The 54542-nt window shown below is 73.2% G+C and carries 59 protein-coding genes, 1 tRNA gene and 1 pseudogene (2 of these 61 running past the window's edge); 27 read left to right on the forward strand and 34 right to left on the reverse strand.

What is annotated here, in order from left to right:
- The 3 genes from KRR39_RS22815 to KRR39_RS22825 form a co-directional block, all read left to right on the forward strand.
- A protein-coding gene (locus KRR39_RS22815) for a M20 family metallopeptidase (protein ID WP_216939644.1) crosses the window boundary here: on the forward strand, positions 1–271 show its final stretch. The gene continues 839 nt to the left of window position 1, outside the view; 271 of the gene's 1110 nt are visible here — the last part of the coding sequence; its start codon lies off the left edge, out of view; the stop codon is at positions 269–271.
- A gap of 276 nt (positions 272–547) precedes the next feature.
- On the forward strand, positions 548–2422 hold the full coding sequence (locus KRR39_RS22820) for a fibronectin type III domain-containing protein (protein ID WP_216939645.1): 1875 nt from the start codon (positions 548–550) through the stop codon (positions 2420–2422).
- Positions 2423–2550: 128 nt separating this feature from the next.
- Positions 2551–3855, forward strand: a complete 1305-nt coding sequence (locus KRR39_RS22825) for an MFS transporter (RefSeq protein ID WP_216939646.1) — start codon at positions 2551–2553, stop codon at positions 3853–3855.
- Between the two features lie 3 nt (positions 3856–3858).
- On the opposite strand, the gene KRR39_RS22830 is transcribed toward KRR39_RS22825, so the two are convergent.
- The 5 genes from KRR39_RS22830 to KRR39_RS22850 all read right to left on the reverse strand — a co-directional run bounded on the left by KRR39_RS22830 (position 3859) and on the right by KRR39_RS22850 (position 8616).
- Entirely contained in the window at positions 3859–4524 is a 666-nt protein-coding gene (locus tag KRR39_RS22830; protein ID WP_216939647.1) for a class I SAM-dependent methyltransferase, read from the reverse strand.
- 74 nt (positions 4525–4598) lie between these two features.
- Positions 4599–5411, reverse strand: coding sequence for a glycosyltransferase family 2 protein (locus KRR39_RS22835; RefSeq protein WP_216939648.1), 813 nt, complete (start codon positions 5409–5411; stop codon positions 4599–4601).
- Complete coding sequence (locus KRR39_RS22840) at positions 5408–6535, reverse strand: DegT/DnrJ/EryC1/StrS family aminotransferase (RefSeq protein ID WP_216939649.1); 1128 nt, start codon at positions 6533–6535, stop codon at positions 5408–5410. The genes KRR39_RS22835 and KRR39_RS22840 overlap by 4 nt, the downstream gene beginning before the upstream one ends.
- 1 nt (position 6536) lies before the next feature.
- Entirely contained in the window at positions 6537–7190 is a 654-nt protein-coding gene (locus tag KRR39_RS22845) for a NeuD/PglB/VioB family sugar acetyltransferase (protein ID WP_216939650.1), read from the reverse strand.
- 61 nt (positions 7191–7251) lie between these two features.
- Positions 7252–8616, reverse strand: a complete 1365-nt coding sequence (locus tag KRR39_RS22850; RefSeq protein WP_216939651.1) for an oligosaccharide flippase family protein — start codon at positions 8614–8616, stop codon at positions 7252–7254.
- Positions 8617–8814: 198 nt separating this feature from the next.
- Here KRR39_RS22850 and KRR39_RS22855 point away from each other — a divergent pair, with 198 nt between their 5' ends.
- Positions 8815–9693, forward strand: coding sequence for a glycosyltransferase (locus KRR39_RS22855; RefSeq protein WP_216939652.1), 879 nt, complete (start codon positions 8815–8817; stop codon positions 9691–9693).
- A 70-nt stretch (positions 9694–9763) separates the two neighbouring features.
- Here KRR39_RS22855 and typA read toward each other — a convergent pair whose 3' ends face one another.
- Entirely contained in the window at positions 9764–11665 is a 1902-nt protein-coding gene (typA, locus tag KRR39_RS22860) for a translational GTPase TypA (RefSeq protein ID WP_216939653.1), read from the reverse strand.
- Between the two features lie 169 nt (positions 11666–11834).
- Here typA and KRR39_RS22865 point away from each other — a divergent pair, with 169 nt between their 5' ends.
- Entirely contained in the window at positions 11835–12620 is a 786-nt protein-coding gene (locus KRR39_RS22865) for an SIR2 family NAD-dependent protein deacylase (RefSeq protein ID WP_216939654.1), read from the forward strand.
- A 30-nt stretch (positions 12621–12650) separates the two neighbouring features.
- Here the strand turns inward: KRR39_RS22865 and KRR39_RS22870 are convergent, their stop codons facing one another.
- Positions 12651–13343 (reverse strand): aspartate/glutamate racemase family protein, encoded by a 693-nt coding sequence (locus tag KRR39_RS22870; RefSeq protein ID WP_216939655.1) that lies wholly within the window; start codon positions 13341–13343, stop codon positions 12651–12653.
- A 59-nt stretch (positions 13344–13402) separates the two neighbouring features.
- Here KRR39_RS22870 and KRR39_RS22875 point away from each other — a divergent pair, with 59 nt between their 5' ends.
- A complete protein-coding gene (locus KRR39_RS22875) occupies positions 13403–14716 on the forward strand; it encodes a protealysin inhibitor emfourin (RefSeq protein ID WP_216939656.1) in 1314 nt (437 codons plus the stop codon).
- Here KRR39_RS22875 and KRR39_RS22880 read toward each other — a convergent pair.
- Positions 14713–15465 carry an SDR family oxidoreductase gene (locus KRR39_RS22880; RefSeq protein ID WP_216939657.1) on the reverse strand — a complete coding sequence of 251 codons (753 nt, stop codon included), beginning with the start codon at positions 15463–15465 and terminating at the stop codon, positions 14713–14715. The genes KRR39_RS22875 and KRR39_RS22880 overlap by 4 nt on opposite strands.
- Before the next feature lie 100 nt (positions 15466–15565).
- Here KRR39_RS22880 and KRR39_RS22885 point away from each other — a divergent pair, with 100 nt between their 5' ends.
- From KRR39_RS22885 to KRR39_RS22895, 3 genes are all read left to right on the forward strand, one after another.
- The gene (locus KRR39_RS22885; protein WP_216939658.1) at positions 15566–15943 is read left to right on the forward strand and encodes a hypothetical protein; all 378 of its coding nucleotides are present in this window, start codon (positions 15566–15568) and stop codon (positions 15941–15943) included.
- Between the two features lie 79 nt (positions 15944–16022).
- Positions 16023–17336 carry a D-inositol-3-phosphate glycosyltransferase gene (gene mshA, locus KRR39_RS22890; RefSeq protein ID WP_436972013.1) on the forward strand — a complete coding sequence of 438 codons (1314 nt, stop codon included), beginning with the start codon at positions 16023–16025 and terminating at the stop codon, positions 17334–17336.
- Positions 17333–17872, forward strand: coding sequence for a type III secretion system chaperone family protein (locus KRR39_RS22895; RefSeq protein ID WP_216939660.1), 540 nt, complete (start codon positions 17333–17335; stop codon positions 17870–17872). The genes mshA and KRR39_RS22895 overlap by 4 nt, the downstream gene beginning before the upstream one ends.
- A gap of 32 nt (positions 17873–17904) precedes the next feature.
- Here KRR39_RS22895 and KRR39_RS22900 read toward each other — a convergent pair whose 3' ends face one another.
- From KRR39_RS22900 to KRR39_RS26410, 3 genes and pseudogenes are all read right to left on the reverse strand, one after another.
- A complete protein-coding gene (locus tag KRR39_RS22900) occupies positions 17905–18795 on the reverse strand; it encodes a DMT family transporter (RefSeq protein ID WP_216939661.1) in 891 nt (296 codons plus the stop codon).
- Positions 18796–18839: 44 nt separating this feature from the next.
- Positions 18840–19517: a winged helix-turn-helix domain-containing protein gene (locus tag KRR39_RS22905; RefSeq protein WP_216939662.1), complete on the reverse strand. Its 678-nt coding sequence runs from the start codon at positions 19515–19517 to the stop codon at positions 18840–18842.
- Positions 19518–20120: 603 nt separating this feature from the next.
- Positions 20121–20606: pseudogene (locus KRR39_RS26410) on the reverse strand (histidine kinase dimerization/phospho-acceptor domain-containing protein); the annotation flags it as partial.
- 237 nt (positions 20607–20843) lie between these two features.
- Here KRR39_RS26410 and phoU point away from each other — a divergent pair.
- Positions 20844–21503 (forward strand): phosphate signaling complex protein PhoU, encoded by a 660-nt coding sequence (gene phoU / locus KRR39_RS22915; RefSeq protein WP_216939663.1) that lies wholly within the window; start codon positions 20844–20846, stop codon positions 21501–21503.
- Between the two features lie 136 nt (positions 21504–21639).
- Positions 21640–22518, forward strand: a complete 879-nt coding sequence (locus tag KRR39_RS25390) for a maleylpyruvate isomerase N-terminal domain-containing protein (protein ID WP_367303766.1) — start codon at positions 21640–21642, stop codon at positions 22516–22518.
- On the opposite strand, the gene KRR39_RS22925 is transcribed toward KRR39_RS25390, so the two are convergent.
- From KRR39_RS22925 to KRR39_RS22940, 4 genes are all read right to left on the reverse strand, one after another.
- Positions 22413–23168: a phosphoglyceromutase gene (locus KRR39_RS22925; protein ID WP_216939664.1), complete on the reverse strand. Its 756-nt coding sequence runs from the start codon at positions 23166–23168 to the stop codon at positions 22413–22415. The genes KRR39_RS25390 and KRR39_RS22925 overlap by 106 nt on opposite strands.
- 103 nt (positions 23169–23271) lie before the next feature.
- The gene (locus tag KRR39_RS22930) at positions 23272–23901 is read right to left on the reverse strand and encodes a hypothetical protein (protein WP_216939665.1); all 630 of its coding nucleotides are present in this window, start codon (positions 23899–23901) and stop codon (positions 23272–23274) included.
- Between the two features lie 129 nt (positions 23902–24030).
- Positions 24031–24522 (reverse strand): hypothetical protein, encoded by a 492-nt coding sequence (locus KRR39_RS22935; protein ID WP_216939666.1) that lies wholly within the window; start codon positions 24520–24522, stop codon positions 24031–24033.
- 46 nt (positions 24523–24568) lie between these two features.
- Positions 24569–25285, reverse strand: a complete 717-nt coding sequence (locus KRR39_RS22940) for a UbiA family prenyltransferase (RefSeq protein ID WP_216939667.1) — start codon at positions 25283–25285, stop codon at positions 24569–24571.
- 200 nt (positions 25286–25485) lie between these two features.
- On the opposite strand from KRR39_RS22940, the gene KRR39_RS22945 reads away from it, so the two are divergent.
- Together KRR39_RS22945 and KRR39_RS22950 are read left to right on the forward strand one after the other, a co-directional pair.
- The gene (locus KRR39_RS22945) at positions 25486–25971 is read left to right on the forward strand and encodes a CarD family transcriptional regulator (protein WP_216939668.1); all 486 of its coding nucleotides are present in this window, start codon (positions 25486–25488) and stop codon (positions 25969–25971) included.
- Between the two features lie 258 nt (positions 25972–26229).
- Positions 26230–26601 (forward strand): 2-C-methyl-D-erythritol 4-phosphate cytidylyltransferase, encoded by a 372-nt coding sequence (locus tag KRR39_RS22950; RefSeq protein WP_254185360.1) that lies wholly within the window; start codon positions 26230–26232, stop codon positions 26599–26601.
- A gap of 46 nt (positions 26602–26647) precedes the next feature.
- Here KRR39_RS22950 and KRR39_RS22955 read toward each other — a convergent pair whose 3' ends face one another.
- Positions 26648–27343: an IspD/TarI family cytidylyltransferase gene (locus tag KRR39_RS22955; protein WP_216939669.1), complete on the reverse strand. Its 696-nt coding sequence runs from the start codon at positions 27341–27343 to the stop codon at positions 26648–26650.
- Between the two features lie 312 nt (positions 27344–27655).
- Between KRR39_RS22955 and KRR39_RS26415 the strand changes: the two genes are divergently transcribed.
- Positions 27656–27844: a nitrite reductase (NAD(P)H) small subunit gene (locus KRR39_RS26415; protein WP_367303767.1), complete on the forward strand. Its 189-nt coding sequence runs from the start codon at positions 27656–27658 to the stop codon at positions 27842–27844.
- Positions 27841–28530, forward strand: a complete 690-nt coding sequence (locus KRR39_RS22965; RefSeq protein WP_216939670.1) for a sirohydrochlorin chelatase — start codon at positions 27841–27843, stop codon at positions 28528–28530. The genes KRR39_RS26415 and KRR39_RS22965 overlap by 4 nt, the downstream gene beginning before the upstream one ends.
- 29 nt (positions 28531–28559) lie before the next feature.
- Here KRR39_RS22965 and ispF read toward each other — a convergent pair whose 3' ends face one another.
- Positions 28560–29045 (reverse strand): 2-C-methyl-D-erythritol 2,4-cyclodiphosphate synthase, encoded by a 486-nt coding sequence (ispF, locus tag KRR39_RS22970; RefSeq protein WP_216942950.1) that lies wholly within the window; start codon positions 29043–29045, stop codon positions 28560–28562.
- A 97-nt stretch (positions 29046–29142) separates the two neighbouring features.
- On the opposite strand from ispF, the gene KRR39_RS22975 reads away from it, so the two are divergent.
- Positions 29143–30651: a molybdopterin-dependent oxidoreductase gene (locus KRR39_RS22975; protein WP_216939671.1), complete on the forward strand. Its 1509-nt coding sequence runs from the start codon at positions 29143–29145 to the stop codon at positions 30649–30651.
- A 4-nt stretch (positions 30652–30655) separates the two neighbouring features.
- On the opposite strand, the gene KRR39_RS22980 is transcribed toward KRR39_RS22975, so the two are convergent.
- Together KRR39_RS22980 and KRR39_RS22985 are read right to left on the reverse strand one after the other, a co-directional pair.
- Complete coding sequence (locus KRR39_RS22980; protein ID WP_216939672.1) at positions 30656–31876, reverse strand: C39 family peptidase; 1221 nt, start codon at positions 31874–31876, stop codon at positions 30656–30658.
- Positions 31873–33171 (reverse strand): C39 family peptidase, encoded by a 1299-nt coding sequence (locus KRR39_RS22985; protein WP_216939673.1) that lies wholly within the window; start codon positions 33169–33171, stop codon positions 31873–31875. Before KRR39_RS22985 ends, KRR39_RS22980 begins: the two co-directional genes overlap by 4 nt.
- 158 nt (positions 33172–33329) lie before the next feature.
- On the opposite strand from KRR39_RS22985, the gene cysS reads away from it, so the two are divergent.
- The 3 genes from cysS to KRR39_RS23000 all read left to right on the forward strand — a co-directional run bounded on the left by cysS (position 33330) and on the right by KRR39_RS23000 (position 36993).
- Positions 33330–34745: a cysteine--tRNA ligase gene (gene cysS, locus KRR39_RS22990; RefSeq protein ID WP_216939674.1), complete on the forward strand. Its 1416-nt coding sequence runs from the start codon at positions 33330–33332 to the stop codon at positions 34743–34745.
- Between the two features lie 87 nt (positions 34746–34832).
- Positions 34833–35780 (forward strand): 23S rRNA (guanosine(2251)-2'-O)-methyltransferase RlmB, encoded by a 948-nt coding sequence (gene rlmB / locus KRR39_RS22995; RefSeq protein WP_216939675.1) that lies wholly within the window; start codon positions 34833–34835, stop codon positions 35778–35780.
- 307 nt (positions 35781–36087) lie between these two features.
- On the forward strand, positions 36088–36993 hold the full coding sequence (locus KRR39_RS23000) for a type IV toxin-antitoxin system AbiEi family antitoxin (RefSeq protein WP_216939676.1): 906 nt from the start codon (positions 36088–36090) through the stop codon (positions 36991–36993).
- A gap of 94 nt (positions 36994–37087) precedes the next feature.
- On the opposite strand, the gene KRR39_RS23005 is transcribed toward KRR39_RS23000, so the two are convergent.
- Together KRR39_RS23005 and soxR are read right to left on the reverse strand one after the other, a co-directional pair.
- Entirely contained in the window at positions 37088–38332 is a 1245-nt protein-coding gene (locus KRR39_RS23005; protein WP_216939677.1) for a DUF4032 domain-containing protein, read from the reverse strand.
- Between the two features lie 24 nt (positions 38333–38356).
- The gene (soxR, locus tag KRR39_RS23010) at positions 38357–38800 is read right to left on the reverse strand and encodes a redox-sensitive transcriptional activator SoxR (RefSeq protein ID WP_216939678.1); all 444 of its coding nucleotides are present in this window, start codon (positions 38798–38800) and stop codon (positions 38357–38359) included.
- A 50-nt stretch (positions 38801–38850) separates the two neighbouring features.
- On the opposite strand from soxR, the gene KRR39_RS23015 reads away from it, so the two are divergent.
- A complete protein-coding gene (locus KRR39_RS23015) occupies positions 38851–39582 on the forward strand; it encodes a thiamine pyrophosphate-binding protein (protein WP_216939679.1) in 732 nt (243 codons plus the stop codon).
- Positions 39579–40487: a transketolase family protein gene (locus KRR39_RS23020; RefSeq protein ID WP_216939680.1), complete on the forward strand. Its 909-nt coding sequence runs from the start codon at positions 39579–39581 to the stop codon at positions 40485–40487. Before KRR39_RS23015 ends, KRR39_RS23020 begins: the two co-directional genes overlap by 4 nt.
- A 70-nt stretch (positions 40488–40557) precedes the next feature.
- On the opposite strand, the gene KRR39_RS23025 is transcribed toward KRR39_RS23020, so the two are convergent.
- A complete protein-coding gene (locus tag KRR39_RS23025; protein ID WP_216939681.1) occupies positions 40558–40731 on the reverse strand; it encodes a CsbD family protein in 174 nt (57 codons plus the stop codon).
- A gap of 116 nt (positions 40732–40847) precedes the next feature.
- Here KRR39_RS23025 and KRR39_RS23030 point away from each other — a divergent pair.
- Positions 40848–40923 (forward strand) — tRNA-Thr (locus KRR39_RS23030).
- Position 40924: 1 nt separating this feature from the next.
- On the opposite strand, the gene KRR39_RS23035 is transcribed toward KRR39_RS23030, so the two are convergent.
- A complete protein-coding gene (locus KRR39_RS23035) occupies positions 40925–41104 on the reverse strand; it encodes a hypothetical protein (protein ID WP_216939682.1) in 180 nt (59 codons plus the stop codon).
- 106 nt (positions 41105–41210) lie between these two features.
- Here KRR39_RS23035 and KRR39_RS23040 point away from each other — a divergent pair, with 106 nt between their 5' ends.
- Positions 41211–41876, forward strand: coding sequence for a hypothetical protein (locus KRR39_RS23040; RefSeq protein WP_216939683.1), 666 nt, complete (start codon positions 41211–41213; stop codon positions 41874–41876).
- A 13-nt stretch (positions 41877–41889) separates the two neighbouring features.
- Here KRR39_RS23040 and pdxY read toward each other — a convergent pair whose 3' ends face one another.
- Together pdxY and KRR39_RS23050 are read right to left on the reverse strand one after the other, a co-directional pair.
- The gene (gene pdxY, locus KRR39_RS23045) at positions 41890–42741 is read right to left on the reverse strand and encodes a pyridoxal kinase PdxY (protein ID WP_216939684.1); all 852 of its coding nucleotides are present in this window, start codon (positions 42739–42741) and stop codon (positions 41890–41892) included.
- 9 nt (positions 42742–42750) lie between these two features.
- A complete protein-coding gene (locus KRR39_RS23050; RefSeq protein ID WP_254185362.1) occupies positions 42751–43545 on the reverse strand; it encodes a dioxygenase family protein in 795 nt (264 codons plus the stop codon).
- A 110-nt stretch (positions 43546–43655) separates the two neighbouring features.
- Between KRR39_RS23050 and KRR39_RS23055 the strand changes: the two genes are divergently transcribed.
- Together KRR39_RS23055 and KRR39_RS23060 are read left to right on the forward strand one after the other, a co-directional pair.
- Positions 43656–44126 carry a MarR family winged helix-turn-helix transcriptional regulator gene (locus tag KRR39_RS23055; RefSeq protein ID WP_216939685.1) on the forward strand — a complete coding sequence of 157 codons (471 nt, stop codon included), beginning with the start codon at positions 43656–43658 and terminating at the stop codon, positions 44124–44126.
- Between the two features lie 73 nt (positions 44127–44199).
- A complete protein-coding gene (locus KRR39_RS23060; RefSeq protein WP_216939686.1) occupies positions 44200–45210 on the forward strand; it encodes a sulfotransferase family protein in 1011 nt (336 codons plus the stop codon).
- A gap of 19 nt (positions 45211–45229) precedes the next feature.
- On the opposite strand, the gene KRR39_RS23065 is transcribed toward KRR39_RS23060, so the two are convergent.
- From KRR39_RS23065 to KRR39_RS23105, 9 genes are all read right to left on the reverse strand, one after another.
- On the reverse strand, positions 45230–46117 hold the full coding sequence (locus tag KRR39_RS23065) for a hypothetical protein (RefSeq protein ID WP_216939687.1): 888 nt from the start codon (positions 46115–46117) through the stop codon (positions 45230–45232).
- A 36-nt stretch (positions 46118–46153) separates the two neighbouring features.
- Positions 46154–46738: an LOG family protein gene (locus KRR39_RS23070; RefSeq protein ID WP_254185363.1), complete on the reverse strand. Its 585-nt coding sequence runs from the start codon at positions 46736–46738 to the stop codon at positions 46154–46156.
- Positions 46735–47430, reverse strand: a complete 696-nt coding sequence (locus KRR39_RS23075) for a uracil-DNA glycosylase (protein ID WP_216939688.1) — start codon at positions 47428–47430, stop codon at positions 46735–46737. The genes KRR39_RS23070 and KRR39_RS23075 overlap by 4 nt, the downstream gene beginning before the upstream one ends.
- Before the next feature lie 125 nt (positions 47431–47555).
- On the reverse strand, positions 47556–48329 hold the full coding sequence (locus KRR39_RS23080) for an SGNH/GDSL hydrolase family protein (RefSeq protein ID WP_216942955.1): 774 nt from the start codon (positions 48327–48329) through the stop codon (positions 47556–47558).
- 147 nt (positions 48330–48476) lie between these two features.
- Positions 48477–49202, reverse strand: a complete 726-nt coding sequence (locus tag KRR39_RS23085; RefSeq protein WP_216942957.1) for an ABC transporter permease — start codon at positions 49200–49202, stop codon at positions 48477–48479.
- 65 nt (positions 49203–49267) lie between these two features.
- Positions 49268–50677 carry an alpha/beta fold hydrolase gene (locus tag KRR39_RS23090; RefSeq protein ID WP_216939689.1) on the reverse strand — a complete coding sequence of 470 codons (1410 nt, stop codon included), beginning with the start codon at positions 50675–50677 and terminating at the stop codon, positions 49268–49270.
- 67 nt (positions 50678–50744) lie between these two features.
- The gene (locus KRR39_RS23095; RefSeq protein WP_216939690.1) at positions 50745–51314 is read right to left on the reverse strand and encodes a HEAT repeat domain-containing protein; all 570 of its coding nucleotides are present in this window, start codon (positions 51312–51314) and stop codon (positions 50745–50747) included.
- A gap of 4 nt (positions 51315–51318) precedes the next feature.
- Positions 51319–52773 carry an alpha,alpha-trehalose-phosphate synthase (UDP-forming) gene (locus tag KRR39_RS23100; protein ID WP_216939691.1) on the reverse strand — a complete coding sequence of 485 codons (1455 nt, stop codon included), beginning with the start codon at positions 52771–52773 and terminating at the stop codon, positions 51319–51321.
- 28 nt (positions 52774–52801) lie between these two features.
- Complete coding sequence (locus tag KRR39_RS23105; protein ID WP_216939692.1) at positions 52802–53878, reverse strand: Gfo/Idh/MocA family protein; 1077 nt, start codon at positions 53876–53878, stop codon at positions 52802–52804.
- Positions 53879–54080: 202 nt separating this feature from the next.
- Between KRR39_RS23105 and KRR39_RS23110 the strand changes: the two genes are divergently transcribed.
- Positions 54081–54377, forward strand: coding sequence for a DUF3263 domain-containing protein (locus KRR39_RS23110; RefSeq protein WP_216939693.1), 297 nt, complete (start codon positions 54081–54083; stop codon positions 54375–54377).
- A gap of 1 nt (position 54378) precedes the next feature.
- Positions 54379–54542: the start of a LytR C-terminal domain-containing protein gene (locus KRR39_RS23115; protein ID WP_216939694.1), read on the forward strand. The gene runs 346 nt beyond the window's last position; only the first 164 of its 510 coding nucleotides appear in the window; the start codon lies at positions 54379–54381; its stop codon lies off the right edge, out of view.

Raw genomic sequence — 54542 nt, forward strand, 5'->3', positions numbered from 1 at the left:
CGCGCTGGACGACGGCTTCGTCGCACTGGTGGGCGAGGCGCTGGCTGCCACGGGTCTGGACGGCGGGCCGGCCGAGCCCGCGCGCTACTTCACCGACGCCTCCGCGCTCATCCCGCTGCTGACCCACGAGGGTGCGCGGCCGGCGCCGACGGTGATCCTGGGCCCGGGGGAGCCCGACCAGTGCCACGTAGCCGACGAGTGGTGCTCGCTGGCGCAGGTCGACCGAGCCGTCGAGGTGTACGCCGAGCTGCTGCACCGGTGGTGCCGCTGAGCCTCGCCTCGTGGGGCGGAAATGAGACGCCTGTTCGAAAACCCTCAGGAAGGGTCGGGCGACGCCGAAGGAGCAGGCATCGGGGTCGTGATGCTCTGCGACCGCCGGTGCCGTGCGCGGCGTACGGGGGATGTAAGCGGTCTCGGGTCCCTGGTGCTGCGCGCGGTCGCACCCACCGCGGGCACCTGCCCGCGGTCCCCGCAGCAGCGGACGCACCTGGCGGCGCTGCCTTCTCGAGGAGACCCATGCCCGACTCCCCCCGTCGAGCGCCGTCGCGTGACGCGCGCACTGTCCACCGCCCTCGCGGTGACCCTGACCTCCAGCATCTGCGCCTTCGGCGCGATGTCCCCGGCCTCGGCCGTCGAAGAGGTCCCCACGCCGCACCCGTTCGGCCTCTCGGTCGTCGCCGACCAGACGGGACCGAGCTACAAGCTGGTCGCCCGCTGGGAGGACGAGGACCCGAAGCCGGACGTCACCGCCGACGACTACGACGTCACGGTGACCGCGTACGATGAGGCCGCGGGAGCCCCCGTGGACCTGAACGGCGCAGAGGACGGCGAAGCGCTGGACACCACGGTGCCCGACGCCGACGGCACCCAGCGCTACGGCATCCCGGACGCCGACCCGGCGTACAGCTACCAGGTCAGCGTCCGCCTGGACGGGGACGCGCCCCAGTCCGACCACGCGTCGTCCGACCCGCTTCCCGGCGCCCCGACCGAGGTGACCGCCGCTGCGAACCGTTCGACGGTGCACGTCGAGTGGCAGGGCAACTACGACCTCGGGTTCCCCGACTTCTTCGACGTCACCCTGGTGACGCAGGGCGGGACCGAGGTCGAAACCAAGCAGGTCGGTGCCGACGTGGACGAGTCCGTCGACTTCACCGGTGTGGGCGAGGGCATGTACACGGTCCACGTCAGCGAGCGGAACGCCACCGGCCACTCGCAGGACGACGCGACCGGGACCGTCGTCGTGGACGGCAAGGGTTCTCCCTCGGTCCCGCGCAACGTCGTCACCACGGACTACGCCAACAACGCCGTCCGGGTCACCTGGGACGCGCCTGAGGACGAGGGCGGCCTGCCCGCCACCTGGTACGTCGCGACCCTGCGGGACGTCGACCCGGTGACCGGCGAGTTCACCGATCCCGAGACCGGCGTCTACATGGAGCGGGACTCGGACCCCGCCGAGTACGACCGGTCCTGGACCTTCTACGGCGAGGACGAGTACCCGATCCCCGCCGGCAGCTACAAGGTGCAGGTGTACGAGGAGAACGAGCGCGGCCGCAGCCCGGTGTACACCAGCCCGGTGTTCACCAAGGTGGCCAGCACGATCTCCTCGGCGCCCCGCAACGTCACGGCCACCAGCAGCGCCGCCAACCAGGTCTCCGTGGCCTGGGACGCGCCGGAGACCGACGGCGGCAACGCCGTCACCGACTACTACGCGGTGGTCGAGGACGGCAGCAACGATGGCTACGGCGTCTGGGCGGACTTCCCCGGCGGCGCCCGTGGCGGGACGATCACCGGCGTGAAGGCCGGCACCTGGCCGGTCAAGGTCTGGGCCTACAACAACAACGGCGAGTCCCCGGTCGGCACGGCCCAGGTCACGGTCGGCAACCCGACCCCGCCTGCGCCGCCCGCTCCGCCGGCCCCGCCGGCGCCCCCGGCCCCGCCGGTCATCGCTCCGGTCACGGTTCCGGCCGCCCCGGCCGTGCCCAAGACCACCCCGGTCAAGGACGGCGGCGCGACCACCATCACCTGGAAGGCCCCCAAGGCCGTCCCCGGTGCGCCGGTGATCCGCTACGTCGTCACCGTCGACGGTCGGGTGTTCTCCACCAAGGGCACGACCCTGAAGGTCTCCGGCCTGCGCGCCGGCCCCGCCAAGGTCGTCGTCCAGGCGGTCAACAAGAAGGGCACCTCCAAGGCTGCCGCCCTGACCATCAAGGTCAACAAGTCGGTCGCCCAGGCGCCGAAGCCGACCCTGCGTCCGGGCCAGTCCGGCGCGGCGGTCAAGAAGATGCAGAAGGCCCTCGGCGTCAAGGCCTCCGGCTCGTTCACCAAGTCGACCAAGACGGCGCTCGTCCGCTGGCAGAAGGCGCACCACGTCGCCGCCACCGGTGTGGCGAACGACCGGGTCCGCTACCTGCTGAACATCTGATCCGCTCCTGACCTGTGGCGCGTACCCTCCGGGGTGCGCGCCACAGGTGCGCCCGGGGAATTCCTGCTCCCGGCCGGTGGTTGGAGTCCGCAATGCCTGCCTCCAGCACCGCCTCCGACGCTCGTCGCGTGTCCACCCTCGTCGGTCTGCTCTTCGGCCTCGCTGGCATGGGCAGCTCCTCGGCGGCGATCGCGCTGCCGGTCCTGGCCCGCGACCTCGACGTGAGCACCGGGGTGAGCGCGTGGGCGATCAGCCTGTACGCGCTGATGCTCGCAGTCGCCACGGCGGTCTACGGCCGCGTGTCCGACCTCGTCGGCATCCGGCTGCCGCTGCTCGTCGGCGTCGGCCTGATGACCACCGGCGCGCTGGTGGGCGCGCTGGCGCCCAGCTTCGGGGTGCTCCTGGCGGCCCGGATCTTCCAGGGTGCCGGCGCGGCCGCCGTACCCACGCTGGGGGTGGCGATCATCAGCTCGCGCTTCCACGGCACGGACCGCTCGTCCGCCCTCGGCCGGGTGGCCGGCGTAGCCGCCGCGGTCAGCTGCCTCGGCCCGCTGGCCGGCGGCAGCGTCGAGGGCCTGCTGGGCTGGCGGGTGGTGATCGCCCTGCCGATGCTGGGCGTCCAGCTCCTACCGGTGCTGTGGCGCTCGCTGCCCACCGACGGCAGCGGCGCCCGCCTGGACCTCCTCGGCGCGGTGCTGGTCGCCGGTACGGCGGCCGGCGTGGTGCTGCTGGTGCAGTCGCCGTCGACCGGCCCCCTGGTCGCCGCCGTCGGCGCGGGACTGATCGTGCTGGGCACCCCTGCGGTCGCGTTCTGGGTGCGTCGGCGTCCGCACGGCTTCCTGCCGATGTCGGTGATCCGCAACCCGGCCGTGGTCCGCAGCGCGCTGGCCGCCGCCGCCGTCCCGGCCGCCTGGTTCGCCCTGCTGATCGCCGTGCCCGCGGTGCTCGTCGGCCAGGGCTGGCAGCCGTGGCTGGTCGGCGTCGCCCTGCTCCCGAGTGCGGTCACGGGCCTGCTCGCGCCCCGGGTCGCCGGCCCGCTGCTCTCGCGCGTCGGGCCGGCGCCGTCCCTCGCGCTGGCGGCCGTGATCGCCGCAGTCGCCCTGGGCGTCGCCGCCCTGGGGGCCACGCTGACCTCGGCGGTGCTGCTGGTGGTCGCCGTGGTGGCGGTGACGCTGGCGTTCGGGCTGGGTCAGCCGGCGCTGATGGCGGCCGTCGGCGACGCGGTGGAGGACGACGTCCGGGGGGTCGCGCTGGGGATCGCCACGCTGTTCTTCCTGGTGGGCGGTGGTGTCGGCTCGGCCGTGGTGGGCGGGCTCAGCGGACCGCTCACGATGCCGGGGGCGCTGCTCCTGCTCGCCGGGCTGCCGGTCCTGGGGCTGCTCGCGCTGGCGGCCAACCTGCGGCGCGAGCCGGGGCCCGACCTCGCCGACTGAGCCTCAGGCCCCGGGCGCCGGCCGGGGCTCCACCAGCCAGATCGTCCGGTAGGTCTTCCCGCGGTCCAGGAAGGCTGCGGTGGGCCGGGTGCGCAGGCGCCGCTCGTAGCGGGTCGTCAGCCGGCTGAGCACGGGCGTCCACTCGAGGATCACGATCAGGCCCTGCCACCACACGTTGCCGGACCTCTTGTCGGCCGTGATCTGCCAGGTGTCCGGAATCGCGTTCTCCACCAGTGACCGGTCCGGGTACGCGGACTGGTCGAGGTGCTCGGCCAGCCAGGGTGGCGTGCGGGCCGCGCCGCGGACCTTCCAGTACGCCGCCAGCACCCGGTCGAGGCGCTGCGCCGGCAGCCCGTCGGGATAACCGACGATGACCGCACGTCGCGCGACGCGACACAGCTCGGAGAGCGCGTCGTTCCGGATCGCCTCGGGGAGGTGCTCGACGAGGTCGAGGGAGATCACCACGTCGAACGCGTCGTCCTTGAAGGGCAGCGCCTCGGCCCTGGCCGCGACGAACTCCGCCTCGCCGACGCGGGCGGACTCGCGATGGTCCGCGGGGAACACGAGGTCCGTCTGGACGACCTTGCGCGGTGAGTACCAGCTGAGACCGTGGGTGCCGCTCCCGACATCGAGGATGTCAGTCGCGTCGAGCTCGTCGATCATGTCCATGACCGGCTGGTAACGAAGCAACCAGTTGAGCATGCATCCCCCGCTTTCGCTTCGCTCCGCACCTCGGTGCCGACTCAGAAGTAGTGATAGTAGGTGAGCTGGGGGCAGTAGCTGATCTGGACCCCCGCCTTCGACATGCGCCGCCAGAGGTTCCAGTCCGCCGGCTCGTCGAGCAGGTAGCTGCGCCGGTTGAGGTCGATGAAGGCGATGTCGGACCGGAACAGCACGGAGCCGTGGCTGATCCTCCCGAGAGCGAGCGGCGGACCACCGGTCGTCGTCCACGTCCCGTCCTCGGCCTGCATCGCCGCATCGCTCCACACCATCTCCGCGTCGTGCGTGCGGGCCCAGGCGAGCAGCGTGGACACGTGGTCGGGAGTCAAGGTGTCGTCGTCGTCGCACGGCGCGATCCAGGAGCCTGCGGCCATCAGGGCCCCGATGTTCATCGGGGTGACTCCCGCCACCTGCCACAGCGACATGCGGTCGCTCGGGTACTGACCCCGTCGTCCGAGGTTGACGAAGCGGACCCCCCGGTCGGCGTAGTCCAGTGCCACCCGCGCCGTCGCGTCGTCGCAGCAGTCTCCGACCACGACGATCTCGACGCGCGGGTAGTCCTGGGCGAGGCACGACTCGATCGTGCGTCGGAGGCGTTCGCCCGCGGAGTAGGTGGCGATCCTGATGGTCACGAGAGGGTCGCCCTCGTCGGGCTCGCGCTCGCGACGTACGCGGCTCAGCTCTGCGGCGTCGAGCCTGACCTCCGTCCACTCCCGCGCCCTCTCCGTGAGGCTCTGGCGGGTGAGCGCCTTGCGGGTGCGGACGAGACGCGCGAGAGCCACCTGTCGCAGGCCCTCGTCGCGAGCCAGGCTCCACCGCTCCGCGAAGTCGCTCACGATGCGGGCGTCTCCGGGGTGCACACGGCGATGAGCCGCTGGAGCGTCGAGTCCGTCATCGTGTTGTAGATCGGCAGGCACACGACCCTGCCGGCCACGTCGTCGGTCACGGGCAGCGGCATGCGGGGCGAGCTGCCGAACGCCGGCATCTGGTGCAACGGGTCGCCGAAGTAGGCACGCAGCTCGATGTTCTGCTCGGCGGCGCGGGCGATGAGCGCGTCGCGCTCCTCCCGGGAGGAGCAGAGCATCGGGAGGAACTGGAACGCGCTCGAGTGGTTGCCCGTCTGGAAGGAGAAGTGCTGCTCCTCGAGGGCGAGCCGCAAGACCTCCGCGTAGCCGCGCCGTCGCTCCAGGATCCCCTCGAGCTGGTCCAGCACGCACAGGGCAAGTGCCGCGTGCAGCTCGTCCATCTTGCCGTTCAGCCCGATGGCCCCGTCCACGACGCGGGCACTGCTGAAGCCGAAGTTGGCCAGCCGGCGCAGGCGGGCCGCGGTCTCCGACGACTTCGTCATGACGACGCCGCCCTCGCCGATGGCGAACGGCTTCGTGGCATGGAAGGAGAAGACCTCGGCGTCCCCTGCCGTCCCGATGGGCCGTCCGTCCTCGTCGCGCGACCCGAACCCGGCGGCCGAGTCGACGACCAGCGGGACGGAGTGCTCCGCGCAGAGCCGCTCCCACTCGGCGACCACGGTGCGCGGCGGCGCGGTCCCGTACGTCGAGCAGAGGACCGCGGCCGCCACCTCGTCGGGATGTGCGCGGAGCGCGTCGGCCAGGCCACCGGGATCGACGTGCCAGTGCTCGGGGTCGATGTCCACGAACAGCGGTTCGAAGCCGGCCCAGTGCACGATGGCGGCGGTGGCGGCGAACGTGTAGCTCGGGACGACCACGAGCTTGCGGACGCCCGGCTCGGCCACCGCACGCAGGGCGATCAGCAGTCCGGCCGTGGCGCTGGAGACGGGAACCGCCTCGACGCTCTCGCCGACGTAGTCGGCCAGCCGGACCTCGAGGGCCTTGAGGCACGGGCCGCCGTTCGAGAACCACTGGGACTGCTCGGAGGCCGACCAGTACTTCTGCGCGTCGTCCAGCGTAGGAAGCTGCGGCGCCTGGAACCTGATCTGGTCCACGTCATCCTCCATGAATAAGTTGGCGCGCGGGAATTCCGACCACCGTGATGCCGGGGGACTCGATGTCCCGGGACACGACGGCGCCCGCGCCGATCGTGACGTCGGCGGCGATCCTGCGCCGCTCGAGCACCGTGGCATTGGCGCCGACCGTACTACGGTCTCCCAGCGTCACGTTGCCGCTCACCACCGCGTTCGGGTTCAGGGAGCAGCCGGCTCCGAGGACGGCGTCGTGCCCGATCGTCGCGCCCACGTTGATGTGCGTCTGACGCCCCACCTGCACGTTCACGCTGACCCGGGCGCCCGGAAAGACCACGGTCCCCGGCTCCAGCGAGGAGCCCGCGGCCACCGTCGCCGACGGATGGACGAGCGGGGGGTTCTCCGTCCACCCCCGGTCCACGAACCTCGCGCCCACCTGCGCGCGTGCGGGGCCGCTCCCGATGCCGACCACGAACCGGCCGGGCGGGAGATCGGCGAGCACGTCGTCGACGGTGCCGAGCAGCGGGCACCCGAAGTGGGCCTGCCAGAACTCCTCCTCGTACCCCCAGTCCGCGGCGATCCCGGCGAGCCGGAGGGGAGCGGCACCGAGGCGCAGATCGAGGAGGATTCCCGCGATCTCGCGGGCGTGGCCGCCTGCGCCCACGAGTACCAGATCCATGCGGCAAGCCTATCGGGGCGTTTTGCGGTCCCGAGGGCGGGTTGTTCGTGCTGTCCGGCTGCTACCACGCCGCGGAGCGGCGCAGCTTCCACAGCGCCCAGCCGCTGATCAGCACCGCGCCGACCGGCGGGCCCCACCGTGCGCCCTCGGGCCAGAGGGTCAGGGCGTAGACGGCGAAGAGTCCGCTGAGTGCCACCAGCATCAGGCGGCGGGTGTCCGCATCCAGCCGGAACCGGGTCTGGGCGACCGTGATCAACAGGTAGACGACGTACGCCGCCGCATAGGCCACGCCGACGAACTCGAGCCCGTGGCGGGCCAGGAGAGCGACCAACCCGACGAACGTCAGGTTCCAGCTGAGCTCTCCGGCGAAGTAGCGGGTCTTGGACTCGCGGGCCAGCAGGATGAAGGCGAGGGTCCAGCCGAGCACCTTGAAGACGTCCCCGAGCAGCTGCACCCTCAGGAGGCCGGCGGCCTGGGCGAAGTCCCGGGTGTAGAGCAGCTGGAGCAGCCAGGGGGCGACCACCAGGAGCCACGCGATGATCGGTGCCGCGAGCAGGATCAGGAGCCTCACCTGCTCCCGGGCCGCCTCCGACGTCGCGAGCGGGTCGAGGCGCAGCTTGGACAGGCGGGGGAGGTACTCCGCGGTCAGGGCGCTGAGCAGGAAGACGAGGTACAGGTTGGCGATCGACCAGGAGGCCTGGAACAGGCCCGCACTGTCGATACCCAGCGTCCGCGTGACCCACGAGGTGGCGAACAGCTGGCTGGCACTGACCATGATGACCGAGGAGCTGACCGTCACCCCGAGCTTGATCATCGATCGCAGCTCTGGTCTCCACGTCCCACCACGCCCGCCCGGCGTCCGGGCGAACACGCGTGAGGCCAGGGCGGTCACCGCGGCGAGTGCGACCGGCGGTGCGGCGACCGCGGCCGCGAGCATCGTCCGGTCCGAGGAGGGGATGCTCGCGGCGACGACCAGCGTGGCGAGAGCGGCGCCGACCACGTTGGCGGCGGACAGCTCACGCACCTTGCCGAAGCCGCTGAGGAGTGCCGAGTACCGGGCGGTCAGGATGGTGGCGAAGACGGCGACGCCGAGCCACGGCGCCAGGAAGCCCAGCGGCTCGCCGGTGAAGTCGTCCCCCCACCAGAACCACGCGGCGCACGAGACGAGTCCCGCCGTCGGCGCGAGGACCCAGGTGCCGCGTCGAAGCGCCTCGCGGGCACTGCCGGCCCGGTCTCCGCTGTCCAGACCGACGGCGATGGCCCCGATCGCACTCACCCCGAGGCCGCAGCCGAAGGTCGTGGCCAAGGTGCTCACCGCGGCCATCAGGATCCCCAGGCTGCCGATGCCCGATGCCCCGAGATCCACCGCGACGATCTTCATCCGCACCGCACCGAGACCCAGTGCGAGCGCCGACGAGACGGCCATGAGGGCAACCGCCTCCAAGGACTTCCTCATCTGCACAGCCGCGCAGAGCACTCGGGGTCGGGACACCAGCGATGCATGTGGGGTGACGTTATCCGACAAGTTGCCGGTCGCAGCGACGCGGTCCCCGTCGCCCCTGAGTAGGGTGGCCGGGTTCCGTGCCCTTCCGGCGCCCGAGGGGTTCATCGACGAGAGGATCTCGTGGCCGATCTCGACCCTTCCCCTGACGAGTCCGACCTCGGTTCCGCCGGGCGCTACTGCGTGGTCCTCCTCTACTACCGGTACGGCGAACGGGTGCTCGACACCATCGCGGCCGTCCGCGCGCAGACGTCGGGCCCGGTGGGCCTCTACCTGGTGGACAACTGCTCCTCGGACGGCGTCGTCGACCGGCTGGAGCAGCGCGGCGACCTCGACGGGGTGCGCATCGTGCGGACCGAGGAGAACCTCGGGTACGCGGGCGGCATGAATGTCGGCGCCCGTGCCGCGAGCGCCGACGGGTGCGAGTTCCTGATGTTCCTGACGCACGAGCTCCGGATGGAGGCGCGGTGCGCCGAGGAGCTCCTCGCTGCCGCCGGCTCCCGGGACGCCGTCGCGGCCGGCCCCTCGCTGCGGTTGCCCGACGGCTCCCTGTGGGCCAACGGGGGCACCTTGGACTGGCGTGGCCGCGCCCGGCACCTGCGCGACGACCCCGGAGCGAGCCCCCGGGGAGCGCAGTGGCTCGACGGCGCGTGCCTGCTCGTGCGGTCCGACGCCTTCGCAGCCGTCGGAGGGTTCGACGAGTCCTACTTCCTGTACTGGGAGGACGTCGCCTTCTCGTTGGCCCTGCGTGAGGTGGGGACGGTGCTGCTCGTTCCCGGCGCCGTGGCCGTGCAGTCGCCCTCGACGTCCTCGGGGTCGGCGTACTACGCGACCCGCAACCGGCTCGTGACCTGGCGTCGGCAGGGTCAGCCGCTGAAGGTTCTCCTCAGCCTGCCGGAGCTGCTGGCGTGGGGGGTCAAACGTGCGCTGACGGGCGGCGGCCGGGCCGACCTGGTCGCGGTCCTGCGAGGTTGCCGCGACGGCCTGCGGCACCGCCCCTAGGGGTCGGTGCGTGCCGGAGGAGACCTGAAGGGGTTCGCGGCGGCCGGGACCGCCGCGAACCCCCGGGCGATCAGTTGCGGCGGGCCCGCGCCGCGGAGCGGCCGCGGTCGCCGGCGTCCAGGACGACCTTGCGGATGCGGACGTCGTCGGGGGTGACCTCGACGCACTCGTCCTCGCGGCAGAACTCGAGGCTCTGCTCGAGGGACAGCTTCCTCGGCGGGATCAGCTTCTCGAAGTTGTCCGAGCTCGAAGCCCGGACGTTCGTCTGCTTCTTCTCCTTGGTGATGTTGACGTCCATGTCGTCGTCACGGGAGTTCTCGCCGACGATCATGCCCTCGTAGACCTCGGTGGTCGGCTCCACGAACATGATCCCGCGCTCCTGCAGGTTGGTCATGGCGTACGCCGTGGCGGCACCCGACCGGTCGGCCACGAGCGAGCCGTTGTTGCGGGAGCGGATCTCGCCGGCCCAGGGCTCGTAGCCCTCGAACACGTGGTGCGCGATGCCGGTGCCGCGGGTGTCGGTGAGGAACTCCGTGCGGAAGCCGATCAGGCCGCGCGCCGGGACCAGGAACTCCATGCGCACCCAGCCGGTGCCGTGGTTGGTCATCTGCTCCATGCGGCCCTTGCGGACCGCCAGCAGCTGGGTGATCGTGCCGAGGTACTCCTCGGGGGCGTCGATGGTCAGGCGCTCCACGGGCTCGTGCACCTTGCCGTTGACGTCCTTGGTGACCACCTGCGGCTTGCCGACCGTGAGCTCGTAGCCCTCGCGGCGCATCTGCTCGACGAGGATCGCCAGCGCCAGCTCGCCACGGCCCTGCACCTCCCAGGTGTCGGGACGCTCGGTGTTCAGCACGTTGATGGAGACGTTGCCGACCAGCTCGGCGTCCAGCCGGTCCTTGACCAGGCGGGCGGTGACCTTGGTGTTCTTGGTCTGGCCGCGGCCGGCGAGCGGGGAGCTGTTCGTGCCGATCGTCATGGAGATCGCGGGCTCGTCGACGGTGATCAGCGGCAGGGCGACGGGGTTCTCCACGTCGGCCAGCGTCTCGCCGATCATGATGTCGGCCATGCCGGCGATCGCGACGATGTCACCGGGGCCGGCCTCCAGGCCGGGCTTGCGCTCGAGGCCCTCGGTGACCAGCAGCTCGGTGATCTTGACGTTGGAGACCGAGCCGTCGCGCTTCATCCACGCGACCTGCTGGCCCTTCTTGAGGTGGCCCTCCTTGACCCGGACCAGCGCGAGGCGACCGAGGAAGGGGGAGGAGTCGAGGTTCGTGACGTGCGCCTGCAGCGGGGCGTCGGCGTGGTACTTCGGCGCCGGGATCGTGTCGACGATCGTCTGGAACAGCGGCTCGAGGTTCTCGCTGTCCGGCAGCCCGCCGTTCTCCGGCATGTTGATGCTCGCCCGACCGTTCTTGGCCGAGGCGTAGACCACCGGGAAGTCCAGGGCGTCCTGGCTGTGGCTGTCGTCGAGCAGGTCCATGAACAGCTCGTAGGTCTCGTCGACGACCTCGGCGATGCGGGCGTCGGACCGGTCGACCTTGTTCACCACGAGCACCACGGGCATGTCGGCGTTGAGCGCCTTGCGGAGCACGAACCGGGTCTGCGGGAGCGGGCCCTCGGAGGCGTCCACGAGCAGCACGATGCCGTCCACCATGGACAGCCCGCGCTCGACCTCGCCACCGAAGTCGGCGTGGCCCGGGGTGTCGATGATGTTGATCGTCATCGCACCGCCCTCGACGGCCTGGGCGGCGGCGCCGGTGTAGCGGATCGCGGTGTTCTTCGCGAGGATCGTGATGCCCTTCTCGCGCTCGAGGTCACCGGAGTCCATCGCGCGCTCGTCGACGTGCTGGTGCTCGCCGAAGGCGCCGCCCTGCCAGAGCATCGCGTCCACGAGGGTGGTCTTGCCGTGGTCGACGTGCGCCACGATCGCGACGTTGCGGAGGTCGGTGCGCTTCAAGGTGTTCTCGGGCATGGCGGGGCAGTCGTCGCTTTCGAGTCGGGATTCCCACGAGGGGGGCCGCACGTCACACGGGGTGGTCGGCGGGGCGACCGGGGCGGATGACGTGCACAGGGAGCAGGTCGAGTCTACCGGCAGGAGGGGTCCTGGCCCGAATCGCTACCGTCGGGGGTGTGAGCGCACCATGAGCACGCCGGCACCCGCCCTGGGCGACCTCCTCGCCGATGCCACCCGGGTGGTCGCCTTCACCGGCGCCGGCATCTCCACCGAGTCGGGCATCCCGGACTTCCGGTCCCCGGACGGCGTGTGGACCCGCTACGACCCCACCGACTTCACCTTCGGCCGGTACGTCGAGTCGGCCGAGGTCCGCGAACGGTCCTGGCGGATGCGGCGCGAGTTCCTCGCCGCGGGCCACCACCCCAACGCGGGGCACCTGGCGCTGGCCCGCCTCGAGCAGGCCGGCCGCTCGCCCGGCGTGGTCACCCAGAACATCGACGGCCTGCACCAGGACGCCGGCTCCCGGCGGGTGGTCGAGGTGCACGGCACCGCGCGCGAGGTGATGTGCATCGGGCACCGGCCGCGCGGCGGGGTGCCCGAGGGCTGCGGCTTCACCGCCCCGGTGAGCTGGGCGCTCGACCTGGTCGACGCCGGCGACCCGGACCCGCTCTGCCCGCTGTGCGGCGGGCTGGTGAAGTCCTCGACGGTGTCCTTCGAGCAGGTGCTGCTCCCGCACGTGGTGAGGGACGCGCTGGCCCTGGTCGCGCAGGCCGACCTGCTGCTGGCGGTGGGGTCCTCGCTGGCGGTCTACCCGGCCGCGGACCTGCCGGTGGTCGCGGTGCGCAACGGCGCCCGGCTGGTGATCGTGAACGACGAGCCCACGCCGTACGACGACCTGGCCGACCTCGTGGTCCGCGGCCGTGCCGGCGAGGTGCTCGCCACCGCCGTGGACGCCGTGCTCACCCCCGGATGATCGACCGACCCGCTCACGAGGCGGGGTGGGTCACTCCGCCAGCGCGCGGTCGAGGGCTGCCTCGACGTGCAGCGTGGTGGAGGGGAGGACCAGCGGCTCGCAGTCGGCCTGCTTGACCAGCAGCTCGAGCTCGGTGCAGCCGAGGATCACGCCCTGGGCGCCGGCGTCCCACAGCTCGTCGATCACGCCGACCACGGTCGCCCGCGAGGCGTCGAGGACCTTGCCGTGCACCAGCTCGCCGTAGATGATCCGGTCGATCGCCTCGTGCCGCTCCGGGTCGGGGACGACGACCTGCAGGCCGTGCGAGGCGAGCCGGTCGACGAAGAACGGCTGCTCCATGCTGTACGACGTCCCGACCAGCCCCACGCTGGTGAGGCCGCGGGCCGTGCACGCCTGGGCGACGACGTCGGCCAGGTGCAGGAACGGGATGCCGACGGCGGCCTCGACCTGGTCCGCGACGGTGTGGAACGCGGTGGTGCACATCAGCAGCAGGTCGGCACCGGCCGCCTCGACGCCCCGCGCGGCCTCGGCCAGGACGGCGGCGACGTCGTCCCAGCGTCCGGCGCGCTGCAGCTCGGTGAGCTCGTGGAACTCGACGCTGGACATCACCGTGCGGGCCGAGTGCAGGCCGCCGAGGCGCTGCTCCACGCCGAGGTTGAGCAGCTTGTAGTACACCAGGCTGCTCTCCCAGCTCATCCCGCCGACGAGTCCGATGCTCAACACGAGCCCGAGTCTGTCACAGCGCTCTGTACGTTGTCGGCGGCCCGGGATAGACCTGTCCCATGACTCGGTGCCTGTTCATCCCGCCCTACCTCCTCGAGAAGATCGCGACCTCCCACCCGGACCCCGGGGCGAGCCGTTGCGGTGCGCAGACCCTGCGGATCGACGCCTCCCTGCGGGTCGCCCGCGCCACCGCCTCGCCCGGCGCGCGGCCCGCCGCCGGTGCCACGGCCGGGCGACCGTTCTCGGTGCACACCGCTCGCCACGGCACCGACCTGCCGGGCGACCTGGTCCGCGCCCCCGGCGACCCGGCCTCCGGCGACCCCGCGGTCGACGAGGCGTACGCCGGGGTGGAGGCGTCCCTCGCGCTGTTCTCCGAGGTGTTCGGCCGCGACTCCTACGACGACCGGGGCGCCGAGGTGGTCGCCACCGTGCACTACGAGCAGGACTACGACAACGCGTTCTGGGACGGCACCCAGCTGGTCTTCGGCGACGGCGACGGCACGGTGTTCGGCCGGTTCACCAAGCCGGTCGACGTTCTGGGGCACGAGCTGAGCCACGCGGTCACCCAGTTCACCGCCGACCTGACCTACGAGGGCCAGTCGGGAGCGCTCAACGAGTCGGTGTCGGACGTGTTCGGCTCCTGCCTCAAGCAGCGGCTGCTCGGCCAGACCGCCGACGAGGCGGACTGGTTGATCGGCGAGGGCATCTTCCTGCCGTCGGTGCAGGGCCGGGCGCTGCGCTCGATGGCGGAGCCCGGCACGGCCTACGACGACCCGGTGCTCGGCAAGGACCCGCAGGTGGCATCGATGGACGACTACGTCGACACCCAGGACGACAACGGCGGCGTGCACACCAACTCCGGTATCCCCAACAAGGCGTTCCACCTCGCGGCGACCGCGATCGGCGGCAAGGCCTGGGAGGGCGCGGGGAGGATCTGGTACGCCGCGCTGACCTCCGGGATCGCCGCGGACACCGACTTCGCCGGGTTCGCCGACGCCACCGTGACCGCCGCCGGGGCGGTGTCGCCCGCGGTCGCCGAGCAGGTGCGGGCGGCCTGGACGGCCGTCGGCGTGACGGGGGCCGCCGGGACGTCGGCGCCGCCGGTCCCGGCCGGCGAGCGTCGGGTCGCGGTGGTCCGCTCCGGAGGCTTCGCCGGCGTCCGGCAGGCGGGTGAGCTGACGCTGGGCGACGACCCGCGCACCCCGGAGGTCGAGTCCCTGCTCGGCCGGATCGACCTGCAGGGGCTGGCACCGCACCGGCCGCAGCCCGACCGGTTCGTCTACAGCTTCGAGGTCGACGGCGAGCGGGTCGTCGTCGGCGAGCAGGACCTCACGCCCGACCTGGACCAGCTGGCCCGGATCCTGCTCGGCTAGCCGTCCTGCTTGACGCGGTGCACCTTGTGCTGCGCGGCCTGCGCGCGGGGACGGATGACCAGCTCGTCGATGTTCACGTGCGCGGGGCGGGTCACCATCCAGGTGATCGCGTCGGCGACGTCGTCGGCGGTGAGCGGCTCGGCCACCCCGTCGTACACCGCGTCGGCCTTGGCCTGGTCGCCGTCGAAGCGGATCAGCGCGAACTCGTCGGTCCGCACCATGCCGGGGGCGATCTCGCACACCCGGACGGGCTGGTCGAACAGCTCGAGCCGCAGCGTCTCGGAGACCACCTGGGTGCCGTGCTTCGCGGCGGTGTAGCCGGCGCCGCCCTCGTAGGCGACCCGGCCGGCGGTCGAGCCGACGTTGAGGATCACCCCGGCTCCGCTGGCGATCAGCGCCGGCACGAGCGCCTTCGTGACCAGCATCAGCCCGATCACGTTGACCTCGTACATCCGCCGCCAGTCGTCGGCGTCCGCGGACGTGACCGGGGAGGCCCCGAAGGCGCCGCCGGCGTTGTTGACGAGCACGTCGAGGCGCGGGCCGACCCGGGCGGCGAGGGCGTCGACGTCCGCGGCCGAGGTGACGTCGCAGCGGACCGCCGTCCCCCCGATCTCGGCGGCGAGCTCGGCGACCCGGTCCTCGCGGCGGGCGGCGCAGAAGACGTGGAAGCCCTCCGCGGCGAGGTGGCGAGCGGTGGCGGCGCCGATCCCGCTGCTGGCTCCGGTGACGACGGCGGTCCTGGTAGGCATGCCCCGATCATGCCCGGTGGGCGGTGGTGGCGCGCTGCGGGCCCGGCCGCGTTTCGGACACCAGGTGCCAAATCGTGGCCGACCCGGCACACTCGGGCGCATGAACCTGACCCGTGCGGCCGCAGGCGCCGCGGTGCTCGGTGGCCTCGTCTGGGCGGTGGCGGCGGCGGTCGCCTGGGGCGGGGACGTGAACCCGGTCGCCGACGCGCTGGGAGCGGTCCTCTTCCTGCTCACGTTCGGCGCGATCGGCTACTCGCTGGTGGACCGGGCGCCGGTCTGGCTGCGCGCGGTGGTCTGCGTGGCCACCCCCGCGCTCGCCTACGCCGTGTGGCTCACCGTCGAGGCGGCGTTCCCGGCCGACCACCTGCCGGTGCTGGTCGCCGGCCTGGCCCTGCTGGGCGGCGGCGGCCTGGTGCTGGCCCGCACCCGCTCCGAGCCGGTCGAGGTGCCGGTGCGCGGCCGGCGGGCCGCCCGCTGAGGTACCGCACCCCGGCCGGACGGCCGCGCGGAATACGTGTGACGGTGGCCGGGTTTGGGGACATGGAGGTATGCCCGACGTGAGTCCCGAACTGCACTCCCCGACCCCGCATCCCGCGCCGCGTGCCGGCAACGGGCACGGGCGGGTGGCGATGATCAGCGTCCACACGTCCCCGCTGGACCAGCCGGGGACCGGGGACGCGGGCGGCATGAACGTGTACGTCGTCGAGCTGGCCCGCCGGCTCGCCGCCCGGGACGTCGCCGTCGAGATCTACACCCGGGCCACCTCCTCCGCGCTGCCGCCGACCGTCGAGGCGTTCCCCGGCGTCACCGTGCACCACGTGCACGCGGGTCCGTTCGAGGGCCTGACGAAGGGCGAGCTGCCCGGTCAGCTGTGCGTGTTCGCCCGCGAGGTGCTGCGGGCCGAGGCCCGGCACGACCAGGGCTGGTACGACGTCGTGCACTCGCACTACTGGCTCTCCGGCCAGGTCGGTGCCCTGGTGCGCGACCGGTGGAGCGTGCCGCTGGTGCACTCCATGCACACGATGGCCAAGGTGAAGAACGCCTCGCTGGCCGCCGGGGACAGCCCCGAGCCGGCCGCCCGGGTGATCGGCGAGGAGCAGGTGGTCGAGGCCGCCGACATGCTGATCGCGAACACCGACATCGAGGCCAAGCAGCTGCTCGAGCTCTACGACGCCGACCCCGCCCGCGTCGAGGTGGTGCACCCCGGGGTGGACCTCGACGTGTTCCGGCCGTCCTCGTCGGCCCGCTCGCGGCTCGGACTGCCCCAGGACGCCGTGGTGCTGATGTTCGCCGGGCGCATCCAGCCCCTCAAGGCCCCGGACGTGCTGCTGCACGCCGTGCGTGCCCTGCTCGACCGCGACCCGTCGCTGCGGTCCCGGCTCGTCGTACCCGTGGTCGGCGGGCCCTCGGGCTCCGGCCTCGAGCACCCCGAGTCGCTGGCCCAGCTCGCCGACTCGCTCGGCGTCGCCGACGTGGTGCGCTTCGTGCCGCCGGTCGCCCAGACCGTGCTGGCCGACTGGTACGCCGCGGCCACCCTGGTCTGCGTGCCGTCCTACAACGAGTCCTTCGGGCTGGTCGCCGTCGAGGCCCAGGCCGCCGGCACCCCCGTCGTGGCCGCCGCCGTGGGCGGGCTGACCACCGTGGTGCGCGACGGCGTCTCCGGCCTGCTCGTCGAGGGCCACGACCCGGCCGACTACGCCCGGGCCATGGAGCGGATCGTCGCCGCGCCCGACCTGCGCGCGGTGCTCTCCCGCGGGGCGGTGGCACAGGCCGCGAGCTTCGCCTGGGAGCGGACCGCCGACCGCACCCTGGAGGTCTACCGGGCCGCCGCCCGCTCGATGCGCGACGACCTGGCCGGCGGCCGCGTGTGAGGCAGCAGGCGCTGGAGACCCTGCGGGCGACGCTGGCGGACTCCGACCTGACCTGGAAGGAGGTCTCCGACGGGGTCTTCACCGTCGAGCTGCCCGGCGAGAAGAAGCTGTCCACGCCGTGCCGCCTCGACGTCGGGGAGCACGCGTTCGGGGTGCACGCCTTCGTGGCCCGCCAGCCCGACGAGAACCACGAGCGGGTCTACCGCTGGCTGCTGGAGCGGAACCTGAAGATGTTCGGGGTCTCGTTCGCCGTGGACGCGATCGGCGACATCTACCTCGACGGCCGGCTGCCGCTGAGCGCGGTCACCCCCGACGAGGTCGACCGGCTGCTCGGCGCGGTGCTGACCTACGCCGACGAGTCCTTCAACACCATCCTCGAGCTCGGCTTCGCCACCTCGATCCGCAAGGAGTGGGAGTGGCGCAAGAGCCGCGGTGAGTCCACCCGCAACCTCGAGGCGTTCCGCGGCTGGCTCGAGAAGGGCGACCGCGACCGCGCCGCGCAGGCCGCCCGCTCCGACCACGGCGACCGGACCTGACCCAGGGTCCCTGACACGCGTCCGACGTCGGGTCAGGCGGGGACGCGGGACCGCGGCCGGCGCCGGGCCAGCGCGACCCCGACCAGGGCGAGCACCCCACCGACGTACGCCATCGCCGGCGGCGCCTCGGACAGCAGCAGCCAGCTGAGCAGCACGGTGATCGGCGGGACCAGGTACGTCGTCACGCTGAGGTTGCCGGCGCTCATGTGGGAGAGCGCGAAGGCGTACGTCGAGAACGCGATCGCCGTGGGGAAGACGCCGAGGAACACCACCCAGCCCAGGTCGGCGGCGCTCGCGGCGCCGGCGTCGCGCACCAGGTCCCCGGCGAACGGCAGGCAGGCGACCGCCCCCACCGTGCACGCGACCCAGGTGACCTCGATGGCCGGCAGCCGCGCGACCAGCGGCTTCTGCAGGATCAGGCTCACGGCGTACGCCGCGGCGGAGACCAGGCACAGCAGCACGCCGACCGGGTCCCGGTGCCCGTCCCCGCCCGTCGAGGTGGCGATCAGCACGACCCCGGCGAACGCCACCAGCAGCCCGACGCCGAGCGCCGGGGTGGCCCGCTCCTTCAGGAACACCGCGGCGAGCACGGCGACCAGGACGGGCGAGAGCTGGATGAGCATCGCCGCGGTGCCGGCGTCCACGCGGCGTTCGCCGGCGTTCAGCGCGACGTTGTAGAGACCGAACCACAGCACCCCGATCGCGACCAGGCGCGGCCACTCGTGCCGGTTCGGCGTGGTCCAGCCCCGCGTGGTGAGCACCACCCCGAGGGCCACCGAGCCGACCAGCAGCCGGCCCAGGGACAGCGCGCCGGGCGAGAAGGTCGCGCCCAGGTGCCGGATCGCCACGAACGCCGAGGACCACAGCACCAGCGTGATGCCGACGGCGACGAGGGGGAGCGTGCTGGTGCGTGGCGCGGTCATGGCGCCCACGCTAGTGCCGGGCGCCGACGCTCCCGACCACCCCGTCAGGCCTCGAGCTTGTAGCCGAGGCCGCGCACGGTGACGAGGTAGCTCGGCGTCGCCGGGTCGGGCTCGATCTTGGCGCGCAGCCGCTTGACGTGCACGTCGAGGGTCTTGGTGTCCCCGACGTAGTCCGAGCCCCACACCCGGTCGATCAGCTGGCCGCGGGTGAGCACCCGGCCGGGGTTGCGCAGGAACATCTCGAGCAGCTCGAACTCCTTGAGCGGCAGCTTGGTGTCGCCGCCGTTCACCGTCACCACGTGCCGCTCCACGTCCATCCGGACCGGGCCGGCCTCGAGGGTGGCCGGCGTCAGCTCGACCTCGTTGCCGCGGCGCAGCACCGCCCGGATCCGGGCGACCAGCTCGCGGGGGGAGTACGGCTTGGTGACGTAGTCGTCGGCGCCGAGCTCGAGGCCGACGACCTTGTCCACCTCCGCGTCCTTGGCGCTGACCATGATGATCGGCACGGTCGAGGTCAGCCGGATCTGCCGGCAGACCTCGGTGCCGGGCAGGCCCGGGAGCATCAGGTCGAGGAGCACGATGTCGGCGCCGGTCTTGTCGAACTCCACGAGGGCGTCCGGGCCGGTGTTGGCCACCGAGACGTCGAACCCTTCCTTGCGGAGCATGTAGGCGAGCGCGTCGCTGTAGCTCTCCTCGTCCTCGACGACGAGTACACGGGTCACGGCGTTGCCTCCTGGGGGCTGGCGGTCGACGACGGGGTGGTCGACGTACCCGGCGCGGGCTCGGACGCCCGGCGGGGAAGGGAGAGGGTGAAGGTGGAGCCCTGGCCCTCGACGGACCAGACGCGCACCTCGCCGCCGTGCGAGGCGGCGACGTGCTTGACGATGGACAGGCCCAGGCCGGTGCCACCGGTGGAACGGTGCCGGGCCGGGTCGACGCGGTAGAACCGCTCGAAGATCCGGTCGATCTCCGAGGCCGGGATGCCGATGCCCTGGTCGGTGACGGAGAGGTCGACCATCATCTCGTCGGTGCGGGCCGACACCACCACCCGGCTGCTCCCGGGGGGAGTAGGCCACCGCGTTGGCGACCAGGTTGCCGAGCGCCAGCGCGATCTCGTCGCCGTTGCCGAGGATCTGCAGGCCACGCTCGCCGTCCCGCGTCACCGAGATCCGCTTCGACTGGGCGTCGATGATGCTCTGGTCGATCGACCGGTTCACCACCGCGTCCACGTCGACGACCTGCGGCTCGAGGAGCGGGTCGTCGCCCTGCAGCCGGGACAGCTCGATGATCTGCTGGACCAGCCGGGTCAGCCGGGCGCTCTCGGTCTGCATCCGCCCGGAGAACCGGATCACCGCCTCCGGGTCGTCGGCGGCCTCCTGCACCGCCTCGGCGAGCAGGTTCAGCGCACCGACCGGGGTCTTGAGCTCGTGGGAGACGTTGGCGACGAAGTCCCGGCGGATCGCCTCGACGCGCCGCTCGCGGGTCCGGTCCTCGACGAGCGCCAGCACCAGCCGGCTGCTCAGCGGCGCCACCCGGGCGGTCACGTGCAGCGGGGCGACCGCGCGGCCGCGGGACATCACCAGCTCGGTCTCGCGGATCTGCCCGTCGCGGCGCACCTGCCGGACCAGGTCGGCGAGCTCCTCCACCGCGACCTCGGTGCCGCGCACCAGGCCGAGCGCGTACGCCGGCGCGGAGGCCTTGAGCACCTCGTCCTTCTCGTCGACGACCAGGGCGCTGGAGCGGAGCACCGACAGCACGGTGGCGATGCCCGGGGGTACGACGGGCTCCTCGGCCTGCGTGCGCTCGTGCATCTGCACCTCGCTCACCCGCCAGGCGAGGACCACGCCGGCGCCGAGGATCGCGCCGAGCAGCGCGAAGAGCAGCGCCTGCGTCGTCTGGTCCACGCCACGATCGTACGGCCCCCGTCGCCGGGCGTTCGTCGAGGAGAGGGTCCCTGACCTGCGCTTTCTCCGACTGTTCACCTGGCGTTCACGCCTCGTCGTGTCCGGGTCGCCCGGGCTTCACCTGCGTCTTCTACCGTTCACGTCATGCGCAATGCCTACTTCGACCAGCTCGACTCCATCGTCGACGAGCTCGTCGACATGACCCACGTGGTGAAGGTCGCCGTGTCGCTGGCCACCCAGGCCCTGCTGACCGCGGACGCCGAGATCGCCGAGAAGGTCATCTCCGACGACGCCGCGATCGACGCCGCCCGCGAGCGGGTCGAGGAACGCTCCTTCGAGCTCCTCGCCCTCCAGCAGCCGGTCGCCAGCGACCTGCGCATGCTGGTCGCGGCGCTGCGGATGGTCGCCGACCTCGAGCGGATGGGTGACCTCTCGGTGCACGTCGCCAAGGTCGCCCGGCTGCGGGTGCCCCAGGTGGCCGTGCCCGCCGAGATCGTGCCCACCATCGAGCGGATGGCCACGGTCGCGGAGAAGATGGTCGACACGGTCGCCGGCATCATCGCCGAGCGCGACGTCGAGGGCGCCCGCCAGCTCGAGGAGGACGACGAGGAGATGGACCAGCTGCGTCGCTCCTCGTTCCGGCTGATGCTCGACGACTCCTGGCCGCACGGCGTGGAGCCGGCCGTCGACATCGCCCTGCTCGGCCGCTACTACGAGCGGATCGCCGACCACGCCGTGTCCCTGGCCCGGCGGGTGGTCTACCTGGTCACCGGCGAGACCGTCACCACCGTCGACCACCTCTAGGCCGCTCCGGCGGGAACGCCCGCGCGGGCGCGGGTGGCGGTGCCATGATGGCGACGTGAACGCGGCCGTCCGGCTGTCGACCACGGTCGACTTCACCGAGGAGTACGCCGCGGCCGCCGAGCGTCTCGCGGTGGCCGTGGCCTGGTCCGACCTGCGCGCGCCCGTCCCGGGCTGCCCCGGCTGGTCGGTGCTCGACCTCGTGGTGCACGTCGGCAACGTGCACGCCTGGGCGGCCACCATCGTGGAGACCGGCCGCGCGGCCGCCGAGCAGAACGACCGGCCGTCCTCGTCGCGCCCCCCGCGCGGTGAGCAGCTGGTACGCCGGCAAGGCCGAGGACCTCTACGAGGTGCTGCGCGGCGCGGACCCGGACGCCCCGTGCTGGAACTTCGCGTTCGGCAGCGGCACGAAGCGGTTCTGGCCGCGGCGCCAGCTGCACGAGACGACCGTCCACCAGGTCGACCTGGACCGGACGCTGCACCGGGAGACCGAGATCGAGCCGGCCGTCGGACGCGACGGCGTCGACGAGGTGCTCGGGGTGTTCCTGCACCGCATGCACCAGCGCGGCCGGCCCGCCGCGCTCGACCGTCCGCTGGCGGTCACCGCGACCGACACCGGGGACAGCTGGGTGGTCGCGCCGCACCCCCGGCCGGCCGCGACGCCGCTGGTGCCCGCCCAGGCTGTGGGGACGACGAGCGAGGTGGTGCCGTCGCTCCCGCCGACGGTCGAGCACCGGCGCTCCTCCCACCCGCCGGCCGTCGAGGACCGGGTCGAGGGCACCGCCGCGGTGCTCTACCGGCTGCTGTGGGGCCGCGTCGACGTGGACACGGCCGACGTCCTGCTGGCCGGCGACGAGCGGCGGGTGCGCCGCTTCCTCGCCTCCCGCCTGGTGCCCTGACCGGGCCGGACGGTCAGCGGCCCTGGTTGGCGACCGCGGCGATGGCGTCCGCGGCGGCGGCGGGGTCGAGGTACTCCCCGCCGCGCACCGTCGGGCGCAGGTGCTCGTCGAGCCGGTAGACCAGCGGGATCCCGGTCGGGATGTTCAGCCCGACGACGGCCTCCTCGGACATCCCGTCGAGGTGCTTGACCAGCGCCCGCAGCGAGTTGCCGTGCGCGGCGACGCAGACGGTCCGGCCGGTGCGCAGGTCGGGCACGATCGCGTCGTACCAGTAGGGCAGCATCCGGGTCACCACGTCGGCCAGGCACTCGGTGCGCGGCAGCACCTCGTCGGCGAGCTCGGCGTAGGCCGGCGCACCCGTCTGGGCCCACGGGTCGTCGTCGGCGATCGCCGGCGGCGGGGTGTCGTAGGAGCGGCGCCAGAGCATGAACTGCTCCTCGCCGTACTCCGCGAGGGTGGCCTTCTTGTCCTTGCCCTGCAGGGCGCCGTAGTGCCGCTCGTTGAGCCGCCACGAGCGACGGACCGGGATCCAGTGCCGGTCGCAGGCGTCCAGCGCGAGGTGCGCGGTGGTGATCGCGCGCCGCAGGACCGAGGTGTGCAGCACGTCGGGCAGCACGTCCGCGTCGGCGATCAGCCGGCCGCCGTGGGCGGCCTCCTCGCGTCCCTTGTCGCTGAGCGCCACGTCCACCCAGCCGGTGAACAGGTTCTTGGCGTTCCACTCGCTCTCGCCGTGGCGGAGCAGGACCAGGGTGTACGGCGCACTCGTCATGGCGGCCACCCTAGTGCGAGGCGCACGGCCGCGAGAACGTACGGCGGGTGCCGGACCTCGCGAGGTCCGGCACCCGTCGTCGTGGGTCGTGCAGCCCAGCAGGTCAGGCCTTGAGCACGGCCAGGATCTGGTTGAGCAGGTCGGAGACCTGGGCGAGGACACCGACACCGTCGAGCAGGCCGGCGACGGCGCAGAGCAGGTTGCCGAGCAGCGCGCCGGCACCGGCGACCGCGACGACGTCGAGGACGACCTGCTTGAGGTGCACCTCGAGGCCGAGCAGGTTCAGGTCCAGCGGGCCGAGCACCAGGTTCAGCACGTCGCACGAGCCGAGAGCGGCGGTCCGGGCGGCACCCGGGGCCTTGGCGCCGGAGCCGAAGGTGCCGGTCTGCGCGACGCTGGCCTTCTTGAGGTACATCGTGACGCCGGACTTCACGCGGTGCAGGTCCTTGCCCGGGCCGCGGGTGACCACGTCGAGCTTGCCGACCGCGGCGAGCTTGCCGTTCTTCTGCACGAACTTCGACGGCGTGAACGAGCCGACGACCGTGCGGCCGTGCGAAGCGGTGCCGGTGACGTAGGACTTCATGCTGCCGGCGGCGCTCTTGGCGACGGTGTGCGAGGGGGTGCGGACGGCGGCGTTCGCCGCGACCGGGGTGCCGAGCGCCAGGGTCAGGGACAGCAGGGCGACGACCAGGGTGAGAGGACGACCGATGCGTCCCCCGAGAGCTCTCTTCATGTGCGGTGGTTCCCTCCGTTGCGGCGCCGACCCGTCGCCGGCGACCATGTTCGGAGTGCCCGCACCAGATGGGGCGAAACGGGGTGAACCGTAAGAACGTGGGATACCTCGGGTATGCCCCAGCCCGGATCAGGAGGCGGGCGGGACCTTGACGCCGGCGTAGTCCGGGTTGGAGGCGCTGACCACCGGGACGCCGAGGGTGATCGCCTCGGCGCGGTCGAAGGAGAACGTGAGCGTGACGAAGTTGCCGGGCACGACACGCTTGCCTCTGATGGAGATGCCGCTGCCGTCGGCCAGGTTGAGCACCCCGCCGGCGGGGATCGTGGTGTCGCCGGTGACCTTGACGGTGGCGGACGCGTCGGCGCCCGCACCGGCCACGCCCTTGAGGGTGTCGGCGTTCTGCTGGTCGTTGTCGACCAGCGTGGCGACGACCGTGCCGCTGCCGTTCGTGCCCGAGACGATCAGCGCGTTCAGCACGTCCACGTCGCCGCTGCGGTCGTCGACGCCGACCGACGGGTTGTAGACCTGGTCGGTCTGGGCGCCGAAGCTGACCCCGCAGGAGGAGAGGGCGGGCACCGCGAGGACCACGACTGCGGCGGCGATGCTGCGACGAACGTTCACGGATCGGTTTCCTCTCACGGCTGCACGACGTCGCAGAGTCTAGTGCTCACCGACGCAGCCCGACGGTCAGGGCCGCGATCACGATCGCGACCGCCACCACGGCGGTGTACGCGGTCGAGATCCACAGCAGCCGCGGCGCCCCGGTGCGCAGCGCGATCCGCAGCGGGAGGTTCCGCACCCCGGTCTCGTTGTCCTCCACGAGGTCCGGCAGCGCGGCGAGGAAGTGCAGGCCGACGCCGAGGAGCGCGGCGAGCGCGGTCATCGTCAGCGTCGGCGGTGCGCCGTGCAGGCCGCCGCCGAGACCGCCGTACGACAAGAAGGCGGGGACCAGCCCGAAGCCGACCGCGAACGGCAGCCAGGAGAGCACGGTCTGCTTGAGGTAGAGGTCGTACAGCCAGGCGGCGAGCACCGCGGCGAGGTGCGCGAGGCCGGCGGCGGTGCCGTTGGACAGCGAGAGCGGGATGACCAGCAGGACCGCCACGGCCACCGCGAAGGTCACCGTGCCCGGCTCGACCCACCCCAGGGCGACCGGCTTGTCGGGGCGGCCCACGCGGCGGTCGCGCTCCCGGTCGACGACGTCGTTGATCCAGCCGATCGTGAGCTGGCCGGTGAGCACCGCGGCGGCCACCAGGAGGCACTCGGGGCCGCTGCGGCCGGACAGCGCGGCGGCGCCCGTCACCGCGACCGTCATCGCGGCCGTGGGGACGGGGTGGCATGCCAGCGCGAGCGAGAGCGCGGGGCCTCGCTGCTTGCGGAACCTCATGGGTCGCAGTATCGACCAGGAACCCCACGCACCGGCGGATTTCCACCCGGCGAGGGGTGCCGGAGCCGCTTCACCGGCCCCCGGACGCATATGAATCTGCGATCTGTCAAGCCCGGATTTGGCCTCTGACCTGCGCAAACGCGAGTTCGGTCGGGAGGAGGACGTGTTATCCTAGTCACCTAGGAAGGGGTACTTGGCACATGACATTTACCGTCGGCGAAACGGTTGTTTACCCAAATCACGGCGCTGCGATCATCGAGGACATCGAGACGCGACAGATCAAGGGTGAGGACAGGGAGTACCTCGTACTCCGCATCGTCGCCCAGCAGGATCTGGTCGTTCGAGTCCCCGCCTGCAACCTGGACCTGGTCGGGGTCCGCGACGTGGTGGACAAGGAGGGTCTGGATCGGGTCTTCGACGTGCTGCGCGCAGCGCACACCGAGGAGCCCACGAACTGGTCCCGCCGGTACAAGGCGAACCTCGAGAAGCTGCACTCCGGTGACGTGATGAAGGTGGCCGAGGTCGTGCGCGACCTGTGGCGCCGCGAGCGTGACCGTGGCCTCTCTGCCGGTGAGAAGCGGATGCTGGCGAAGGCGCGCCAGATCCTCGTCTCCGAGCTGGCACTCGCCGAGCACACCAACGAGGACAAGGCCGAGGCCCTCCTCGACGACGTGCTCGCGTCCTGACACACCTGCACCACCCGGAAGCCCCCAGCGCTCGCGCTGGGGGCTTCTGCTTGTCTTGACCCATGTGGGACGACGAGGACGAGGAGCGGGCGGCGGCCGGCTGGGTGCCGGTCGAGGGGCGCGGGTCACTGCCCTACGCGCTGCTGCACGGTGAGTCGCTGGTCGCGGTGGCCACCTGGTCCCTGGACGAGGCCGGCGTCGAGATGCTGGACTTCACCGCCACCTGGGCCGACGTGGAAGGAGCGGGCGACCGCGCTGGTGCTGCACGACCCGCTCTGCCCCGGCACCCCCGCGGCGTTCATCGCCCGGGCCGTCGAGGTGGCGACCGACGGCGACACCGTGGTCGCCGGGTCCCGCCCGGTCACCGACACGGTCAAGCGGCTCGAGGGCGACCTGCTCGGCGAGACCGTCGACCGGGCCGGGCTGCTCGCGGTCACCTCACCCGTGGTGCTGCCCGCCTCCGTGGTCGCGGCCCTCGAGGCGCTGCCGGCCGCCGACGACCTCGCGGACCTGGTCGCGGCCCTGCGCGCGGACCACGAGGTGCTGCTGCTGGAGGCACCCCCCGAGGGCCGCCGGGTCAGCGACGAGTCCGACCTGCGGCTCGTGGAGGCACTGGCCGATAGTCCGTGACGTTCTTGCTGCCCGAGGGCCTCCGTGACGACAAGTGCGTCACGGACTATCGGAGGAGGCGCTCGGCCAGGGCCAGGTCCTCGGCGAAGGTCACCTTCAGGTTGGTGGCCGTCCCGGGCACCGCGCGCACCGGCAGGTCGGTGTACGTCGCGACGCAGGACGCCGTGTCCGTGCCGGTGAAGCCGTCGTCCTCCGCTCGCCGGTAGGCCTCGAGCAGCGGCCCGGCGCGGAACGCCTGCGGGGTCTGCACGCCGACGAGCCCGGTCACGTGGCGGCGGCCGTCCGCGGTCACCAGGCCCGGCTGCGGCCGCACCGGGAGGGCGCCGCCGTGCTCGTGCGCCGCCCGGCAGACCGCCCCGAACAGCTCCGCGTCCGCCAGCGGCCGGGCCCCGTCGTGCACCGCGACGACGTCGACGTCACCGGCCTCGATCCGGGGCCGCAGGACCGAGAGCCCGCGCCACTCCGACGCGTGCCGGGTCGGGCCGCCGGTGACCACGGCCGCCTCCCGGCCCACCGGCAGGTGCCGCTCCACGAGGGCGTGCACCGCGGCCAGGTCGGCCTCCCTGGCCACGACGACGACCTGGTCGACGTACTCCAGGGAGGCGGCGGTGCGCAGCGACCAGGCCAGCACCGGCACGCCGAGCAGCGGCAGGAGCACCTTGTTGGTGCCTCCGCCGACCCGGCTTCCGGAGCCGGCGGCGACGAGGACGACCGCGACGCGCGGTGCCGGAGGTGCGGACATGGGCCCGAGCCTGCCAGACCGGGTGACCCGAGGTTTTCACGGCCGTAACAACGGCCACACGCGGCGACAACATCCGGTCCGTACGTTCGGAGCCTTCGGGAAGGACGGCGGATGGGCAGAGCAGGGCACGACGGGCCGGGCACGCCATGAGCGCGCCCACCGCGGGGGACGTGTGGACGCCGATCTGCGAGGTCGACAAGCTGCCCCTGGACCGGGGCGTCACCGCGCTGGTGCGCGGGCACGCGATCGCGGTGTTCGCCACCCCCGAGGGGGGACGTCTACGCGATCGGCAACCACGACCCGTACACCCGGCTGAGCACGCTCGGCCGGGGCATCCGCGGCACGCGAGGGGACGTCCCGTTCGTCGCCTCGACCACCGCCCGGCAGGCGTTCGACCTGCGCACGGGACGCTGCCTCGACGACGCGTCGGTCAGCGTCCCGTCGTACGCCGTGCGGGTCGTCGACGGGGTCGTGCACGTCGGCCCGCGGACCAGCCCGTGACGACCCCGCTCGTCGCGCTCGCGCACGGCACCCGTCATCCCGCCGGCGCGCGGACGCTCGAGGCGCTCGTCGCACGGGTGCGCTACCGGCTGCCGGACGTCCCGGTGCGCACCGCGTACGTCGAGGTGCAGCGGCCCTCGCTGGGCGAGGTGCTCGCCGGCGTGCAGGGCTCCGCGGTCGTGGTGCCGCTGCTGCTGGCGCACGGGCCGACGGCCCGCCCGGACGCGACCAACGGGTGCCTGGTCGCCGAGCCGCTCGGCCCGGACCGGCTGCTCGCGGAGGTGCTCGGCGTGCGGCTGGTGGCCGCCGGGGCCCGGCCCGGACAGCCGGTGGTGCTGGTCGCGGCCGGCTCGCCGGACCCCTGCGCGCAGGGCGACACCGCGCGCGCCGCCCGGCTGCTCGAGGAGATCTGGCGGGGCCCGGTCCGCGCGGCGCACCTGACCGGGCGGGGCGAGCGGATGTCGGAGGTGGTCGACGCCTTCGGCCGGCTCGGCGTCGCGCCGCCGGCCGTGGCGCCGTACCTGATCGGGCCGGGCGAGCTGCACGGCAGGGCCCGCGAGGACGCCCGCTCGCTGGGGCTGACCACGGTCGCCGACGTGCTCGGGGACCACCCGATGGTCGCGGAGGCGATCGCCCGGCGGTACCGCGCGACCGTCGCGCACCGCTTCGCGCTCTCCCTCGCCTGACCCGCCCCGCCGACAGCGCCCGCCGACGGCTAGCCGGGGTCGCGGGAGCCCGGGGGGTGCGGGAGCGGGACGACGAGGGCGGTGGCGATGGCGGCGACGCCCTCGCCGCGACCGGTCAGGCCCAGGCCGTCGGTGGTGGTCGCGGTGACCGTCACCGGGGCGCCGGCGGCCTCCGACAGCGCGGCCTGCGCCTCGGCCCGACGGGGACCGATCTTCGGGCGGTCGCCGATCACCTGGACCGCGACGTTGCCGATCTCGAAACCGGCCTCGCGGACCCGGCGGGCCGCCTCGGCGAGCAGGCGTACGCCGCTGGCACCGGCCCACGCCGGCTCCGAGGTGCCGAAGTTGCTGCCCAGGTCGCCGAGCCCCGCGGCGGAGAACAGCGCGTCGCAGCAGGCGTGCGCCGCGACATCGCCGTCCGAGTGGCCCGCGAGACCCCGGGGCTCGTCGGGGAAGTGCAGGCCGGCCACGTGCAGCGGCACGCCGTCGGCCAGGGCGTGCACGTCGGTGCCGATGCCGGTGCGGGGGGAGGCTCACCCGGCGATCATGCCGCAACCGGTCCGCCGGGTGCCGCCGCCCATCCGTTCAGGGTCCGTGGGCGAACATGGAGACATGACCTCCGCACCCCGCCTCCGGCTCGCGCTCGCCGGCGCGGTGACCGGACTCGCCGGCGTCGCGGCGAGCCAGGTGGTCACCCACCTGCTCAACGGCCGGGCCACACCGGTCGAGGTGGTAGCCGAGGTGGTGATCGCCAAGACCCCGGGCCCGGTCGTGGAGTCGCTGATCTCGGTCGTCGGCCGCAACGACAAGCCGATCCTGGTGGCCGGGGTGACGATCGCGATCGTGCTGCTCGGCGCGGTCGCCGGCCTGCTGACCGCGCGCCGCAACCTCTACGGGCACCTGGTCTTCTGGGCGATGGCCGCGGTCTCGCTGGCCGCCGCGATGAGCCGTCCGGACTTCACCCCGCTCAGCCTGCTGCCGCTCGCGGTCGGGGTGCTGGTGTGGGCGGTGCTCCTGGACTACCTGACCGGCGCCGCCACCCCGCACCCCACCGTGGAGGCCTCCCGCCGCAAGTTCCTGCTCGCCGCGGGCGGGGTCGCCGTCGCCGCGGTGGTGGTCGGCGTCGGCGGCCGGGTGGTCGGCCAGGGCCGCCGGGCCGTCGAGACCTCGCGCCGGCTGCTCCGGCTGCCGGTCACCGCCGGGACCGTCCCGGCGGGCGCCGAGACCGGTGCACCGAAGGGCCTGACGCCCTGGCGGGTGCCGAACGACGACTTCTACCGGATCGACACCGCGCTGGTCGTGCCCGCCGTCGACCCCGACGGGTGGAAGCTCCGGATCCACGGTCTCGTCGACCGGGAGATCGAGCTCACCTACGCCCAGCTCGTCGCCCGGCAGATGACCCAGGACTGGGTGACGATCTGCTGCGTGTCCAACCCGGTCGGCGGCGAGCTGATCGGCAACGCCTGGTGGAGCGGCGTGCGGATCGCGGACCTGCTCCGGGAGGCCGGCGTGCAGCCCGGCGCCGACGCGGTCAAGCAGACCTCCCAGGACGGCTGGACCTGCGGCACGCCGGTCGAGGCGCTCACCGACGACCGCAACGCCCTGCTCGCGGTGGCCATGAACGGCGAGCCGCTGCCGGTCGAGCACGGCTTCCCGGTCCGGATGATCGTGCCCGGGCTGTACGGCTACGTGTCCGCGACCAAGTGGCTGGTGGACCTCGAGGTCACCCGGTTCGCCGACTTCACGGCCTACTGGACCGACCGCGGCTGGTCCGAGAAGGGCCCGGTGAAGACCGAGTCCCGCGTCGAGGTGCCCCGCGACGGCGCCTCGGTGCCCTCCGGGTCGGTCGGCGTCGGTGGGCACGCCTGGGCGCAGCACACCGGCATCGAGAAGGTGGAGTTCCGCCTGGACGGCTCCGCGTGGCAGGAGGCCGAGCTGGGCCGGGTCCCCGGGAACGACACCTGGGTGCAGTGGTCCGGCACGGTCGACGTACCGCAGGGGCAGCACACGCTCGCGGTGCGGGCCACCGACCGGTCCGGCTACACCCAGACCGCGGCCCGCGCCGACGTGGTCCCGAACGGCGCGACCGGCTGGCACAGCGTGAAGTTCTCGGCCGGCTAGGCCCTCACCAGTTGGGCTCGGCCGGGTCCGCCGGCGCAGGCAGGGGTACGGCGTCCGTGTGCACGACGTACACCACCCCGCCGGACGAGCCCAGCCAGGCGCGTTCGAAGCGGCCCCGGTCGAAGACCACCCGGACCTCGTCGTTGCTGGGGAGGATGTGCGACGCCGGGTCGTTGCAGATCACGTCGCCGACCTCGTCGAAGCCGATGATCGTCAGCAGGTGCCCCTCGGTGGCGTACCCGGCGCAGGGCAGCGTCTCGCGGGTGAACGACACGGTGGCGGCCAGCGGCACCCCGGCGGCGATGAACCTCTCGGCCTCGGTGAGCGAGCGCAGCCGGGTGACGAAGGCGTCGGCGCCGTGCCGGCCGGCGTAGGCGGTGTTGAACGACCAGTTGCCGGCGCCCTCGTAGGCGTAGTCGAACACGTGCCGGGCGGCCTGCACGACGAACGGGTCCGGGATCAGCGGCTCGACCCAGGCGTAGTCGCTGGGCTCGGGCAGCCGGTCGTGGAAGGCCAGCAGCATCGACATCGAGGTCGGCGAGCACCAGCTCTGGCCGCCGCGGTCCCAGTGGAGGTACTCGCCGCGGTGCAGCTGCTGGGAGTACGGCGGCACCGGCAGCTCCACGCCCCACGCCAGGCCGCCGGGGGAGACGTCCTCGGGGGCGTCCTCGGGCACCCGGGAGGCCATCGCGCCGACCATCCGGACGGTGGGCCGGGCCGTGCTGCCGGGCCGGCGGGCCAGCGAGACCCGCAGCTGGAAGGCGGTGAACCCGTCGGCGGCCAGCACGTCGGTCTCCACGCGGGCGGCCTCCTCGGCCTGGCCAGGCACGGAGGTGGGGTGGATCTCGCGGTCGGAGTCGGCCCACAGCGCCAGGCTGAACCAGCGGGTCCAGCGGCGCCCGGCGGCGTCGTGGCCGGTGGCCGTGCGGGCCTCGACCAGCAGCCAGGAGTCCCCGGGCGTCTCCGCGTTCCAGGACGGCACCAGCTCGGTCGCCCCGAAGTCGCACTCGACCTCCGGGGACACCCAGGCGGCCCACTCGTAGCCGACCGGGGCGGGCGGCTCGGCGCCGTAGGGGTCGGCGTAGGTGAAGGTCCCGGCCGCGGCGCCCCAGGCCAGCCGGCCGTCCTCGACGACCGTGCCGAGGTGGCTGCCCGCGGCCAGGCCGGCGGGCCCGCGCCAGGCGGTGAACGTGACGTGCCGGGCGGCCACGGCGGTCAGCGTCACCAGGGCGCCCCGGCGGTGCGGGCCGGCAGCGGGTGGGCGGCGTCCCGGATCACGTAGGCCAGGCCACCCGAGCCGCGCATCCCGCCGCCGCTCGGGTAGCGCTGCAGCCAGGCGTTCTCGAACTGGCCGCGGTCGTAGGTGCGGCGCACCCCGCTGCGGGTCCGCGACGCCGGGTCGTTGACCACCACGTCGCCGCCGCTGGTGAAGCCGACGACCACCACGAGGTGGCCGTTGCTGGCGCTGATCGGAGCCCCGGAGAGCGCCCCGCGCCCGAAGGTGATCGAGGTGACGACCGGGATCCCGGCCTTGACCATCTGCTCGACCCCGCGCAGGGACGCGAACCGGGTCACGAACGCGTGCCCGGTGCGGCTCGCGGCGTAGGCGGTGTTGAACGGCCAGTTGCCGGTGCCGTCGTAGCCGTGGTCGAACGTCATCCGCGCCGCGTGGTCGACCGCCCGGTCGACGTACGACGTCCGCACCCAGGCGTACGACGCGGCGGCCGGCAGCCTGCGGTAGTAGGCCAGCACCATCGAGGTGGAGGTCGGCGAGCACCAGGCCTCGCCGCCGCCGCCGTACTGCGGGTACTCCCCGGCGTGCACCATCTGCGAGAAGCGCGGCACGTCGAGCACGACCCCGCGGGCGACCCCCGGGGCCGAGGTGCTGACCCGGTCGACGTGCGGAAGGTCCGAGACGACCGCGCCGACGGTGCCGACCAGCGGGCTCAGCACGGTGCCGGCCCTGCGGAGCAGCCGGACCCGCAGCTGCCAGGACCGGAAGCCGCCGTAGGTCGCGATCCAGGTGTCGGTGCTGACCCGGGCGAGGTCGTCGGTCTGCGCGCCCAGGCTGGTGCGCCGGAACGACGCGTCCCCGCTCGCCCAGCGGCCCAGGGTGTCCCAGCTGCTGCGGGTGCCGGCCTCGCTGACGCCGCGCACGTCGACCTGCACGAGGGTGCCCTCGGGGGTCGTCGCCGTCCACGACGGCACCAGCTCGGTGAGCGCGAACCCGGGGCTGACCGCCGGGGAGGTCCAGCTGCCCACGTCGTACGACGTCCGGCCGATCCGCGTGGTCGCCCGGGGGGTGGCCAGCCGCAGCTTCCCGGCGCGCGACGTGGCACCGGAGAACGTCCCGGTCGCCAGCTCCGCGGCGGTGTCCCACTGCCGGTAGGCGACCGGGCGCGGGGCGTCGGCCCTGGCGGGGCGGGCCGGCGCCGGGGCGGTGCCGGCGACCAGGAGGGCGGGAGCCATCAGGGCCGTCGCGACGGTGAGGACGAGCGGGCGGAGGGGGAAGGTGGCCACCCCGGCACGATACCGGGACGAATCACTCCCTGAACATCCTGCACATCGATCCCACCCGTCACCAGTTCGGCTCGGCGCCGCGGCAGCCGGAGCCGCACCGACTCCGGCCCCCGCGGCGGGTGGGAAACCCGGGTGCCGTGCGCCGATACGATGGGGGGGTGACTTTCCGGCTCTACGACACCGCGACCCGCGCCACCCGCGACTTCGCCCCCCGCGAGGCGGGCCGGGCCGGGATCTACCTGTGCGGTCTCACGGTGCAGTCCGAGCCGCACGTCGGGCACGTCCGCTCGGCGGTCAACTTCGACGTCCTGCAGCGCTGGCTGACCGCCCGCGGCTACGACGTGACGATGATCCGCAACATCACCGACATCGACGACAAGATCCTCACCAAGGCCGCGGAGCAGGGCCGGCCCTGGTACAACCTCGCCTACGCGATGCGGCACGAGCTCGACGCGGCCTACGACGCGCTCAACGTCGCGCTGCCGACCTACGAGCCGGCCGCCACCGGGCACGTCCCGGAGATGCTCGAGCTGATCGAGCGGCTGATCTCCCGCGGGCACGCCTACGCCGCCGAGGACGGGTCCGGCGACGTGTACTTCGACGTGCGGTCCTGGCCGGACTACGGCTCGCTCACCGGCCAGCGGATCGACGACATGGAGGCCGCCGGCGACGCCGACCCGCGCGGCAAGCGCGACCCGCGCGACTTCGCGCTCTGGAAGGGCTGGAAGCAGGACTCCGAGCCCGCGACCGCCGCCTGGCCCTCGCCGTGGGGCCGCGGCCGGCCCGGCTGGCACATCGAGTGCTCCGCGATGGCGCTGAAGTACCTCGGCGGCGGCTTCGACATCCACGGCGGCGGCGTCGACCTGCGCTTCCCGCACCACGAGAACGAGCAGGCCCAGTCCCGCGCGGCCGGGTTCGAGTTCGCGTCGTACTGGATGCACAACGCGTGGATCACCACCGCCGGGGAGAAGATGAGCAAGTCGCTCGGCAACTCCCTGGTGGTCGCCTCGGTGCTCGAGCGGGTGCGGGCCATCGACCTGCGCTACTACATCGTCGCCGCGCACTACCGCTCGCACGTCGAGTTCAGCTTCGAGGCGCTCGACGAGGCGGCCGCCGGCTTCGCGCGGATCGAGAACTTCCTGACCCGGGCCGCCGACGTGCTCGGCGAGCCGGTCGGGCTCGGCACCCGGTGCGCCGACTTCGAGCAGGCGATGGACGACGACCTGGGCACGCCGGCCGCGGTCGCCTGCATCTACGACGTGGTCCGCGAGGGCAACAAGCTGCTCACCGGCGGCGACACCGCGGCGCTGCGCGGGGCCGCCTCGTCGGTGCGCGCGATGCTCGCGGTGCTCGGTCTCGACCCGCTCGACCCGCACTGGGCCGCGGCCGGCTCCTCGAAGACCGAGGACCGGCTGACCGCCGCGGTCGACGCGCTGGTCGGCACCCTGCTCGAGCAGCGGGCCACCGCGCGGGCCGCCAAGGACTTCGCGACCGCCGACGCGATCCGCGACCAGCTCAAGTCGGCCGGCATCGAGCTCGAGGACACCCCGACGGGCCCGACGTGGTCCCTCTGACGCCCACCCGTCCCTGATGCAGCACTTTTCGCGGTGCGTCGCAGCAGTTGTGACGGGTCACCAACGAATCTCAACCGAAGGAAACTGATGGCAGGCAACTCCTCGCGACGCGGGTCGATCAAGAAGACCGGCAAGGGCAACCCCACCGCGGGCTCCGGCGGCCGGGTCAAGCGCGGCCTGGTGGGTCGGGGGCCGACCCCGAAGGCGAAGGACCGCGAGGGCCACATCGCCTACAAGACCCGCAAGAACGCCGAGAAGAAGGCCGCGCCGCGCCGCAAGAGCGTCAAGAAGGCCGGCGACACCGAGTGGATCGCCGGGCGCAACTCCGTCGTGGAGGCGCTGCGCGCGAACATGCCGGTCAGCGCGGTGTACGTCGCCGAGGGCGCCGAGCGCGACGGCCGGCTGCGCGAGACGTTCCGCATCGTCGCGGACCGCGGCATCTCGCTGCTGGAGATCGGCCGGGTCGAGCTGGACCGGCTGACCGACGGTGCCGTGCACCAGGGGCTCGCCGCGCGGGTCCCGGCCTACGAGTACGCCCACCCCGACGACCTGCTCGAGCGGGCCGCGCTGGCCGGCGAGAAGCCGCTGATCGTCGCGCTCGACTCGGTGACCGACCCCCGCAACCTCGGCGCCGTCGTCCGGTCGGCCGCGGGCTTCGGCGCGCACGGCGTGCTGATCCCCGAGCGTCGCTCCGCGGGCATGACCGCCTCGGCGTGGAAGACGTCGGCCGGTGCGGCCGCACGGCTCCCCGTCGCGCAGGCCACCAACCTGACCCGGCAGCTGAAGGCCTACCAGGAGGCCGGCTGCATGGTGATCGGCCTCGCCGCGGACGGCGACGTCGGGCTCGAGGACCTCGACCTCGCGACCGGCCCGCTCGTCGTGGTGGTCGGCTCCGAGGGCGACGGCCTGTCCCGGCTGGTGGCCGAGACCTGCGACCAGCTGGTGAGCATCCCGATGGTCAACGACGTGGAGTCCCTGAACGCCGGGGTCGCCGCCGGCGTCACGCTCTACGCCATCTCGCGCCTCCGGGCCTGAGACCCGGCCGGGGGGAACGGTCGACCCGGGCCTGGAGTGAGGCCGACCCGGGTCCGGTGTGAGGCCGAGCCGGGTCCGGTGTGAGGCCGAGCCGGGTCCGGTGTGAGGCCGACCCGGGTCCGGTGTGATGCCGAGCCGGGTCCGGTGTGATGCCGAGCCGGGTCCGGTGTGAGGCCGAGCCGGGGCTTGGTCCACGCCGAGCCGGGCCCGGCGCCGGATCTGGTCCCCAGCGCCCGGCCGGGGCGTGTCGTGCACAGCCCCTCGACCGGCGCTGACGGCGTGCGCCGAGCCGACCGATCCTCGGCGGATGACGCAGATCTCCCTCCTCCCCGCCGGTCCGTTCACCCGCGCCGACGCTCGCGACCTCGGCCTGTCCTCCTTCCAGATCGCCGAGCTGCTGCGGTGCAGACGGATCCGCCGGGTGCTCCGCAACGTGTACGTCGCCTGCGACGTACCGGACGCGGTGGAGGTGCGGGCCGCCGCCGCGGCACTCGCGGTCGTGCCGGGGGCGGTGTTCGTCGACCGGACCGCGGCCTGGCTGCACGGCGTGGACGTCCTCGACTACCGCGAGCTCGAGGTGCTGCCGCCGGTGGAGTGCGTGGTGCTCCGCGACCGGTCGCGCATCGAGCGGCCCGAATGCCGGAGCGGCGAGCGCGACCTCGCGCCGACGGACGTGATGCGGGTGCGCGGGCTGCGCGTGACGACGCCGTTGAGGACCGCGCTCGACCTCGGGTGCTCCCTGTCGCGACCGGACGCGCTGGCAGCGCTGGACATGTTCGCTCGTGTGCACGGCCTCACGCGCGCGGAGCTGGAGACGTCAGCGGAGCGGTACCGGGGGCGACGTGGCGTCGTCCAGCTGCGCTCGCTCCTGCCGCTGGTCGACGGGCTGGCCGAGTCGGCCCGTGAGTCGCGCACGCGGCTCGCGATCCTCGACGACGGGTTGCCGGCGCCGCGGTTGCAGCACTGGGTGGAGGACCACGGCGTCCCGGTCTTCCGGCTGGACCTGGCCTACCCGCGGCACCGGGTCGCCGTGGAGTACGACGGTGCCGAGTGGCATGACCAGACCGACGAGCAACGGGAGGGCGACCGGTGGCGCCGCCGCTGGCTCGCGGACCACGGCTGGACCGTGATCGTGGTGCGGCGAGGTGACTTCGCGGCCGGTCGACGTGCCCGATGGCTCGACGAGCTCCGGGCGGCCCTGCGGACCCGCTGAGCCCCGGGTCGGGGTGAACTGAGGCCCGGGTCGGCCTTGGCTCAGGCCCGGGTCGGCCTTGGCTCAGGCCCGGGTCGGCTTGCCTGAGGGCGGGTCAGGTCTCTTCGAGGGCGGTCTGGAGGTCGACGGCGGCGGGCTCGCCGGCGATGACCTCCTCGGGCCGCGCGGTGAGCACGGTGTCGATGTAGGACCGGGCGGCGTCGACGGTGTGCACCGGGTGGCCGCGCTGCTCGGACAGGAACCAGCGGTGCTCGAGGATCTCGTGGAACACCTCGGCCGGCTCGAGCTTGCCGCGCATCGAGGGCGGCACCATCGCGGTGATCGGCTCGTAGACCGTGGTCAGCCAGCGGTGCGCGACGATCGAGCGGTTCTCGCCGCCGAGGTCGTGGTGGGCGGTGTAGGCCGCGAGGTCGTTGAGCAGCCGGCGGGCCTGGTTGTCCTCGACGTCGAGGCCGGTCAGCCGCTGGAGCTCGCGGGCGTGGTGGTTGGCCTCGACGACCTTGGGCTGCACCCGCACCGTCGAGCCGTCCCAGTCGGTGACGATGTCGAGCTCGTCGACGTCGAAGCCGAGCTCGTTGAGCCGCTCCATGCGCTGCTCGATGCGCCAGATCTCGTCGGTGGTGAACTCCTCGGTCCCGGTGAGCTCCGACCACAGCCCGTCGTACCGCTCCTGGAGCCGGTCGACGATGACGTCGGCCTCGAAGTTCTCGCTGAGCAGGTCGCCGGCCTGCAGGTCGAGCAGCTCGCCGTAGATGTTGGTCAGCGCCACCTCGAGGTCGTGCGCGCGCTGGCCGGGGCTGAGCGTCTCGTGCAGCTCGCCGGTCTCGGCGTCGACGAGGTACGCCGCGAACTCGCCGGCGCTGCGCCGGAACAGCACGTTGGACAGCGACACGTCGCCCCAGAAGAACCCGGCCAGGTGCAGCCGGACGAGGAGCACGACGAGCGCGTCGAGGATCTTCGGCAGGCTGTCGTGCGGGAGGCCGTGGCTGAACAGCGACCGGTAGGGCAGGGAGTACTGCAGGTGCCGGGTGACCAGGGCGGGCTCGATCTCCTCGCCGTCGGGAGCCTCGCGCCCGCTGACCACGCCGACGGGCTCGACCGCGGGGAGCCCGAGGCGGCGCAGGTCGCGCAGCAGGCGGTACTCGCGGTTGGCCCACTGCTCGCGGGTCTGCTTGACGGCGTAGACGTCCTGGCCGAGCCGGACGATCCGCACGATGTGCCGGGAGATGCCGCGGGGGAGCGGGACGACGACGTCGTCCCCCCACTCGTCGAGGGAGAGGTGCCACGGGAGCGTGACCAGGGCCGGGTTGGGCTTCGTCGCAACGATGCGCAGCGCCATGGCCGACAGCCTAGACCCGGGGGATCAGCCGCCCGGCTCGAGGTAGACCGCTCCCGGGCCGCGGGGCGCCACCTCGTCGTCGGCGTTCTGCAGGGCGCAGGTACGCAGGCTGAGGCAGCCGCAGCCGATGCAGCCGTCGAGCTTGTCGCGGAGCCGTTCGAGCCGCTCGATCTGGGCGTCGATGCGCGGTCGCCAGCCGCGGGAGAGCCGGGCCCAGTCGGCCTTGGTCGGCGTGCGGCCCTCGGGCAGCGTCGCGAGCGCGTCGTGGATCTCCTCCAGGGTCAGCCCGACGCGCTGCGCGGACCGGACGAACGCGACGCGGCGCAGCGTGGCGCGCGGGTAGCGGCGCTGGTTGCCGGTGGTGCGCTCGGCGTGGATCAGGCCCTGGCTCTCGTAGTAGCGCAGGGCCGAGGTCGCCACGCCGGACCGCTCGGACAGGGCACCGATCGTGAGGGGTGCGGACACCATGCGTCGAGCATAGTTGACTTCAACCTCGCTTCAACTTGCAGCATGGGGTCATGAACACGACAGCACAGCCGATGGTTTCGAGGCTCGCTCCGCTCGCACCTCGACCGACGCACGGGTACGACGACCTGGGACGGCTGATGTCCCTGATGACCGGCGACGAGAAGCACGACGCGGCGGCCACCTCGACCCTCGACGTGGTCTGGGTGCTCTACGACCGGGTCCTCGCCGTCACGCCGCAGACCGTGGACGACCCCGGGCGCGACCGGTTCTACCTGTCCAAGGGGCACGGTCCGATGGCCTACTACGCGACGCTCGCCGCGAAGGGCTTCCTCCCCGAGGAGTGGCTGGCCGGCTGGGCGTCGTACGACTCGCCGCTGGGCTACCACCCGGACCGGGTGCTGGTGCCCGGGGTGGAGATCTCCAGCGGGTCGCTCGGGCACGGGCTGCCGCTGGCCGTGGGTACGGCGCTCGACCTGCGGGCGCAGGGGATCGACGCCCGCGTCGTGGTGCTCGTCGGCGACGCCGAGCTGGACGAGGGCAGCAACGCCGAGGCGGTCGAGCTCGCCGGCGCCCTCGGGCTGGACGCGCTGACCGTGGTGGTGGTCGACAACGCCTCGACCAGCTACCACCGGCCCGGGGTGATCGCCGGGCGGTTCGCCCACGAGGGCTGGGACACCGCGGTGGTGGACGGCCGGGACCACGAGGCGCTCGAGCGGGCGCTGACCAGGACGAGGACGGGACGGCCCGACGTGGTCGTGGCCGAGGTGGAGGAGAAGTCATGAGCGACCCCAGGCTGACGTTCGCGCGGACCGTCACGGAGCTGGTCGACGACGACCTGTCGGTCGCGCTGGTCTACGCCGAGATCTCCGGCCAGTACTTCGGCGAGGTCGAGCGTCGGCACCCCGACCGGGTAATCAACGTGGGGATCCGCGAGCAGCTGCTGCTGAACGTGGGCGCCGGTCTCGCGCTGTCCGGGATGCGGCCCGTGGTGCACACGTTCGCCTCGTTCCTGGTGGAGCGCGCCTTCGAGCAGGTCAAGCTCGGGTTCGGCCACCAGGACGTCGGCGGGGTGCTCGTCGGGTCGGGCGGCTCGTTCGACGCCAGTGCCTCCGGGCGCACCCACCAGGCGCCCGGGGACGTCGCGCTGCTCGACACCCTCGACGGCTGGACCGTGCACGTGCCCGGTCACGCCGAGGAGGTGGCCGGCGCGCTGCGGGCCGCGGTCGCCGGCGACGGGCGCGACTACGTGCGGGTGGTGTCCCAGCAGAACGCCGGGCCGCGGCCGGTGACGCCCGGCCGGTTCCAGGTCGTACGGCGCGGGGCCGGTGCCACGGTCCTCGCGGTCGGGCCGGTGCTCGACCCGGTGCTGGCCGCCGTCGAGGGCCGCGACGTCACCGTGCTCTACGCAGGCTCGGTGCGGCCGTTCGACGCGGTCACCCTGCGCGCGGTGCTGGGGGACCCGGCCGAGGTGGTGCTGGTCGAGCCCTACCTGGCCGGGACGTCGTCCCGGTGGGTGAGCCGGGCCCTGGTCGACGTACCCCACCGGCTGCTGGCGCTCGGGGTCACGACCGCGGAGCTGCGGAGGTACGGCACGCCCGCGGAGCACCAGGCGGCGCACGGCCTCGACGCGGCCGGCCTGCGCCGGTCGGTCGACGGGTTCCTGGCCGCGGGCCACCGGGTGGCATGAGAACGGGCCGGGCGGCACCGGCGGACTGCGTGAGTCCGTGCGGCGCCGCTCCGGCCCGGAGAGCGTGGCGTCAGTTCTTGAACGCGTCCTTGACCTTCTCGCCGGCCTGCTTCAGGTCGGCCTTGCTCTGGTCCTTCTTGCCCTCGGCCTGCAGGTCGCGGTCGTTCGTGGCGTCGCCGAGCTTCTCCTTGGCGCTGCCGAGAAGCCCCTCGCCCTTGTTCGCGATCTTGTCGTCGTTACCCATGTCGTTCCTCCTCAGTAGGTACCCGTCCACTACCCCGCCGCGGTCAAAGGATGCGCGGTGACGTGGTTCCCGCGAGCCGTCCGGGTTCGCCTACCATGGGCGCGCATCCGTTCCAGGCCGCTTTAGCTCAGCTGGTAGAGCACTCGCCTTGTAAGCGAAAGGTCGTCAGTTCGAACCTGACAAGCGGCTCCACTCACCCCGCGTCGGGCTGGTCCCCGGCCAGGTCCAGCGGGTCCACGCCGAGCCGCGTCACCAGGTCGTCGTCCTTGGGCAGGTCGACCACGTCCGGGAGCTCGGCCTCGGCCTGCTCGGCGCGGGCGGCGTCCCCGCGGGCCCGGATGAACTCGACGACCTGCTGCTTGCTGACCTGCATGGCTGCTCCCGTACGTCGCTGGTGGCACCGGACCGGCCGGTCCGGGCATAGGCGTGTGACAGGAGGGGTACCCAACCCTCGCGCCCGCAGACCCCAGGAGGTCACCATGTTCGCCAAGTCCAGGAACCGCACCGCCGCCGAGACCGGCGGCACCGACGAGACCGTCGTCGACGACCGCTCCGCCCGGACCGGGTACGAGGAGGGGTACGCCGAGGGGCGTGACCCGGCCGCCGCCCAGGCGGTCCGCAAGGAGCGCTTCGGCGGGCTGAACCCGGGTGCCGCGTTCTTCGGCTGGCTGGTCGCCGTCGCCGTCAGCGTGCTGCTGACCGGCGTGGCCGGCGCGATCGCCGCGGCGGTCGGCTCGAGCGTGCACCTGACCCAGTCCCAGGCCCAGGCCCAGGCCGGCTCGATCGGCCTGGCCGCGGCCGTCGTGCTGCTCGTGGTGCTGATGGTCGGCTACTACTCCGGCGGGTACGTCGCGGGCCGGATGTCCCGGTTCTCCGGCACCAGCCAGGGCCTCGGGGTGTGGATCACCGGCCTGGTCGTGACGATCGCGATGATCGCCATCGGCGCGATCTTCGGCCAGCAGTACGACATCCTCAGCCGGGTGAACCTGCCGCGCCTGCCGGTCACTGTCGACGCGCTGAGCGTCGGTGGCGTGATCGCCGCGCTGGCCGTTCTCCTCGGCACCCTGGTCGCGGCGCTGGCGGGCGGCTCGGTCGGCACGCACTACCACCGGCGCGTGGACAAGGTCGGCTGGAAGAACGCCTGACCCGAACCCCGGCTCACCGCACCCGGAGCGCGTCGAACTCCATCCGCGGCTCGGCGAGGCGGTCCTGGGTCTGCACGATCCGCAGCTCCCGCTCGCCGGCCGCCGCGGTCGCCTCGACGACCGCGAACACCGCGGACGTGGTGCGTGCCAGGGCGTCCTCCAGCGCGCGTCCGTCGAGCAGGTGGGCGAGGAACACCGCCGTGGTGAGGTCGCCGGTGCCGTTGGGCGTGACCGGCAGGCGGGGGGTGCGGGTCCGCCAGGCCCCGTCCGGGGAGACCGCGACGAGGTCCAGGGCGTCGGCCGGGGTGTCGTCGAGGACCGCGGAGGTCACCAGCACGACGGACGGCCCGGTCGCCCGGACCCGGTCGGCGGCCTCGAGCAGCCCGGCGATCGTCGTCGACGTCGTGCCCGCCAGGTAGTCGAGCTCGAAGTGGTTGGGCGTGACCACGTCGGCGGCCGGCACCACCCGGTCGCGCATGAACTCCGGGATCCCGGCCCGCACGAACATCCCGCGGCCCACGTCGCCCATCACCGGGTCGCAGCAGTAGATCGCCCGCGGGTTGAGCGCCTTGACCCGAGCGACGGCGTCGAGGACCACCGCGCCGACGTCCTCGGCGCCCTGGTAGCCCGAGAGCACCGCCTCGCAGGTCTCGAACGCGCCGCGCTCCTCCACCCCGGCGATCACCTCGGCGACGTCGTCGGCGGCCAGCAGCGGCCCGCGCCACGCGCCGTACCCGGTGTGGTTGGAGAAGTGCACGGTCATCACCGGCCAGACGACCTTGCCCAGCCGTTGCAGGGGGAACACCGCGGCGCTGTTGCCGGCGTGCCCGTAGGCGACGAGGGACTGGATCGACAGGATGCCCATGCGAGCAACCTAGGCGACCTGCAGCGACCTCTTCGACAGCCCCATCCAGTAGCCGTCGACCACCTGGTCCCCGGGCGTCTCCGGGTCGGAGGCGGCGCCGAGCGTGATGAACAGCGGCGTGTAGTGCTCGACGGTCGGGTGCGCGTAGGGCATGCCCGGCGCCTTCGAGCGGTACGACGCGAGCTCGTCGACGTCGCCGCGGGCGAGGGCCTCCGCGGCCCAGGCGTCGAACTCGCGGGACCAGCCCGGGGCGGCCGCGTCGATGCGGAACTCGCGCAGGTAGGGCAGGCCGTGGGTGAGGAAGCCGGAGCCGATGATCAGCACGCCCTCGTCGCGCAGCGGGCGCAGCCGCTTGCCGAGCTCGAGCAGCCGGTAGGGGTCGTCGGTGGGCAGCGACATCTGCAGCACCGGGATGTCGGCGTCCGGGTACATGATCCGCAGCGGGACCCAGGCGCCGTGGTCGAGCCCGCGGCTGGTGTGCTGGTGGACCGGCTCGGTGTCCGGCATCATCGCGGCGACCCGGGCGGCCAGCGCGCTCGCGTCCGGGGTGGCGTAGGTCATCTCGTAGTAGCGCTGCGCGAAGCCGCCGAAGTCGTAGACCAGCGGGGTGCCCGGGCCGCTGGCCGAGAGCATCACGGGCGCGGACTCCCAGTGCGCGGAGACGATCAGGATCGCCTTCGGGCGGGGGAGGTCGGCCGACCAGGCGGCGAGCTGGCCGCTCCAGAGCGCGTCGTCGAGCAGCGGCGGGGCGCCGTGCCCGATGTAGAGCGCCGGCATCCGGCTGCTGGTGGTGATGTCGCTCATGACGCCCTCCTGGGAACTCGTGGTGAGCCGACTGTAGCCCGATAAAGTTGAAGCATCAAGTATCGGCGAGGTGACGACGTCGACGACCGGTCGGCCCCTAGGCTGGGCGCATGACGCGATGGCTGGACGAGGACGAGCTGCAGGCGTGGCTCAAGCTCGCCGGGGTGATGCTCAAGCTGGCCCCGACCCTGGACTCCCAGCTGCAGCGCGACTCCGAGCTCACGCACTTCGACTACCTGTGCCTGGCGATGCTCTCCGAGAGCGACGACCGCACCCTGCGGATGAGCGAGCTCGCCACCCAGGTGAACGCCAGCCTGTCGCGGCTCTCGCACGTGATCAGCAAGCTGGAGAAGCGCGGCTGGGTGGCCCGCCGGCCGTCCCCCGACAGTCGCCGGGTCACCTTGGTCACGCTGACCGAGGCGGGGTGGCAGGTGCTCGTCGCGGCCGCTCCCGGGCACGTCGAGACCGTGCGCGAGCTGGTCTTCGACGACCTGTCGCGCGAGGACGTCGCCGCGCTGACCCGGGTGGCCGGCCACATCGTGGAGCGCATCGAGGCGTCCCGCCTCAAGTCCACCTGCTGACCCGCACCCGTCCGCCGGTGTCGCGCCTGCCGAGGGCCATTGTTTGTCTATCGATCTCGTCTACAATCGGCGGATGGTGCGGACACTCCCCGGCTCGTCGCAGGCACCCCGCGGCGGACGCCTCCCCGACTTCCTGCTCGTCGGTGCTCCCAAGGCCGGTACGACGGCGCTGCACGGCGCGCTGGCCGGACATCCCGAGCTGTTCCTCAGCGGGGTCAAGGAGCCGAAGTACTACCTGTGCGGGGACAGCCCGCCGCCGGCGTACAAGGGACCGGGCGACGCGCACAGCAACCGCGAGTGGATCTGGCAGCGGCAGCGCTACCTGGACCTGTTCGCGGACGCCGGCGACGACCAGCAGGCCGGCGAGAGCACGCCGTTCTACCTCTACCACCGCGACGCGCGCCGCCGGATCGCCGCCGACCTGCCGCGCGCCAGGCTGGTCACGGTGCTGCGGGACCCGGTCGACCGGGCGTACTCCAACTGGATGCACCTGTGGGCCGACGGCCTCGAGCCGTGCGCCGACGTCGTGGAGGCGTGCGCCCGCGAGGCGCAGCGCGTCGACGAGGGCTGGGCGCCGTTCTGGCACTACCGGGGGCTCGGGATGTACGGCCGGCAGCTGGCCGACCTCTTCGAGCACTTCCCGCGCGAGCAGGTGCTGGTGCTGCGCTACCGCGACCTCGTCGACGAGCCGCGGGACTCCCTGAACCGGGTCTGCCGGTTCCTGGGGGTCGCCGAGGACGTGGTCACCGAGATCCCGTCGGGCAACTCCAAGCCGTTCGTGAACCCCAGCGTGCGCACCCGGATGCTGGGTCCGGTGGTGCGGGCCGGAGCCGCGGCCGGCCAGTTCCTGCCGCCCCAGGCCTGGCGCACGGCGAGCCGGCCGATCATCGGGCAGCTGCACCAGCGTGGCAACCCGGAGCGCCCGCGGCTGACCCCCGAGCAGGGCGAGGTGCTGCGCGAGCCGTTCCTGGACGACATCGCCCTGCTGGAGCAGGTCACCGGGGAGTCCTACGACGACTGGCGCACCCACCGCGCCGGCGACACGTTCCACACCCGGCAGTCCCAGAGGACCGCCACCGGCTGAGCGGGCTCGGGACCGACCGTCAGCCGGACACGCTGGTCATCAGGTCGTGCGCCCCGTCGGGCCGGGCGGCCTCGAAGTAGAACCTCGTGGCACCGTCGGGCAGCGGCACCGCCGCGACGTAGCGCAGCGCCCCGTCGCTGTGCGGCGACCGGACCACCGGCCCCTCCTCCGCGACGAGCCTGCGGCCGTCGGTGGACCGCGCCACCCCGGTGACCTCGTGCCAGTTGTCCTCGGCGCGCGCGCGTCCGTCGTACAGGACGACGAGGGGCTCCTCGGAGAGCACCGCGGTGACCCGGGTGCCGCGCTGGTCCCACGTGCCGTCGGTGGGGGCGAGCACGGTGCCGTGCCAGTCCCACGACAGGCCGTCGGCGCTGGTCGCGAAGGCCGTGGTCATCCGGTCCTCGTGGCCCGGCTCGGTGAGCGGGTGCACGCAGACCCACATCCGCCAGCCGGTCGCGTCGACCAGCACGACCGGGTCCTTCACGGCGACGTCGGGCGACCCGGGGAGCACCACGGTCCGGGTGCCCGTCACGAGGCCGGCCGGCTCGTCGGCGTCGACGGCCTCGATCCACCAGTGCTTGGAGTCCGGCGTCGCGCAGGAGACGTAGAGCCGCCAGCCACCGTCGGGGCGGCGCACCAGCACCGGACGTTCGAACGACTCGGCGCCGAAGTCGTCGCGCCGCACCTCGGCGACGGTGACGAAGTGCTCGCCGTCGTCGGAGCGGGCGACCACCACGGAGACGCCCCGACCCTCGCGCAGCGGCCGCCGGACGCGGTAGGTCAGCCAGTAGACGCCGTCCACCAGGACCGCGCTCGCGGCACCGGACCAGTTGCCCGGCTCGTGACCGGGAGCGGGCACCACGACGGTGGCGTCCTCGAAGCGGGGAAGGGCGAGAGTCTGCGTCATGCAGCAAATACTACTGAAGAAGTCGACAAATCTGGGTCATCGGTCGAGCCACTTCGTCGCGGCGGGGTCCGGACGCCAGTCCGCGAGCCGGTCGAGCAGCGCGCCCGGGGCGTCCGCCGAGAGCACCAGGGCCCGGTGCCGCTCCGACACGAACCGCTCGGTGACGGTGTGGTCGAAGAACGCCAGCAGCGGCGCGAAGAACCCCTCGACGTCGAGCAGACCGCTCGGCTTGCTCTGCAGGCCGAGCTGCGACCAGGTCAGGATCTCGGCCAGCTCCTCGAGCGTGCCGAAGCCGCCGGGCAGCGCCACGAACCCGTCGGACAGCGTGGCCATCATCGCCTTGCGCTCGTGCATCGAGGTGGTGACCCGCAGCTCGGTGAGCCCGGGGTGCGCCACCTCGCGGTCGACGAGGTGCTGCGGGATCACCCCGACGACCTCGCCCCCGGCGGCGAGCGCGGCGTCCGCGACCGTGCCCATCAACCCGACGCTGGCGCCGCCGTACACCAGGCGCAGGCCGCGGCTGGCGACCTCGCGGCCCAGCGCCGCCGCTGCGTCCGTGTACGACGGGCGCGCGCCCGGGCTCGAGCCGCTGAACACGCACACGGTGCGCAGCCCGGTCACGGGAGCCGCCAGTCCACGGGCCTGCCGCCCTGCTGCTCGAGCAGGCTGTTCACGCGGCTGAACGGACGCGACCCGAAGAACCCGCGCGACGCGGACAGCGGGCTGGGGTGCACCGACTCGACCCACGGCACCGCGCCGAGCACCGGCTTGACGCCCTGGGCGTCCCGGCCCCAGAGCACCGCCGCCAGCGGGCCGCCCCGGGCGGCGAGCACCTCGATGGCGCGCTCGGTGACCGCCTCCCAGCCGCGACCACGGTGCGAGGCCGGCTCGCCCGGCCGGACCGTGAGGCAGCGGTTCAGCAGCATCACGCCCTGCTCGAACCACGGCGTGAGGTCGCCGTTCGACGGCGGCGGGCAGCCGAGGTCGTCGACGAGCTCCTTGTAGATGTTGACCAGGCTCTTGGGCAGCGGCCGCACGTCCGGGGCCACCGAGAACGACAGGCCGACGGCGTGCCCCGGGGTGGGGTAGGGGTCCTGCCCGAGCACGAGCACCCGCACCTCGGCCAGCGGCCGGCTGAACGCGCGCAGCACGTGGTCGCCGGGCGGGAGGTAGGTGTGCCCGGCGCGCACCTCGGCGCGCAGGAACTCGCCCATCGCGGTGATCTGCCCGTCCACCGGCGCCAGCGCCTCGGCCCAGTCCGGTGCGACCAGCCCCCGTGCCACCAGCGTCGCCAACCCCGTCGTCCCCGTCATCCCCCCACCCTTTCATCCGGCACCGGGTGCTCTTCAGCGGGCTCAGGGGTCACGTTCGGTCACCCTCGTCGGAGGGACGTCCACCGGCGCGTGCCGACGGCGCCTCCTGGACGGGCTGAGCCGGCTCAGCGCCGCAGGGCGGCGACCACGGCGCGGGCGTCGGCCCGCATCCCGGAGGCGAACGGGTGGTAGGCCAGCGCCTTCTGCCGGTCGTTGACGCTGCCGTTGACCCACGGGTCCCGCGCGCAGATGTCGTGCCCGCGCGAGGCGGCGTACATGTCGACGAACGTGGTGCCCGTCCGGCGGGCCGCCGTCTTCAGCGCGGTGTCCAGGGTCCGGCTGATCCGCCGGCCCTCCGCGTAGTCGCCCGCGGCCAGCGGCAGCCCGACGCAGGTGCCGTGCTCGGGGGCCAAGCGCAGGTAGCCGACCAGCAGGACCTTCGCCCGCGGGGCCTTCGCCCGGATCGCCAGCAGGGAGGCGGCGACCCGGCGGCTGATCGTGGTGACGGCGGCGTCGAGGTCCGGGCCGCGGGCGGCGAGCTCGCGGGCGCACGGCGAGCCCTGCGGGTCCGAGGCGCGCAGCCGCGTGCAGGTGCTCACCAGGGTGGAGAACAGCCCGAGGTCGTTCCCGCCGATGCCCAGCGTGACCAGGTCGGTGTCGGCGGTGACCGCGCGCAGCTGCGGCGGGATGCGGGCGTCGCCGAACGTCCGCTGCACCCCGGTCAGGTCGCGGGTGTCGGCGCCGCTGCAGGTCACGTCGACGAGCTTGCGGGCGTTCACCGCGTCCGCCACCAGGCTGGGGTAGTTGTGGTCGGAGCGCGCGCAGCCGCCGGCCAGGTCGGTCGTCGGGATCAGCGGACCGGCCGAGTAGGAGTCGCCCAGGGCGACGTACCTCCCGATCGACGGGGGGGCTCGGGCTCGACGCGGCCGGGTCCGGCGTGGCTGCCGTGCCCTGGGTGCAGCCGGACACCAGCAGGGCGGCCGCGACCACGGCCGTGGTCAGACGGGCGAGGTGCATCGGGGTCCTCCGTCTGTCCTCGGGGTGGGTCATCGTGGGTACGTCGCGACGAGGTCCCGGCGCACGAGCCGGGCGGCCGCCACGAGTCGCAGCAGCACCGCCGAGGTGATCGCCTGACCCGCCATCAGGCCGATCAGCACCAGGATCTGCGCGGCGCCGGCCTCGAGCGGCGTGCCGCCACCGAGCAGGACGCCGACGAACGCGCCGGGGAGCGTCACGAGGCCGACGGTACGGGTCTGGTCCAAGCCCGGGGTGAGCGCCTCGCGGGCGGTCGGGGCGATCACCTCGAAGGCGGCCTCGGGGCTGCTCAGCCCGATCGCCAGCGCGGCCTCGTAGGTGCCGAAGTGCCCGGCGAGCTCGTCGAACGCGCGCCGTCCGGTCAGGGTCGAGGCGGTCATCATGTTGCCGACCACGATGCCGGCGATCGGGATGATGCCCGGTCCGTTGAACGGCACCACGCCCGAGGCGAAGATCAGCGCGAGCACCGGGGCGATCCCGCTGGCGATGGCCAGCCCGACCCACGGCATCTGGGCCCGCGGGGTGCGGAGCCGGCCGGTCGAGGTGATCGTCGCGACCACGAACATCAGCACCACGAAGGCCAGGGAGAGCCAGACGCTGGCCAGGGCGGCGGCGATCACCAGCGAGACCAGGGCGAGCTGCACCACGGCGCGCAGGGCGGCCGTCGGGTAGCTGCGCTCGGTGCCCAGCCGGCCGACGACCGCGGCCACGACCGCGACGCCGACGAGGGCGACCAGGACGACCGCGAGCCGCCAGTCGGGGGGTGACGGCGGCGTTCGTGCTCGCGGCGGCGAGCCTCACCTCATCGCTTCTTCGGTGCCAGCGTCCGGCTGCCGGCCGAGCCGTAGCGCCGGGCCGGGTTCGCACCGATGGTGGTCCTGGACGCCGAGCGGGCCGGTGCCTTCGCCGGCTTCCCTACGGCCGCCTTCTTCGCGGTGGCCTTCCGCGCAGCTGGCTTCGTCGGGGTGGCCTTGGTGGCGGTGGCCTTCCTCGTGGTGGCCCGGGTGGCGGCCGCCGTGGCAGCCGCGGCCGCGGTCCGCTTGGTCGCGGCGCTCCTGCCCGCCGCGGTCTTCCGCGAGGCCGCGTTCTTCCGGGTCGCGGCGGACGTCGCCCGCGCCCCGGGGGTGGGCCGGTCGGCCGCCGCCGAGGAGTGCGCGTCGATCCACTCGTCGATGATCCGCCACGTGGTGCCGCGCGCCGCCCGGCCGGTGAGCATGCCGAGGTGGCCGCCGGGGACGATCTCGAAGCGCAGGTCGTCGACGCCGGTGACCAGGTCGACGATCGGCCGCACGCACCCGACCGGCGCGATGCCGTCGCCGGCGCCGGCGAACGCGAGCAGCGGCGCGGTGACGTCGGCCAGCCGGATCTCCCGGTCGTCCATCGTCACCGACCCGGACGCGAGCTGGTTGCCCTTGAGCAGCCGGTGGTAGAGCTGCCCGAACGTCCGGCCGGGGTAGGCGATCATCTTCGCGGTGAACCGGTCGACGGCCTCGACCTGGGCGAGGAAGTCGGCGTCGTCGAGCTTGGCGGCCAGCGCGATCGGCTTGGTCACCAGCTTGTTGAACGAGGACAGCTGGAAGGCCCGCTTGACCAGCGGCTTGGGGAGCCCGCCCATCAGCCGGTAGGACTGGGTGACCAGCCCGGCGCGCTCGCCGGTGACGCCCAGGAACGGGCGGAGCGGCGCGACCAGCGGCACCTGCGTGACGTCGACGGGGGCGCCGACCGAGGTCAGCGAGCCGATCGGCAGGTCCGGGCGGTCCGCCGCGGTGAGCAGCGCGAAGATCCCGCCCAGGCTCCAGCCGACGACGTGCACCGGACGGCCGCCGGCGTGCGCGCTGACCTCCTCGATCGCCCGGGGGACGACCTCGTCGACCCAGTGCTCCATGCCCAGGCCCCGGTTGGCGAAGGAGACCTCGCCGTACTCCACGAGGTACGTCGGGCGGCCGGCCTCCACGAGGTGCTCGACCAGCGAGCACCCGCGGCGCAGGTCGAAGCAGATCGCCGGCGCGGCCAGCGGGGTGACCAGCAGGACCGGGTCGCCGTGCTCGCGTGCCGAGGCCCGCGGCCGGTAGTGGTAGACCTCCCGCAGCACGCCCTCGTCGATCAGCGTGCGGGGCATCGGGCGGAGATCGGCCAGGCCGCCGTACAACATCTTGTGCGCGACGTTGGCGGCTGCCGAGACGATCTGGTCCGGCTTCGGGATCAGATCCATGAGCTGAAGTTACCAGCGGGTCGGTCCCGTCGGTCCGGTCTGTGCGCAGCGTCTCGGTGGCGGCGGCTCAGAGGTCCAGCCGCTGCGCCAGCCGGTCCTGGGCCCGGGCCGCCGCCGTCCGGACGTCCGCGTCGGGGTCCTCCAGCAGCCGGCGTACGGCGGCCACGTGCTCGCTGTCGCCGCAGGTGCCCAGCGCCCGCGCGGCGGTGGCGCGTACGCGTGGCAGGTCGTGGGCGGCCAGCCGGGCGGCGGCGTCCCCGCAGGGCAGCTCACGGCGGACCGAGACCTTCAGGCACATCTCGGCGACCCGCCAGGCGTCGTCGTCGAGGCGGTCGAGCACCACCGGGCCGGCGGCGTCGTCCCAGACGTAGAGCAGCCCGCGGGCGGCCCAGACCCGGGCCCACCACTCCTTCCACGACGTGCCGTCCTCCAGCAGGGACCGGCCGGCCGGTCCGCCGAGGAACAGCACCGTCGCGGCGTGGTCGTGCGGGTCGTCCGCGGCCAGCAGGTCGGCGCACAGCCCGGCCGCGCCCTGCTCGCCGACGTGGCCCGCGAGCAGGGCGAGCAGGTCGCGCGGGTGCGGCCGGCCCGGCGGGCGGGGCGGGAGCGGGGGTGGCGGTGCCGACCCGCCGGCCACCGGGTCAGGCGCTCCGCGACGGGCGCAGCTGCTTGTGGTGCTCGGGCCTCGCCTCGTCGAGCACGGCGAGGAACGAGCGGGCCCAGCTCTTCACGTCGTGGTCCAGGACCGTCTTGCGCATCGCCTTCATCCGCCGCGCCAGCTCCCGGGGCTCGGCGTTCATCGCGGTGACGATGGCGGCCTTCATGCCGTTGATGTCGTAGGGGTTCACCATGTAGGCCTGCCGCAGCTCGTCGGCCGCGCCGGCGAACTCCGACAGCACGAGGGCACCCTGGTCGTCGTACCGGCAGGCGACGTACTCCTTGGCGACGAGGTTCATGCCGTCGCGGAGCGGGGTGACCACCATGACGTCGGCGGCCCGGAACAGCGCCGCCATCTCCTCCTTGGGGTAGGAGGTGTGCATGTAGTGGATCGCCGGGCTGCCGATCGAGCCGAGGTCGCCGTTGAGCCGGCCCACCAGGCGGTCGATGTCGTCGCGGAGCTTGCGGTACTGCTCGACCCGCTCCCGCGACGGGGTGGCGACCTGCACGAACACGGTGTCCTCGACCGACACCTCGCCGTCGCGGACCAGCTCGCCGAACGCGCGGAGCCGGTCGAAGATGCCCTTGGTGTAGTCGAGCCGGTCGATGCCGAGCAGCACCCGGCGCGGGTTGCCGAGCTGCTCGCGGATCTCGCGGGCCCGCTCCCCGACGGCCTCGGTGCGGGCCAGCGCGTCCAGGCCCGGGGTGTCGATGGAGATCGGGAACGAGCCGGCCTGCACGACCCGGCCGTCGGGCAGGTAGATCAGGTCGCGGTGGGTCTTGTGGCCGACCCGCTGGCGGACCAGCCGGACGAAGTTCTGCGAGGCCCCGGGCCGCTGGAAGCCCACGACGTCGGCACCGAGCAGCCCCTCGAGGAGCTGGCGGCGCCAGGGCAGCTGCTGGAACAGCTCGGCCGGCGGGAACGGGATGTGCAGGAAGAAGCCGATCCGCAGGTCGGGTCGCAGCTCGCGCAGCATGGCGGGCACCAGCTGCATCTGGTAGTCGTGCACCCAGACCGTGGCGTCCTCGGCGGCGACCTCCGCGGCCTTCTCGGCGAAGCGCCGGTTGACCCGGACGTAGGCGTCCCACCACTCGCGGTGGAACTCCGGCTTGGCCACCACGTCGTGGTACAGCGGCCAGAGGGTGGCGTTGGAGAAGCCCTCGTAGAACTCCTCGATCTCCGCCGCGCTCAGCGGCACCGGGACCAGGGACAGGCCGTCGTCGACGAACGGCTCCATGTCGTCGTCGCTGCCGCCCGACCAGCCGATCCAGGCGCCGTCGTTCTCGCGCATCACGGGCTCGATCGCGGTGACCAGGCCGCCGGGGGAGCGGCGCCAGGCCACGGACCCGTCGTCGTTGACCACCCGGTCGACGGGGAGCCGGTTGGCGACGATGACCAGGTCGGCCTGGCGGGGCTTGGGTGTTCCGGCGGGGCTCACCCCCCCAACCTACCCAGCCGCGACGGGGTCATGAGCGCTTCGCGTAGTGCACCCCGATCTGGTCGCGGAGCCGGTCCATCTGCCGCATCAGCGCTACGGTGTCGTCCAGCGGCACCAGCGGCGACTCGGTCTCGCCGTTGCGCAGGCAGCGGACCACCTCGAGGGCCTCGTGCGACAGCCCGGTGCCGAGCAGCTCCTGGCGGATCTCCTGCGGCTCCGGGGGGCCGTCGAGGTCGCCGGTCATCGAGGTCCAGGTCACGCTCGTCGGGTGGTGGAACGGCGCCGGCAGGTCGATCCGGCCGCGGTCCGTGGCGATCGACGCCGTGCGCGGGGACCAGGCGGTCATCGTGGAGGTGAGCGAGGCGACCGCGCCGCTGTCGTAGCCGAGGCTCATCGCGAGGTTGAGGTCGGCGCCGACCTCCGAGAGCGCGGCGGTCGCGGCCAGCGTGGACGGCTCGCCCAGGAACAGGCTGGCGAACGTGAGCGGGTAGACGCCCATGTCCAGCAGCGCCCCGCCGCCCAGGGCCGGGTCGAGCAGCCGGTCCGTCGGCGGCTTGTCCACCACGAAGCCGAGGTCGGCGCGGACCTGGCGGACCTCCCCGAGCGCGCCGGTCGCGAACAGCTGGCGGAGCCGGCGGACCAGCGGGTTGCAGCGCATCCACATGGCCTCCATGAGGAACAGGTTCTTCTCGCGGGCCAGCGCGACCAGGTGCTCGGCGTCGGCGGCGTCGAGGGTGAACGCCTTCTCGCAGAGCACCGGCTTGCCGGCCTCGAAGGCCAGCTCGACGTGCTCGCGGTGCAGGGCGTGCGGCGTCGCGACGTACACCACGTCCACGGCGGGGTCCTCGACGAGCGCGCGGTAGTCGCCGTACGCCGCGGCGGCGCCGTGCTCGGCCGCGAACGCGTCGGCGGACTCCTGGCGGCGGGCGCCGACCGCGGCGATCTCGCACTCGGGCAGCAGGGCGAGGTCGCGGGCGAAGGAGCCGGCGATCTTGCCGGTCGCGAGGATGCCCCAGCGCACCGGACGGTCGTCCGGCAGCGGCTCCGCACGGCTCGGTCCCGGGGTGACGTCGAGGGGCGGGAGGTCGGTGGGGAGCTTCGTCATGGCCCCATCGTGCCCGATCCCCGGGCGGCCACGCGTGACCCCCCGGAGCCGGACGAACCGTCGTTTTCCGACCCCACGCACCCCATCCGAAACGCCTGACACAGATGCGCGGGGTGAACTACACGCGTGTGGTTCGTCGCCTATGATGGCTCGAGCACAGCCCGCCACCACCCGCCGTCATCCGGCACAGGAGTCGCCCACCATGGACGCCGCGAACGCCCTCACCCCGGGACAGAACGCCCCGTCGAGCGAGCTCTCCGAGCGCGACAGCGAGATCCTCAACTTCGAGCGCCAGTGGTGGAAGTACGCCGGCGCCAAGGAGCAGGCGGTCCGCGACAAGTTCGACATGTCCTCGACGCGCTACTACCAGGTGCTCAACGCCCTGATCGACCGTCCCGAGTCGCTGGCCTTCGACCCGCTGCTGGTCCGGCGGCTGCGCCGGCTGCGCGCCGCCCGGCAGCGCGCCCGGTCCGCCCGGCGCCTCGGCTTCGAGGTCTGACGTGCGCCGCCGCACCCAGCGCGGGGTCGCGATGTCCTCCCCGGTCGCCCTGCTCTCCGTCGCGGCCGTGGTCGTGGCCGGCGCCGCCTTCCTGTTCACCGGCCACGACGAGGAGCCCACCCCGGCGGCCACCCCGGTCGTCGCGACCAGCTCCGCGGCCCCGAC

Source organism: Nocardioides panacis (genome assembly GCF_019039255.1).
Classification (GTDB): Bacteria; Actinomycetota; Actinomycetes; order Propionibacteriales; family Nocardioidaceae; genus Nocardioides_B; species Nocardioides_B panacis.

What these genes read in the sequence shown, in the direction of transcription:
- KRR39_RS23075 (WP_216939688.1), bottom strand. Translation starts at nt 47,430, where the DNA reads ATGACGGGGACGACGGGGTTGGCGACGCTGGTGGCACGGGGGCTGGTC.
- phoU (WP_216939663.1), top strand. Translation starts at nt 20,844, where the DNA reads ATGCGCAATGCCTACTTCGACCAGCTCGACTCCATCGTCGACGAGCTC.
- KRR39_RS22900 (WP_216939661.1), bottom strand. Translation starts at nt 18,795, where the DNA reads ATGACCGCGCCACGCACCAGCACGCTCCCCCTCGTCGCCGTCGGCATC.
- KRR39_RS23025 (WP_216939681.1), bottom strand. Translation starts at nt 40,731, where the DNA reads ATGGGTAACGACGACAAGATCGCGAACAAGGGCGAGGGGCTTCTCGGC.
- KRR39_RS22845 (WP_216939650.1), bottom strand. Translation starts at nt 7,190, where the DNA reads ATGGATCTGGTACTCGTGGGCGCAGGCGGCCACGCCCGCGAGATCGCG.
- pdxY (WP_216939684.1), bottom strand. Translation starts at nt 42,741, where the DNA reads ATGGGCATCCTGTCGATCCAGTCCCTCGTCGCCTACGGGCACGCCGGC.
- KRR39_RS23000 (WP_216939676.1), top strand. Translation starts at nt 36,088, where the DNA reads ATGACGCAGATCTCCCTCCTCCCCGCCGGTCCGTTCACCCGCGCCGAC.
- KRR39_RS23005 (WP_216939677.1), bottom strand. Translation starts at nt 38,332, where the DNA reads ATGGCGCTGCGCATCGTTGCGACGAAGCCCAACCCGGCCCTGGTCACG.
- KRR39_RS22955 (WP_216939669.1), bottom strand. Translation starts at nt 27,343, where the DNA reads ATGTCCGCACCTCCGGCACCGCGCGTCGCGGTCGTCCTCGTCGCCGCC.
- KRR39_RS23110 (WP_216939693.1), top strand. Translation starts at nt 54,081, where the DNA reads ATGGACGCCGCGAACGCCCTCACCCCGGGACAGAACGCCCCGTCGAGC.
- rlmB (WP_216939675.1), top strand. Translation starts at nt 34,833, where the DNA reads ATGGCAGGCAACTCCTCGCGACGCGGGTCGATCAAGAAGACCGGCAAG.
- KRR39_RS23055 (WP_216939685.1), top strand. Translation starts at nt 43,656, where the DNA reads ATGACGCGATGGCTGGACGAGGACGAGCTGCAGGCGTGGCTCAAGCTC.
- soxR (WP_216939678.1), bottom strand. Translation starts at nt 38,800, where the DNA reads ATGGTGTCCGCACCCCTCACGATCGGTGCCCTGTCCGAGCGGTCCGGC.
- KRR39_RS22830 (WP_216939647.1), bottom strand. Translation starts at nt 4,524, where the DNA reads ATGGACATGATCGACGAGCTCGACGCGACTGACATCCTCGATGTCGGG.
- KRR39_RS23090 (WP_216939689.1), bottom strand. Translation starts at nt 50,677, where the DNA reads ATGGATCTGATCCCGAAGCCGGACCAGATCGTCTCGGCAGCCGCCAAC.
- KRR39_RS23035 (WP_216939682.1), bottom strand. Translation starts at nt 41,104, where the DNA reads ATGCAGGTCAGCAAGCAGCAGGTCGTCGAGTTCATCCGGGCCCGCGGG.
- KRR39_RS23065 (WP_216939687.1), bottom strand. Translation starts at nt 46,117, where the DNA reads ATGACGCAGACTCTCGCCCTTCCCCGCTTCGAGGACGCCACCGTCGTG.
- KRR39_RS22865 (WP_216939654.1), top strand. Translation starts at nt 11,835, where the DNA reads ATGAGCACGCCGGCACCCGCCCTGGGCGACCTCCTCGCCGATGCCACC.
- KRR39_RS22975 (WP_216939671.1), top strand. Translation starts at nt 29,143, where the DNA reads ATGACCTCCGCACCCCGCCTCCGGCTCGCGCTCGCCGGCGCGGTGACC.
- KRR39_RS22945 (WP_216939668.1), top strand. Translation starts at nt 25,486, where the DNA reads ATGACATTTACCGTCGGCGAAACGGTTGTTTACCCAAATCACGGCGCT.
- KRR39_RS23015 (WP_216939679.1), top strand. Translation starts at nt 38,851, where the DNA reads ATGAACACGACAGCACAGCCGATGGTTTCGAGGCTCGCTCCGCTCGCA.
- typA (WP_216939653.1), bottom strand. Translation starts at nt 11,665, where the DNA reads ATGCCCGAGAACACCTTGAAGCGCACCGACCTCCGCAACGTCGCGATC.
- KRR39_RS22940 (WP_216939667.1), bottom strand. Translation starts at nt 25,285, where the DNA reads ATGAGGTTCCGCAAGCAGCGAGGCCCCGCGCTCTCGCTCGCGCTGGCA.
- KRR39_RS22850 (WP_216939651.1), bottom strand. Translation starts at nt 8,616, where the DNA reads ATGGCCGTCTCGTCGGCGCTCGCACTGGGTCTCGGTGCGGTGCGGATG.
- KRR39_RS23020 (WP_216939680.1), top strand. Translation starts at nt 39,579, where the DNA reads ATGAGCGACCCCAGGCTGACGTTCGCGCGGACCGTCACGGAGCTGGTC.
- KRR39_RS23060 (WP_216939686.1), top strand. Translation starts at nt 44,200, where the DNA reads ATGGTGCGGACACTCCCCGGCTCGTCGCAGGCACCCCGCGGCGGACGC.
- KRR39_RS22925 (WP_216939664.1), bottom strand. Translation starts at nt 23,168, where the DNA reads ATGACGAGTGCGCCGTACACCCTGGTCCTGCTCCGCCACGGCGAGAGC.
- KRR39_RS22880 (WP_216939657.1), bottom strand. Translation starts at nt 15,465, where the DNA reads ATGCCTACCAGGACCGCCGTCGTCACCGGAGCCAGCAGCGGGATCGGC.
- KRR39_RS22875 (WP_216939656.1), top strand. Translation starts at nt 13,403, where the DNA reads ATGACTCGGTGCCTGTTCATCCCGCCCTACCTCCTCGAGAAGATCGCG.
- KRR39_RS22885 (WP_216939658.1), top strand. Translation starts at nt 15,566, where the DNA reads ATGAACCTGACCCGTGCGGCCGCAGGCGCCGCGGTGCTCGGTGGCCTC.
- KRR39_RS22930 (WP_216939665.1), bottom strand. Translation starts at nt 23,901, where the DNA reads ATGAAGAGAGCTCTCGGGGGACGCATCGGTCGTCCTCTCACCCTGGTC.
- KRR39_RS23040 (WP_216939683.1), top strand. Translation starts at nt 41,211, where the DNA reads ATGTTCGCCAAGTCCAGGAACCGCACCGCCGCCGAGACCGGCGGCACC.
- KRR39_RS23050 (WP_254185362.1), bottom strand. Translation starts at nt 43,545, where the DNA reads ATGAGCGACATCACCACCAGCAGCCGGATGCCGGCGCTCTACATCGGG.
- KRR39_RS23105 (WP_216939692.1), bottom strand. Translation starts at nt 53,878, where the DNA reads ATGACGAAGCTCCCCACCGACCTCCCGCCCCTCGACGTCACCCCGGGA.